The organism is Streptomyces sp. HmicA12 (assembly GCF_000373565.1).
In the GTDB taxonomy this organism is placed as follows: domain Bacteria; phylum Actinomycetota; class Actinomycetes; order Streptomycetales; family Streptomycetaceae; genus Streptomyces.
In genome coordinates, this window is sequence record NZ_KB891809.1 from 229420 (window position 1) to 283765 (window position 54346).

Genomic DNA, 54346 nt, shown 5'->3' on the forward strand with positions numbered 1-54346 from the left:
AGCGTCATCGCTGAGTAGTACACCCTCGATGTCGGCGGTCGGCCAAATGAAGCAACGTGATGCAACGCTGCGACTAGGAGGCGGCGCCATAATGTCTGCGTCAACGACCCCAATGATGGGAACATCGTATTCGGCTAGCGATTCGAGTGCCCTAATCACTTGTGCGCGACCGCCGCGCCCGCGAATGTTAGCGCTACCCAGCAATGGAACTAGTTGGGGAAGAATGCCTTCATCAAATTCTCCCTCGGTGGCGACGAGTAGACTCGCTTGAGTGAGCGCGCTCGCCTTAAAGCCTGCTTCTCGATAAAGGTCGATTCTTGCCCCTTCCGATTCCACGATCGCAGGTGGCTTACTGTGGTGCAGGCGGAAAATAGCTTGTGGGGGCATGCTGTCCAAAATTGACGGACTGTGAGTTGCCAGAAGGAGCCTGCCTCCCGTCTGCAGTCCGACCCCGAGCGCCGCGAGGAGCTTCGTACTCAAGGCGGGGTGCAGGTACGCGTCTGGCTCGTCAATCGCGATTACGCTATGCCCCTCACCAGCACGAAAGACTCGGCTAATAATCACCAATGCCTGCCGCTCGCCGCTCGACAGTTCATAAATCGAGTGGGATCCGCCGCCCGGAAGTCCAACTCTCAGGCGGTCGGGGTTTTGGCGAGTCAAGGGCATCAGGAATTTGGGATACAACAGCAGGTCGACTGCACCCCGGAAGGATTGCCACTTGGACACTTCGGCGTCCCCGTCAAAGTTCTCCTCGTTGGGGAGGCTGCCAGCTACGCACAGGGCCTTAGCGTAATTTTCGAACTCTCCGTCGTCCAAGACGCCACTGTGCGCGGTGTTGCGCGCTTCAGATGTCTTCTCTAGCGCGACTTCCTCAGCCAATTGCGCCAGATCGAAAGAAGTGCTGTAATTGGATACCATTCGCCTCTCAGCCGGAAGGAATACGAGGTTGAAGCTGGGGTAGCGTTGAAGGAAATTTTGATTCCTAAAGCAATTCCACAAGGAAGGTACGTCCGGCTGGGTTCTGACGTTAAGCGAACCAACCATCGGCTCAGCCCAGATGTCGTATGTCGCCTCGCGTAGCGAATCGCTAATCGCCCAACCCGGATGAGACTGATGAACGAACTCGATAAGGGCTGCCACTTCCCTCTCGTCGAACTGAATGGTGACGGAAACGGCCCTTCTAGCCGAAGGATCTCTTGGTGCAGGTATCGTGTTAGTCCAAGGAGAAAGCAGACAGGCCAGCATTTTGCTTTTCCCTGTCCCGTTAGCCCCCGCGAGGGCAATCATTTCGCGATCAGGAAGCGCTATTTCACAGTCGTGCAAACCACCGATATTTTCGACCTTAAGTCGCAATATTTTCATTATTAATCCCCTGGCGTTCGCCCTATTTCGCTGGCAGGGCTAGAGATGTAAATTGTATTTGATTTCCGCGGAGCTTGCAGAGTCTGACCGAGCGTGGGCGACGCATGGCAGGGATTGAACAGGGCGTGGCTCTACGCTGGTGGGGTGCCTTGGATGTTTGAGCCCTCTCGGTCGACAGGTAGAGGTTCGACGGGTGGAGGCGATCGCCGCATTAAGGTCGGGATGTTCAAGAATGTCAATCTAATTAGCTTCCCGAAGTTCTTCTCACCCAGCCTGTCATCGTGGCGAAGCTGAAACGCGCCAATCGTTCCAACCCCTAGAAGGGAGCCGACGATAACGATGGGTACAGACCACGGAGGTGCTAGGCGACTAACCACGACCGTGGTTGCTGATATCACCACCAGGGAGACAAGATAGAACGATCCGCTGAGCCACGGGCCGCTTCGTCGGGGTTGCTGCGACGTTTCACGGTGTGCCCGCAGTACATCTTCAACTCGCGAACCGCTGATCTTTCGAACTCTTCCTCGTCTGTCGATTTTGACGTTGCAGCTTCCGGCGCCACAGACACCGCGTCGGTTCCGCTCAAGGGCCCGGTCCTCGCGATGGTGAGTAGCTCCAAGCTCATGCACGTGACAGAAGCGGGGTGACTCGTCGTCATTCGAGCGTCGCCAAGGCATAGGTCCATGGTGCCTAGTCCTTCGACACGGCGGACTGACATCGCAGATATTGCGTTGAGGTCCCTCCCGTTCAAGCCGGAGAACTCTCTCGGCCTTGGTGAACGTCAGGTGCCCCTCGTCCGCTTCTTGCAGCCTGCCAACTCATGGTCGTCTCGGTGAGTACCACCGTGAACATCGCACTCCCGCACATGCCTGCCGCCACTGTTCTCCCCCGCTCCCATCCCGTTCGCCGTCGACCCACACGCCTGTGGAGCGGGCGTGGTTCATGGCGTCCAGGTGGAGCGCGCCACTGTACGAACGACCTGGACGCCATGGGCCGCGTCTGCTCGGCTCTGCCTGGGTCGACGGTGGACGGGATGGGAGCCCACCACGCTCACCACGATGAGCCCGCGGCCGGGAACGGCGCCCCCTCCCACCCGGTGCCGGCCGATCCCCCGCCGGAGGCATCATCTTGTGCCCACGAATAACGTCCCGTCCTTGCCCGCATGCACGCAGCGCGCCGCCGGGCGCGGCCAGCCGGGGCGCAGACAGGAGGCAGGCCGCGCCGCAAAGGCGGCGCGCGCCCGCGCCGTGCGCGGGCCTTGATGAAGTAGGGAAAGTTCTATCGCGCTGGGGTCAGGTGTTTGCCGTCATGGCTCCGCACATGAGGGCCAGCCCCATCCAGGGCGTCCAAGAGCCGGATCGAGTAGACCTCGGCCATGTACTGCGTGACCTCGTCGGGCGTCAGCCACTCAACTGCCGTCGACTCGCTCGACGTTCGCTCGATACCGCCCGCGGGCTTGCAGCGGAACACCAGGGCGACGACGCCGCGGGTCGTGTTCTTGTAGACGCCGGTCAGCTCGTCCACCTCGACGTGGATGCCTGTCTCTTCCCAGACCTCGCGGCGTACGCCAGCCTCTGGGGTCTCTTCGAGTTCGAGCACGCCGCCCGGGAGTTCCCAGTGGCCGTTGTCTGCGCGGCGGATCGCCAGCAGTCGGCCGTCATCGCGGACCACTACTCCGGCTACGGACACGGAGTGCAGGGGCGTTGACTGGCCTTCCTGGGCGCTGTTACTCATGTACAGGAGCATAGGAGGAAGAGAAGGACTATGGGAACTGCAGCAGGAGAGGGGAGGGCCGTACCTCGGTACGTGCAGATCGCTGACGACATCGTTCAGCAGATCAGGGGCGGAGTCCTCAAGCCCGGAGACATGGTGCCGAGCGAGTCGGAGTTGGTCGACCGCTACAACGTCTCGGGCGGCACGATCCGTAAGGCCATGGTCGAGGTACGGGCCAGTGGGCTCGTGGAGACCCGGCACGGCAAGGGCTCGATCGTGAAGGACCGGCCACCCGTGCGGCATCGCTCCTCCGATCGCTTCCACCGGTCGCACCGCCAAGGCGGTAAGGCCGCCTACCTCGCCGAGTCCGCACAGTCCGGCGCCACGGCAAAGGTCAGCGTTCTCTACATCGGGCCCATGGAGGCCCCGGAGGATGCGGCCGAGCGACTCGGGGTTGCATCCGGCACTCAGGTCCTCGCGCGTCGGCGCCTCTACTTCCGCAACGGCACCCCGGTCGAGACGGCTTCTTCGTACCTCCCGTGGGACGTCGTGAAGGACATCCCCGAGCTGTTCGCCGAGAACCCCGGCGGTGGCGGCATCTACGCCCGACTCGAAGACCACGGGCACGAGTTCGCCGAGTTCGTCGAGACGCTGCAAGCGCGGCCGGCCTCCAAGGCGGAGGCGTCCGAGCTAGCGCTGAGTCCCGGTGCGCCCGTGGTTCACCTGATCCGTGAGGCCCGTACGACCGAAGGCCGCGTGGTCGAGGTGTGCGACACCCTCATGGCCGCTGACCAGTTCGTTTTCGAGTACCGGATCCCCGCCACCGACTGACGCCCGCTCAACTCCTCGCAGCCCGCCGTGACTTATCTGTCGCGGCGGGTTGACTCATGTATAGGAGTGATGCACTCTTCTTCATGTCACTCATGTACATGAGTGACGGAGCTCAGCCCCTACATAGGAGTGGTTCGCTGTGCGTCAGATCCCCGTCGACACCTCCACCGCCACCGTGATGGTCGCCAAGACCCCGCAGATCAAGATCAAGGACCGCCGGACCGGCGAGATCGCCCTGGACACCGACGGCGGCAAGTTGATGACCGTGGACGTGATGTTCGCGGCCAACGACGAGGTGGAGATTCTGTCCGTCACCGTCCCCGAGACCGGCGTCTCCGACGAGCTGACCATGGGCACCCCGGTCGCGCTCACCGGCCTGATCGCCCGCCCGTGGGAGAACGAGTTCAACGGGCAGAAGCGGCACGGCATCGCCTTCCGCGCCGTCGCCGTCACCTCGCTGGTCGTCGGCGCAGCCCAGACCAAGGCAGCCTGATCATGGGCGAGTTCATCGTCATCGCGCTCGTGGTGGTGGCCGTCGCCGCAGGTCTTCTGCGGTGGCGGCGCCCCGCCTGGTACTGGCTCTGCTTCGGCGCCGTGCTCGCGTCACTGCGGCTCCTGGTCCGCTACACCTCCGTCATGGAGGCCTGCGGGCTCACGGTCCCGCCCTCGCGCTGGCGCCTCGCACTTGCCCGGATGGCCAACCGGCCCGTTCCAGAGTCGCGCTCGCCGCGCATCCTGCGCCTGCGCCCCACCCGGACCGGCCTTGTCTTACGGCTCAAGCTCCGCCCCGGCCAGGACGCCTTCGACTTCTCCGCCGCCACTGATCGGCTGCGCCACTCCTTCGGGATGCACGGCGTCAGTTCGCGCGAACTCCGCTCTGGTGTCGTCGAGTTGAGAATGACCGGCTACGACGTTCTCCAGCGGGTGCAGATGCCCGCCCCCAGCGCCTCCGCAAGTACGTCACCGCTCCGTGTGCCAGTCGCCCTGCGTGAGGACGGAGCGATCCACTACCGCGACTACCGCGCCGTTCCGCACGGCCTGACCCTCGGCGCCACCGAGTCCGGCAAGTCCGTCTACCAGCGCAATCTGGTCTGCGGCCTCGCACCGCTCGACGTCGCCCTGGTCGGCATCGACTGCAAGCAGGGCGTCGAACTCTTCCCGCTCGCCCGCCGGTTCTCGGCACTGGCCGACAACCCGGACACCGCACTCGACCTCCTCGAAGCGCTCGTTGCCCACATGGCCGACGTCTACCAACTCATCCGCGCCGAACAGCGCATCAGCGTTGCTGTCCCGGATGCGGAGATCGCCGCCGATATCTGGGACCTGCCCGCCGACCTGCGACCGACCCCGGTCGTCGTCCTGGTCGACGAGGTCGCCGAACTCGCCCTCTTCGCCACCAAGGACGAGGAGAAGCGCCGCGACCGCATCATCACCGCCCTGGTCCGCCTCGCCCAGCTCGGCCGCGCGGCCGGCATCTACCTGGAGATCTGCGGCCAGCGCTTCGGCTCCGAACTCGGCAAGGGCATCACCATGCTCCGCGCCCAGCTCACCGGCCGCACCGCCCACCGCGTTAACGACGAGACCAGCGCCAACATGGCCTTCGGCGACATCTCCCCGGACGCCGTCCTCGCCGCCATCCAGATCTCACCCGATACCCCCGGCATCGCCGTCGCCGGTGACTCAACCGGCGGCTGGGCCCGCATCCGTGCCCCGCACACCTCGCTGCGCGACGCCGTGAACCTCTGCAACGCCCACGCCGACCGCACCCCGGACCTGCCCGCGCTCGCCGCCTTCCGGCCCGCCGTCGCCGCGTTCTCCCCGGCCACTGTGTCGCTCTCCAAGGCCGCACCAGTCACGGCCTGACTCCCTCCGCTCCACGGTCGGCGCGACCGCCGCGCGCCAGCTCTATACCCCTCCCATGCCGAAATCAGGAGGCCAACCCATGGACGCCAACGAGGACTTCGATCGCACCATCGCACTCCTTGAGGCGCTGGATCTGTACGAGCGGCGCTACGCGGCCGACATGGCGTTCATCGCCATCGTGGCCCCCGCACTCGCCTTGTCCCTCCCGATCGGTGCCCTGCCGCCCATGATGTACGGCGACGGCGACGACCCCTCCGAGCGCTGAGCCGTGACAGCCCGCACCGCTCTCCGCCCGGACGCCGTTCTCGTCCAGGCCGTCATCGCCGGAGCCCTCTCCTTCGCTCATCTCCACGATCTGGCCGCTGCTGCCGGACAGGACGGCTGGAAGGCATGGGCCTACCCGGTCAGCGTCGACCTGCTCCTGGTCGCCGCTTGGCGCCGACTCCGTGCCGATCGCCGCTCCCGGCTCGCCTGGTGCTGGTTCGCCGTCGCGCTGTTCGCGTCGCTCGGCGCCAACGTCGCCACCGCCGGACTCCTCGATGTCGAGCACCCGCCTACTTGGCTCCGGATCGGCGTCGCCGGGTGGCCCGCGATCGCCTTCCTCGGCGGCACGCTCCTCGCTCACACCAGCGCACCGACACCCACGGCGCCGGTCGACTCGGCTCCCCCGGTTGCCCCCGAGCCCGAACCCGAGAGCCAGGAGCCGACACCTCAGAGCCCGGAGATTGTCGAGCCTCCAGCCCGCGAGGAATCCCCGGCCCTCCCGGCTGCCACCGAGCCCGCGGCTCCGACCACCCCCACTGTCCCGGCCGCCCTCGTCGCCCATGCCCGCAAGCTCGCCGCCGACCACCAGACCCGCACCGGCACCGCGATCGATACCGACACCCTGCGCGCCCGCCTCGGCGTTCCGCCCCAACTGGCCGACGCTATCGCCGCCCAACTCACCTGACCTGAAGGGAGACCCACCGTGCCCGCCCACGACCACTTCCACTCGGTGATGCAGATCGGTCCGGTCCAGATCGGCACCTACCGCGACCGTCGCGGCCACACCAAGCACGCCGCCGTGTGCACCGCCGACCGCTGCGGCTGGTCCTCGGACTACTCCAGCCAGTCCGCCGCCCAACTCGCTGCCCGCACCCACCGCTGCAAGGTCCGCTGAGGAGCACCCATGGACGTCCCGCTCTGGTTCTTCGTCGCCTGCGTCGGCCTGGTCGGCATCAAGCTCATCCGCCCGCCCTGGTGGCTCGTCGCCCTCCTGCTCCTCGGCGGCTACCTCCTCGCCGACAGCCTCCTGGCCCCGGTCATCAACACCGCCGTCAAGTAACCACCCATCGAAGGGAGAACGCCCCGATGCTGCTGCGCCCCAAGGTCCCGGCCATGCCCGCCCCGACCGGCCAGATCACCCCGCCCGCCGTCATCGAACCGACCACCATCACGCAGTCTGCCGCCCCGGTGCCCACGCCGACCGCCGCGCCAGCCTCGACCCGTCCCACGATTCAGCTCACGTCCGGCGGCCTGATCACCCTCATCGTCGGCGGCACGACCGTCGTCCTGGTCCTGGGCGCCGTGCTGGTCTCACTGCTCCTGGCGGTCGCCATCACCGCCGGATCGACGGCCATCACCGCGCTCGTCATCCGCTCGCTCATGAACAGCGACGCCAAGCGCCGCTGACCGGTCCCCGGGCGGCCTGATACCGCCAAGCATCCACCGCCCGGGAGCCGTGCCCCCACCGATCCAAGAACCGGAAGGAAGCACCAGCATGGCCCACCGGACCCGCTCTCCGCACACGAGGGCGCCCGAGCCTGACGCACTGCTCGACCCGACCACCCTCAGCGACCTGCTGAGGGTGGCTTCGGCCTCCGACTTCGACCGCTGGCAGGACCAGATCCACCGCACCGGCGGCTGCTCCGACCCCATCCACCTCACCGGCTGGGCCCTCACCAAGGACAAGACCACCGGCGAGACGCTGCACCACTACTCCACCGAGACCGAACCCGGCGGCCGACTCCGCCTCGCCTGCGGCAACCGCCGCGCCTCCCGCTGTCCCTCCTGCGCGTGGACCTACGCGGGCGACACCTACCACCTCATCCGCGCGGGTCTGGCCGGAGACGACCACCGGGACGTCCCCTCCACGGTCCGCGACCACCCTCGCGTCTTCGCCACCCTCACCGCCCCGTCCTTCGGCCCGGTCCACAACCGCCCCGACCGAGGTGCCTGCCGCTGCGGCACCCGGCACGCCTCGGACGACCCGGCGCTCGGCACGGCGCTCGACCCGACCACGTACGACTACGCCGCCGCCGTCCTTTTCAACAACCACGCGGGCGACCTGTGGATGCGCTTCACGACCCGCCTCCGCCGCGAGATCGCCGCCCGCGCCGGCCTCTCCCAACGAGAGCTCAAGGAATCGGCCCGCCTCTCGTACGGCAAGGTCGCCGAGTTCCAGAAGCGCGGTGCCCTGCACTTCCACGCCGTAATCCGCATAGACGGCCCGGACGGCCCCGAGACCCCTCCGCCGTCCTGGGCCACGGTCACGCTTCTCACCGACGCGATCCACGCAGCTGCTTCGCACGGCTACACCTCCGTGTCCGTCCCGGCCGCCGACGAGGAACCGGCCCGCACTTTCCGCTGGGGCACCCAACTCGACGTACGCCCCGTCAAGGCCTTCGGAGACGGCTCCGACGTCACTGAACAGGCCGTCGCCTCCTACGTCGCCAAATACGCCACCAAGGCTGCCGAGAACACCGGCACCCTCGACCGCCGCATCGGCGAACTCTCCGAACTCGACCGCCACCAGGTCCCCGACCACACCCGCCGCCTGATCGGAACCTGCAAGCACCTCGACGCGCTCTACCCGAACCGGCGCCTCTGGGCCTGGGCTCACATGCTCGGCTTCCGGGGCCACTTCTCCTCGAAGTCCCGCCGCTACTCGACCACCCTCGGCGAACTCCGCCAGGCCCGCGCCGACTTCCGCGCCGCCCAAGAACGCGAAGTCCTCGGCACGCCCGACTTCGAGCCGGACACCGTCCTCGTCCTGGCCGACTGGCAATACGCCGGTCACGGCCACACCCCCGGCGAATCAGCCCTCGCCGCCACCATCGCCCACGACCTCCAACTCAACCGAGAGACCGCCCGCGAAGCCCTGCTCAGCGAGAGGAGCTGACCATGTCCTCGGAACTGCCGAACCGCTTCCTGACCCCCGAGGACCTGGTGGAGATGTTCGACCTCCCCAGCGTCGAGACGGTCTACCAGTGGCGGCGCAAGCGGACTGGCCCGCGCGGCTTCCGGGTCGGCCGGCACCTGCGCTTCGACCCCAACGACGTACGGGCCTGGGTGAACACCCAACTGACTGAGGCTGCCTGATGGCTGGCCACATCCAGGACCGTTGGTACAAGGTCGAGGCGGGCCCGAACGGCAAGCAGGTCAAGATCAAGACCCACCGCTACGGCTCCGGCATGCGCTACCGCGCCCGCTACATCGGCCCGGACGGCACCGAGAAGTCGAAGAGCTTCCCGGACCGGCAAAAGCGCTTGGCAGAAGCCTGGTTGACCAGTATCGAAGCGGACATGGCACGCGGCCAGTACATCGATCCGCAGGCCGGACGGACGACCTTCCGGGAGTACGCGGAACGCTGGATCGCCGCGCTCACGATCGACCTCACGAGTCGGGCGGCTATCGAGGGGCGGCTGCGACTTCACGCACTCCCCCACCTCGGTTCGCGCCCGATCGGGTCGTTCCAGCCCGAGCACATCCGCTCATGGCTGAGCGACATCGAAGGACTGGTGGCTGCTGAGTCCTACCGACGCTTGATCTTCGACGCCGTTTCGGCCGTGTTCAATGCTGCAGTCGACGACCGTCTGTTGGCCTCGAACCCTTGCCGCGCTCGCTCGGTGAAGGCTCCTCGCCCCTCACAGGTGCGAGTCCACCCGTGGACTCCAGAACGAGTCTTCGCCGTGCGCTCGCAGCTCCCCGAGCGATACCAGGCGACCACCGACGTGGGCGGTGGCTGTGGCTTGCGACAGGGCGAGATCTTCGGCCTCGCCGAGGACAACATCAGTGCCACCGGCTGGATCTATGTCCGGCAGCAGATCAAGAAAGTGCGGGGCAAGCTCGTCTTCGCTCCCCCGAAGCGCGGCAAGCTTCGTGACGTCCCGCTCGACTCCGAGGTGCACGGCGCCCTCATCGCCCACATGGCGGCCTTCCCGCCGGTCGAGGTGACCTTGCCCTGGATGATTCCGTCCGGGCCGCTGGTGACGCACCGGCTCGTCTTCACGAACCCGACCGGCGGCGCGGTGTGGAGCAACGTCTTCAACGACCGCGTATGGAAGCCAGCGTTGGCTACCGCTGGCGTCATCCCGCACCCCGAGAAGGGACAGCGTTACGCCGCAGCCCGCGAGCACGGCATGCACGCGCTACGCCACTTCTACGCGTCGGTGCTCCTGGCGGCCGGCGAGAACATCAAGGCGCTGAGCCTCTACCTCGGCCACAGCGACCCGGGCTTCACGCTCCGCGTGTACACGCACCTGATGCCCAACAGCGAGACCCGGACCCGGAACGCCATCACCGCGATGTACCGGGCCGTCGGTCACGCCCACGACGGCCCAGAGACGGCCCAGGCCGCCTGACACGGCCCCTCATCGGCGATAAAACCGCTGGTGAGGGGCTGTTTCATGCCCTCGTTCGGCAAGTAACACCCCATCTTGCCGCATGGCCAGTGCTGGGCGAAAACGCGTATCGCTCTGTGGGCCTGAGCTGGGGGTTCGGGCCGGGTGCTCGCATCCGGCCGGTCACTGTCGGTCGCTGATGGGTGGGCCCCGGGCCGCGTCGCCCGACCCGGGAACGACCCCGTGGCCGAGCGCCCACGACCTGCCTGCCTAGCTCGCTGCGCCGATCACTCGCCGTCGGAAGGTGTCTCCACCGGAGGCTTCTTCCTGCGGACCAGGATGAGCGCTGCGCCGCCGATGACGACGAGGACGATGGCCGCGCCGGCGATCACCGGGGTGGTGTTCGACGCGCCCGTCTCCGCCAGGTCCGTCCCCGCCGTGCCCGTGCCGCCCACCGACGCGGGGCTCGGCCGGGGTGCGGTCTGGGTGGTCAGGCCCTCGTCGTCGGTGTCGGTGGCGGAGGCCGTGCGGCAGTCGAGGACGCCGCTCAGGCGCTTCTCGAAGCCGTTCGGGCCCGTGATCGTGAAGTCGTAGGCCTGGTCCTCCTGCAGCGGGATCGTGACCGTCTGCCGTGTCTCGGCCGGGACGGTGTGGCGCACGTCCATCAGGCGGAAGGTGAAGGGTTCGTCGCCCTTGTTGGCCACCGTGATGTCGACGCCGCCCTTGGCGCAGTTCTTCTGCGCGGACAGCGCGGGCACGGGGCCCTCGTCCGCCCAGTTCGCCGTCGCGCTCGCGGAGACCGTGGACTCGCTGGAGCCCGCGAGGATCTGTGTCTGGCTGCGGGCGTCCGAGGTGAAGGCGCGGCCGACCGGAACGGTCGTGGAGGCCTGCACGGTCAGTGCGGCCGAGCCCGGTTCGGCGTCCTCGGGTATGTCGAAGTAGAGGCGGCTGCCGTCGGCCGCGGACGTGACCGGCTCGCCGTTCTTGTCGACGACCCGCACGCCTTCCGCGGCGGCCTGGGCGGGCGGCATCACGCTGACGCCGTTGGCGTTCGTCCGCACCGTGACCGGGCCGACCCGCTCGCCCGGGTGACCGGACACGGCCTGCGGGGAGAGGGCCAGTGAGGCGCGCGGCTCGGTGAGATCGCGGGCGCCGCGCTGCAGGTAGTCGGCGAGCTTCTCGGCGGCGGGGCTGACGGCGTCCACGTCGGCGCCGTCCGAGTAGCGCCAGATGGCGACCTGGGTGCCGGCCGCGGCGTCCTGCTCGGTCAGGGTCTTGGTGTGGGCCTTGCGGGCCAGCGCCGCCAGGTCGTTGACCTGTGGGTACGAGTTCTGCAGGATCCAGCGGATCTTGCCCGCGTCCTTGTTGCCGCTCAGTGACGTGCCGCTCCAGGAGGTCTCCTGGTACTTGGCGTCCGTCTGCGTCGGGTTGTGGATGTCGATGCAGTACGTCTGGAGCGTGCCGCCCCCGTCGACGGTCATCCGGAACAGGCCGGCGGCGACCGTCTCGTCCTGCCCGTCCTCGTGGACGACGGCTGTCCCGTGCGTGTCCAGGCCGCTGATGACGGCGCTCGCGCCGCCCTGCTCCTTGGCTCCGTCGACACCGTCGACCGCCCGGGCCGGGCCCGCACCGGATATCGCCCCGGCCGCCACGAGCCCGGACACCAGGGCCGCCGCGGCGAACCGGGCGGTGGACCGCCCGTGCCGCGCGGCCCTCGAGAACACTGAAAGCACTTAATTCCCCTTCAGGCAGGACACGTTGACGCATGGGGGGGTGGTGTCCCGCCGGCAGAATCGCAGAATCAATGCCGACCAGAGCGGCTCGGTCGGCCCTTGAGCCCCTGGAGCTCACGAACGCCTCTTCGAGCCCATGAACTCCGCCCGCATCCTAAGGAAACGGGCCATCACGATCCCCGGAGGCGCCGTCCGGCGGGAGATCCGAATCGGAATCGTTATCGCCGAAATCGCCTGTGAAGTGGGCTTACCGACACATCACCGGCACCCCGTGACCGCGCTCCGTCACCCCACCGGCTGCGCCTCCGGCTCGATCTCGAACGACGGCTCGTCCAAGGCCTGTTGCGCCTGGTGCTCCGCCCCCATGGGCGTGCCCTTCCGCACGGCCCGCCGGAACGCCGACGTACCGCGCGAGAGGTCGTGCCCGATGGTGATCGCCTGGATGTCCGCCGACGTCCAGTGCTGGCCGCCGCGTTCCTCGTCGCGGACCTTCAACCGGCCCTGGACGATGACGGGTTCACCGATGGTGATCGAGCCCTGTACGTGGGCGCCGAGCGGGCCGTTGGCCCACACCGTGAAGAAGTTGGTGTGTCCGTCCACCCATTCGTTGCGCACCCGGTCGAAGCGGCGTGGGGTCACCGCGAGGCGGAACCGGGACACCGGCCCGGTCGGCAACTCCCGGAACACCGGTGTCGTCGCGACATTCCCCACCACCGTCAGCAGCGTCTCGTTCATGGTGTACGCCCCTCCCCTGTTCGGCTCTGCTCATCGCTTCATCGCTTCATCGCTGTTCAGCGCGGTCCGGGCTCTTCCCCGAACCGCGCTCCCAGACTGACCCCGCCCCCGAGATCCCGCAGGCGCCTGTGTCCTACCGGCCGGTTGTGGAAAACCCGGTCACCCGTGCGTACTGCTCCCGCACCTCTCGGTACCGCAGCAGCTCCGCCGCGACGGGGTCGAGCACCCGCGCCCTGCCGCACGCGGCCGCCGCGTCGCGCAGACGCCGCTCCGCCTCCTGCCCGTACCGCCGTGCGGGCCCCCTGGCCGCCAGTCGGCAGGCCCACTCCACGCACGGGCCGCCCACGATCCCGGTCAGCATCATCAGCACGGGCACCCCGAGGTTCGGCGACAGCACCCCGACGATCTGCCCCACCAGCCACAGCCCGCCGATGATCTGAAGGATCGTCATGGTCGCCTGCGCGAACACCGCGACCGGCCACCAGCCGGGACGCGGCGGCCGCGCGACGGGTCCGGACGCCGCCCCGGGCAGCCGGGGGGCCGTGGAGTGCGGCGCGCCCGCCTCCACCGCCAGCTCGTCGAGCGCCTGCGGCAGTCCCTCGGCGCCGCGCGTGGCCGCCTCGCGCACCGCCTGCCCCCACGCGGTGGGCAGGCCGGTCGCCGCGGCGTCCCCGACGGCCCGTACCGCGTGCTCGACGCGCTGGCGCGCCGTGGCCTCCTCGTCGACGGGCGGCACGGCGGCCGGGGCGCTCGTGGTGACGCTGCGCCGATCCTCGTACCACCGCCAGAGCCTGAGCCACGGTGTGCCGCAGGCCTTGTTGGCGCCGCGCGCCCAGGCTCGCTCGGCGGCCTGTCCGGCGGCCGCCGCGCCGACCGCCTCGGCGAGCCGGTCGGCGAACTCCTCGCGGGCCGCCTCGCTTAGTCCGGTCTGCCGGCCGGACGCGTACACAGACCGCAGATGAAGTGCCGCCGCGTCCACATCGGCGCCGATCCGGCGGGCGGCGGCCTGGCGCTCGCCGACGAACTGGTCGAGGGCGTCGCGCAGTTCGCCGACTCCCTCGCCGGTCAGCGCGGACAGCGGCAGTACGGTGGCGCCGGGTTCGCCGTGCTCGCCGAGTGCGATGCCGTCCTCGTCGAGCAGTCGCCGCAGGTCGTCCAGGACCTGTTCGGCGGCCTCGCCCGGAAGGCGGTCGATCTGGTTGAGGACGACGAACATGACTTCCGCGTGACCCGCCATGGGCCGCAGGTAGCGCTCGTGCAGCATCGCGTCGGCGTACTTCTCCGGGTCGACGACCCAGATGACGGCGTCGACGAGCCCGAGCACGCGGTCGACCTGGCGGCGGTGCTCGGGCGCTGCGGAGTCGTGGTCGGGCAGGTCGACGAGGACGAGCCCCTCGAGCTCCGCCTCCCCCTGCTGCCCCTGCAACGGCCGCCGCCGCGAACGCCCGGGAATCCCGAGCCGGTCCAGCAACCCCGCCGCGCCGTCGGTCCAGCTGCACGCGATCGGGGCGGAGGTCGTCGGCCGCCGCAGTCCGGTCTCCGAGAGCGGCACTCCCGCGAGGGCGTTGAACAGCGTCGACTTCCCGCTTCCCGTGGCGCCCGCCACGGCCACGACGGTGTGCCGCGCGGAGAGCCGGCGCCGGGCGGCGGCCTCGTCGAGGACCCGCCCCGCTTCGGCGAGGGTCGCCCCGTCGAGCCGCGTCCTGGACAGGCCGACGAGTTCGCGCAGCGCGTCGAGGCGCTGCTTCAACTGCCCGTCGTCGTACGTTCCCGAACCCGGCGGCGCGGCCTCCAGCAGGTCGCCCGCCTGCCCGGCGGCCCGCCGCGCGATGAGCCCGTCGTCCCAGGCCCCGCTCGCGGCGGTATCGACGTGACGGGAACCGCCAGATCGATCGGCACGATCAGCGCGATCGGACTCATGGGACTCACGGGACTCATGGAGGTCATGGGAGTCATGGAGGTCATCGATCCGGTCGGAGCGATCGATGGAGTGGTCGGAGTGGTCGATGGTGTGGTCGGAGTGGTCGGTGTTGTGATCCGTGACGGCGGTCACCGCCCTCACCTCTCCTTCTGCAGCAGCGAAAGGGCCGCGATCAGTTCGGCCTGGGGTTCCGGGGTGACGCCGAGCCCGTCGAGCGGGGCGAGCCGGCGTTCGCGCTCCGCGCCGAGCACGGTGTCCAAGTACTCGCTGAGCAGCCGCCCGCCCCGGTCGCGCAACCGCAGGGCGGCCTGCGCGCCGATGCGTTCGGCGAGGTTCTCGCCCGCGGCCCTGGCCCGCCGTCCGCCGAGCAGCCCGGTGGCGACGAGGGCGGCGACGACCTCGGGCTCCGGCGGCGCGGCGCCCTGCATGTCCCCGGCGGCGCGCACCTCCTCCTCGGCGTACTCCTCGAGGACCCGCCGCCAGCGTCGTACGGCCATCCCGATGCGGTGCTCGGCGCTGTCCAGCTCGGGATCGCGGTCGGCCAGTTCGGGCGCGCCGCCACCCGGCTCGCGCCGCCACGCGTCGTCGACCCGCGCGTCCGCGGCGCTCACCGCGCACACCAACAGGGCGCTCAGACTCTCCACGAGCGCGTCGAGGAGCTCGCCCGCGGAGCAGTCCAGCGGATAGCTCCGCCACCGCTTGAGGGCGTCCCCGGCGAGCACTCCGCCTCTTTGCAGCCTGTTGCGCACGCGCGCGTGCTCGCTCTCGTACGCCTCCTCGACCGCGGTGGTGAGTCGTACGGCCGCCGAGTGCTGGGCGGCGACCGCGGCGGCCAGCTCCGGCATCCGGGCCTTGAGCGAATCGAGCACGCCACGTGCCGTACGGGTCACGGCGAGGGCCCGCGCGTTCGGGTCCTGGGCGCGGTGGGTGAGCCAGGCCCGCAGCGGCGCGACGGCGGTGGCGGGGAGCAGTCCGCCGTTCCCGGTGGACTCGGGCAGCTCGGGCACGGTGAACCTCGGCACCTCGCCGAGCCCCGCCTTGGTGAGCAGGGCCCCGTACTGGCGCGAGACCTCGGTGACGACCTGGTGCGGCACGCGGTCGAGCACGGTCACGAGGCTCGCGTCGTACTCCTTGGCGGTCCGCAGCAGGTGCCACGGCACGGCGTCGGCGTACCGGGAGGCGGTGGTCACCATGATCCACACGTCGGCGGCGCTCACGAGCCGTGCCGCGAGCAGCCGGTTCTCGTCGACGAGGGAGTCGATGTCGGGCGCGTCGAGCAGCGCGAGCCCCTGCGGCAGCGATCCCGCGGTCTCGACCCTGAGGACCTGTTCCCCGTCGTCGAGCACGGGAGCCAGCGGATCGTCCTCGTCCTCCGCCACCTCCCCGTCGACCTGACGGGGCACCCATACGCGCGTGAGGTCGGGCAGGACCCGCATCCCGGAGAACCAGTGGTGGTCATCCGGATGGCAGACGAGGACCGGGGTCCGGGTCGTCGGCCGCAGCACTCCCGCCTCGCTCACCACGCGCCCCACGAGCGAATTCACCAGCGTGGACTTGCCGGCTCCCGTGGACCCGCCGATGACGGCGAGCAGGGGGGCTTCGGGGGCCCGCAAGCGGGGCACCAGGTAATCGTCGAGCTGTGCGAGCAACTCACTTCTGCTGGCACGCGCGCGTGGCGCCCCCGCGAGGGGGAGCGGGAAGCGCGCGGCGGCGACACGGTCGCGCAGCGCGGTAAGTGCGTCGAGCAGCTGAGGCCGTACGTCCAAGGTCACCACATGCGAAGAATGCCCAATTTTGACGTCTTTCTGAAGCATATGACCGCACCTGCGCGCCGATAAGACGCCAGAACGCACCAGTAAGACCCGTGCGGCGGCCTCTCAAGCCGCGCGATACGCCACAGGAAGCACACAGCGGGACGGAAGGGGAGACAGGGGGCGCAGGCATAACGAGTGCACAACACCCGTGGCAGGAGAAGCCAAAAGCGATGCAGGATTCGTACCTGCCTGCGATTATCAGAGCCGCTTCACTGAACCTCCACATCGAGCCACGGAGGCGAAGCAGCAGGGACAGGGACTCGGGAGCCCTATCCTTGTCCCCGGCAAGGTCACGGATCACCCCCACACCCGCCCGACCAAGCCACCCGGCCACACACCGGCCCCCGTAGCTCAGTGGATAGAGCAGGCGCCTTCTAAGCGCTTGGCCGCAGGTTCGAGTCCTGCCGGGGGCGCCTCTCATCGGCCCCACTTCGGTGGGGCCTTTCTGCTGGTCGGAGGGCCTGTACGTACATACGGGGAAGCAGCGGGCACTCCCTCGCGGATCATGGGGCGGGTCCGGCAACCGGCCGTTCGACGCACCGGTCGCGATCGCGAGCAATACGAGTAGCCGCCTCTACGTGTCCCGGCCCGTCGACTCGCGCAGGTTCGCCTGGATGTGTGCCAGGGCTTCCGCCGCCGGCAGATGTGTCAGGCCCTTCGTGAGGGGGAGGTGCGAGGGGCAGAACCATTCGCAGTGTTCCGGGTGGCCGGCCCAGTCGTCCGGATACGTCTGCGTGGGCCGGAAGTGCACGAGGGTGAAGTCCTCGTACGCGAAGTCCGAAAGCTGGTACGGGACACGGCATAGGGGGCAGAACGGCGGCATCATCGGGCGCTCTCACTCTCTGACGGGCCGGCACCTGAACGCCGCTCACCGTAACCGACCGCCCAAGCTGAGCGTCACGAGCCGCAGCAGCCGGCCTCCGGTTCGCCTGTGGGAGTGGCCAGTTGGAGGAGCTGGGGCTTTGGTGTGGTGCAGCAACCCTGTGTGCCTTCCTCCTGCTCGGGGGCGTCGAACAGGCCCGCGCCGCCGCATACGCCCGTCTCGGGGAGGGTCAGTTCGACGCGGTCCGCGGAATCCGTGTCGCCGGCCAGGGCCGCGGCGACCGAGCGGGCCTGTTCGTAGCCGGTCAGGGCCAGGAAGGTGGGGGCTCGGCCGTAGGACTTCATGCCGATCAGGTAGATGTCCTGCTCGGGGTGGGCCAGTTCGCGGTGTCCGTGGGGGTAGACCGTGCCGCAGGAGTGCTGGTTGGGGTCGATCAGGGGGGCCAGGTCGACGGGGGCCTGAAGGCGTTCGTCCAGGCCCAGGCGGATTTCCGAGAGGAAGGACAGGTCGGGGCGGAAGCCGGTCACGACGATGACCTCGTCGACCGCGTCGAGGTGGCGGCCGTCCTCTGCGACCAGGACCAGGCGGTCGTCCGGGGTTCGCTCGACGGCTTCCGTGCGGAAGCCCGTCACCGCGTCCGCGTGGCCTTCGTCGACCGCGGCCTTCGCCGCCAGGCCCAGCGCGCCACGTGCGGGGAGTTGGTCGGCCTCGCCGCCGCCGAACGTTGCGCCACTCATGCCTCGGCGGAGGATCCAGAGCCCCTTGGTTCCCCCGCCGTCGGCGGCCTTGGCCAGGTCGGCCAGGCCGGCCAGGGCCGTGAAGGCCGAGGCGCCCGAGCCGATGATCGCGGTGCGCTTGCCCGCGTAACGGGTGCGCACAGCCGCGTCGGTGAAGTCGGGGACGCGGTAGGTGATGTGGTCGGCCGTCGACTTCTCGCCGAGGGCGGGCAGGCCGTCGGCGCCTGCCGGGGACGGGGTCGACCAAGTGCCGGAGGCGTCGATCACGGCGCGGGCGGACAGGCGTTCCTCCCGGCCGTCGGCGTGGGTGACGTGGACGACGAAGGGCTGGGCCGCGCGGTCCGCGTCGACGATCCTGTCGCGGCCGGAGCGGGAGACGCCGGTGACGGTGGCGCCGGTGCGGACCCTGGCGCCGAGGGCGTCGGCGAGCGGCTGGAGGTAGTCGTCCGCCCAGTCGCCGCCGGAGGGGTACGCGGCCGGGTCCGGGCGGGTCCAGCCCGTCGGGGCCAGGAGCTTCTCGGCGGCCGGGTCGATGACCTCGCCCCAGGGGGAGAAGAGACGGACGTGCGACCACTCGCGTACCGCGGCGGCAGCCGTCGGTCCCGCTTCCAGGACCAGCGGCTCGATGCCCTCCTCGACGAGGTGGGCCGCGGCGGCCAGACCGATGGGGCCCGCCCCGATGACGACGGCGGGGAGGTCCTCGGTACGGACGGTGTCAGGTGCGGTCATGGCGGTGGCCCTCCGGCGATTGATTCGATATTCGTCGATACAGCAGAGCTTGCCTCTTGCATCGACGGGCGTCAACATAGGCGCATGTCGAATTATCAGGCGGTGGAGCTGACGATCGTGGAGCCCGAAGGCTCCGATCCGGTCGTGCCGTGCTGCCCGCCCCTCACCTCGGGCGAGCTGTCGGTGGCGGACGCCGAGAAGATGGCCGCGATGTTCAAGGCGCTGTCGGATCCGGTGCGGCTGCGGCTGTTCTCCAAGGTGGCCTCGCACGCGGGTGGCGAGGCGTGCGTGTGCGACATCTCCGACGTCGGCGTCTCGCAGCCGACCGTCTCCCACCATCTGAAGAAGCTGAAGGACGCGGGGCTGCTCACCTCCGAGCGGCGCGGCACCTGGGTGTACTACAGCGTCGCGCCGTCGGTGGTGGCGGCGATGTCGGCCATGCTGGATCTACGTCACAGCAGCCGGTCCCCCAACTAGCCTCTGGGCAGCGGAAGTTCCGGTGCGGCGAATCTCCTGCGCCAGGCCAGTGCCACGTACACCAGGGCGATCAGGACCGGCACCTCGATCAGCGGGCCGACCACGCCCGACAGCGCCTGCCCCGAAGTGACGCCGAACGTGCCGATGGCGACCGCGATGGCCAGCTCGAAGTTGTTGCCGGCCGCGGTGAAGGCGAGGGTGGCCGTGCGGGCGTAGGGCAGGCCGAGTGCCTTGCCCAGGACGAAGGTTCCGAAGAACATCGCCGCGAAGTACGCGAGCAGCGGGAGTGCGATACGGAGGACGTCGACCGGCCGCGACGTGATCGTCCCGCCCTGCAGCGCGAACAGGACGACGATCGTGAACAGCAGGCCGTACAGCGCCCAGGGCCCGATCTTGGGGAGGAAGTTCGACTCGTAGCGCTCGCGGCCCAACTTCCGCTCGCCGACCCGGCGGGTGAGGAAGCCGGCCAGCAGCGGGATACCGAGGAACGCGATCACGTTGAGCGCGATGTGCCACACCGGGACGTCGAGGCCCTGGCCGTCGCCGAGGCCCAGCCACCGCGGCAGCAGGTCGAGGTAGAACCAGCCGAGCAGGCCGAACGCGACGACCTGGAAGACCGAGTTGAGGGCGACGAGGACGGCGGCGGCCTCGCGGTCGCCGCACGCGAGGTCGTTCCAGATGATCACCATCGCGATGCAGCGGGCCAGGCCCACGATGATGAGGCCCGTGCGGTACTCGGGCAGGTCGGGCAGGAAGATCCAGGCGAGCGCGAACATCACCGCCGGGCCCACGATCCAGTTGACGACCAGCGACGACACCATGAGCTTCCGGTCGCCGGTGACCGCGTCCAGCCGGTCGTAGCGGACCTTGGCCAGCACCGGGTACATCATCACCAGCAGGCCGATCGCGATCGGCAGCGAGATGCCGCCGATCTCGACCTTCGCCAGCGCGTCGCCCATGCCGGGGACCAGGCGGCCGAGACCGAGACCCATGACCATGGCGAGCAGGATCCACACCGCGAGATAGCGGTCGAGGGTGGAGAGCCTGGCCACGATCGACGCGTCACCGGCCGACCCCTCACCGGTCCCCGCTTCTCCGGCCGACGTGGCGGCGGCCGGCGTCGCGGTCGTCTCGGTCGTGCCCGGTTCCGTGGTCGGCATCAGCAGGGTCGCTTTCGGCCGGTCTCGACGGTCGTACGGGCGGTCTCGGCGAGGTCGGTGAACCGGCCGGCCAGCGCGGCGATGACGTCGGGCCTGAGCCGGTAGTAGGTGAAGCGGCCGCACGGCTCCGTCTCCACGATCCCGGCCTCACGCAGCACCTTGAGGTGATTGGAGAGGTTGGTCTGGCGCGCCCCGGTCTCCTCCACCAGGTGCGTCGTGCACAGGGTCTCGTCGGCGAGCAGGGTCACGATCCGCAGCCTGAGCGGGTCCGCGAGCACCCGGATCAGGTCAGCGTCTACTGACGTCATCATGAGCTGATACTTTCACATCGGCTCAAACTGACACCAGTCCAGGCTGATGCCTGCCCAGCGGCCACCCGGCCTGGCCGATCCCACCGCGCAGACCCCGCATCCCGAAGGAAGACCCCATGCCCGCGTCCTCGCCGCTCGCCTCCGTGCTCTTCGTCTGCGTCCACAACGCGGGCCGCTCGCAGATGGCCGCCGGATTCCTCGGCCATCTCGCGGGCGACCGCGTCGAGGTCCGCTCCGCCGGCTCCGTTCCCGGTGACCGGGTCAATCCCGCCGCCGTGGAGGCCATGAAGGAGGCCGGTGTCGACATCTCCGCCGCCACGCCCAAGGTCCTCACGGTCGAGGTGGTCGAGCTGTCCGACTACGTCATCACCATGGGCTGCGGCGATGCCTGCCCGGTCTTCCCCGGCAAGCAGTACCTCGACTGGGACCTGGAGGACCCCGCGGGCAAGGGCGTCGAGGCCGTCCGCCCGATCCGCGACGAGATCAGGGCCCGCGTCGAAGCCCTCGTCGCCGCGATCGACGCACGACAGGGAGCATGATCGCGATCATCACCGTCACGTCCCGGCACCGGTCTCGGTCCCGGTCTCGGTCTCGGTCTCGGTCTCGGTCAACCGTCCCGGTCTCGGTCCCGGTCAACCGCCCCGGTCCCGGTCAACCGTCCCGGTACGCCCGTTCCCGTCCAGGCACGCCCTTCCCCAAAGCACTGCTGTCGTGTCCGCCCGCGAGTAGGCTGAATGTGCGGCCGCCCCGGACCCGGCCCTCTCCGTGCACTCCGCACCGCGCAACAGAGGCTCTGCGCATCTGACGCATCACCTTGCCAGAGGAGATGGGGCGGATGAATTCCTGTTCCCACCTGCCGGGGCCGGCCGAATCGTCGGCGCGTCCCGTTCTGTTCGCCGACTGCCGACTCGTCCTCGCGCGGGGCGAGCTCGATCTCACCACCATGACGCCCTTGGCGGAGAACCTGCGCCGGGCGCGGGCCGGGACCGGGCGGCCCTGCCTCATCGTCGATCTGAGCGCCGTGACCTTCGCGGACGGCAGCATCCTGGAACCGCTGTGCGAGGCGTGGGACGAGTGCCGGGCGCGGCGCGGCTGGGCCAGGGTCGTCTACACCCGGCCGTCGACCGCTCTCGTCTTCCGGGCCGGTGGTCTGGCCGGCCGATTTCCGGGCTACGCGAGCGCCCAGGACGCCTGGCAAGGGGTGATCGCCGGGCCCGCGCCCCGCCTCGAACGGGGCGGATCCGCGTAATGCACGCCGGGTACCGGTCGGCGGCCTGCCCGGGCAGGCCGCGGACCGGGCGGGACGGAGACCGGTGACGACCAGCAACGGCATGGCCGAGGTCCTGCGGTCCCTGCGCCCCGGCAGCGGCAGCGATCCCGCCCGGAGCAGCGCCCGCATGCTGGACGTGCCCGGCGTGGCCGTCTCCGTGTTCCCCACACCCCCGCCGGGCACGTCCAGCACGCGGGTGCCCGAACCGCTGTGGTGTTTCCCCGAGGTGAGCCGGCGCTTCGACGAGCTGCAGTTCACCCTCGGCGAGGGGCCGGGCCCGGATTCCGTGCGGGCCGGGGTGCCCGTCCTGGAACCGGATCTTGGGCAGGTACGACCCGAGCGCTGGCCCCTGCTGACCCCCGCGGCGCAGGAGCTCGGGGTGCTCGGGGTGTGCTGCTTCCCGCTCGCCCTGGGCGGGGTCCAGCTGGGCCTTCTGACCCTGCTGTGCGACGGACGGGGCGGCCTCAACACCAGGCAGCTCAACGACGTGGGCACGCTCACGGCGGCCCTGATCGCGACGCTGCTCGGCGACCGGGGTTCGAACGGGCACGGCGCCGGGGGCCCCCTGGTCGACGGCGACGGGCTGTGGCCGGTCGCGGGACTGCAGCGGGCCGTGGTGCACCAGGCCACCGGCATGATCAGCGTCCAGCTCGGCACCACGCTGGCGAACGCGCTCGTGCGGCTGCGCGCCTTCGCGTACAGCAGCGAGCGGCCGCTGGGTGACGTGGCGGAGGACGTCGTGGCCCGACGGCTGCGATTCGACGACGATGGGAACGGGCCTCATTTGCCCGACGGTGGAGAGGGATGATCAGCATGGCCCGGGAACAGCGGCTCGCCGAAGTGTTCGTCGAGATCGCGGATTCACTCATCGACGACTTCGACGTCCTCGACCTGTTGCAGCGGCTCTCCACCCGGTGTGTGGAGCTCCTGGACGTGTCGGCCGCCGGCATTCTGCTCGCCGACGGTCAGGGTGAACTCCAGGTCATCGCCGCGTCCGACGAACACACCCGACTGTTGGAGTTGTTCGCCAGGCAGCACGACCAGGGGCCCTGCGTGGAGTGTTTCCACAGCGGCACGCCCCGTACGAACATCGATCTGCGGCGGCCGGACGTGACCGACCTCTGGCCCCGCTTCACACCGCGGGCGCTCGAGACCGGGTTCGTCGTCACCCACGCCATCCCGCTGCGCCTGCGCGACCGGGTGGTCGGTGCCCTGAACCTCTTCCAGGCGAGCGAGCACCGGCTGAACGACGACGACATCTCCCTGGCCCAGGCGCTCGCCGACGTGGCCACGATCACGATCCTGCAGCAGCGCACGCTGGAGCAGTCCCACGTGGAGAACGCCCAGCTCAACTCCGCGCTCACCAGCCGCGTCCTGGTGGAACAGGTCAAGGGGGTGCTCGCCGAGCGCTGGGACACCTCGGTCGACGAGGCGTTCCTCGCGTTCCGGTCGTACGCCCGCTCGCACCATCTACGGCTGACGGAGCTCTCCCGGCGCATCCTCGACGGCACCTTCGACACGGCCGCGATCCCCGCCCCCGGCGCGGCGGTGTGACGGCAGGGCGTGCCGCAGTACGCGCCCCCACATCGACGCGTACTGCCGCCACAGCGGCCCGGTGACGTACGGGAGTCCGTACCGTTCGCAGATCTCCCGTACCCGCGGGGCGAGTTGGGCGTAGCGGTTGCTGGGCAGGTCGGGGAAGAGGTGGTGCTCGATCTGGTGGCTGAGGTTTCCGGTGAGGACGTGGAGGACCGGCCCGCCCTCGATGTTCGCCGAGCCCTGGATCTGCCGCATGTACCAGGCGCCGCGGCTCTCGCCGTCGAGCCGGTCCTCGGTGAAGGTCTGTACGTCGCCGGGGAAGTGGCCGCAGAAGATGACCGTGTGCGCCCAGACGTTGCGGGCCACGCTCGCGGTGACGTTGCCCAGCAGGCAGGGCAGCGCGCTGGGTCCGGCGAGGAGCGGGAAGAGGACGTAGTCCTTGGCCGTCTGCCGAACCGCCTTGCTCAGAAAGGTGGTTGTGTCACCGAGGAGGGCGCGCACGCTCTTGCGGCCGGCCAGCGTCTCGTCCGCCTCCAGGTCGTACAGGGCGATGCCCCACTCGAAGACGGGCGCGAGCAGGGCGTTGTACAGCGGCTGCAGGAGGTGGAACGGGCGCCAGGGCTGGTCCGGGTCCATGCGCAGGACGGTGTAGCCGAGGTCGCGGTCGCGGCCGACGACGTTGGTGTACGTGTGGTGCAGGTGGTTGTGGGTGCGCTTCCACGCCTCGGCCGGGGTGGCGAAGTCCCATTCCCAGGTGGTCGAGTGGATCGCCGGGTCGCCGAGCCAGTCCCACTGGCCGTGCAGGATGTTGTGGCCCAGCTCCATGTTCTCCAGCGTCTTCGCGAGCGCGAGCAGGGTGGTGCCGGCGGCCCAGGCGGGCGGGAAGAGGGAGACGGCGAGCGCGAGCCGCCCGCCCGCCTCGCAGCCCCGCTGGACCGCGATCACCGTACGGATGTAGTGGGCGTCGTCGGCGCCGCGGGACGCGACGATCTCGGCGCGCAGCCGGTCGAGTTCGCGGCCCAGCTGTTCGACGCGGTCGACGTCCGACGCGCCGGAGGACGCGCCGGAAAGGGGCAGGGTGGCGGATGTGGACATGGAGTCTCCTCGGGGAGCTCTGCTGACTCACAGGTCGAGGACGAGCGGACCTGCCGCACCGTTGACGCAGGTCTGAATCAACTCGCCAGGATTTCCGTGCAGTTCACCGGTACGCAGGTCGCGGATCCGGCCGTCGAGGAGCGGTACGAGGCAGCCGAAGCAGAGTCCGCGCCGGCAGCCGTGCGGCATGGGCACGCCCGCCGCCTCGCCGACCGCGAGGAGGGGCTCCGCGCCGGTCGCCTCCGTCGAGACTCCGCTGCGCTCGAACCGCACCCGGCCGCCGGCCGTATCCTCGCCCACCGCTCTCGCGGGGGTCAGGTGGAAGCGCTCCACCCGCAGGCGTTCCCGGGCTCCCGCCGCGGCCCACTGCCGCTCCGCCGCGTCGAGAAGCCCGGCCGGGCCGCACACCCAGGTGTCCCGGTCGCGCCAGTCCGGGCAGTGCGCGGCGATCCGGTCCGCGGTGAGCCGGCCGGCCGTGCGCGTGTGGGTCAGGTGGACCGCCAGCCGGGGCAACCGGCTCTCCAGGAAACGGAGTTCGGTCCGGAAGAGGCAGTCGGCGGGGGTGGGCGCGCTGTGCAGGAGAAGGATGTCGGGGGCCGTGCCGGGCCGGCGGGCGAGGGCGCGCAGCATGGCCATGACCGGCGTGATGCCACTGCCGGCCGTGACGAACAGCAGCCGCTCGGGCAGCGGTTCGGGGAGGACGAACTCGCCCTGGGCGGGCCCGAGTCGCAGCACGGTGCCGGGCCGCGCCCGGTGCACCAGGTGCGGGGAGACCCGGCCGTCGGGGTGGGCCTTCACGGTGACGGTGACCTCGGTGGACCCGCCGTCGGGGGGTGAGGTGAGCGAGTAGGTGCGCCAGTGCCGCACGCCGTCGATCTCGACCCCGAGCGGCAGGTACTGCCCGGCACGGTGCCCGCGCCAGCCCCGGCCCGGCCGGATCGCCAGCGTGACCGCGGCGGGCCCCTCCGGCCGCACGGCCGTGATCCGGCCCGCGGGGTGCCGGGCCGACCACAGCGGGTCGAGCAGGCCGAGATAGTCGTCCGGGGAGAGCGGGCTGGTCAGCCAGGAGGCGGTCGCCAGCGCCGCCCGGCCGCCGGGCCAGCGCCACCCGCGAGGGTGGGCCGCCGCCCACTCCCGCGACGACCACGGATGTACGGACATGTGCACGCCCCCAACCGGAGTCGTCGCCGGACCGCTCATGCGAAGCACACCGAGCGAATCACACCGGGCGGTGGACCACACCGGCGCACCGGACGCTTTGCGCCATCCGGCGCGGGGAACCTGTCAGGCGCGACGCGCCGACGCCCAGCGTGCCGGGCCGCGCGGGTCGACGAGGATGACGCGATGGTGACGGGGCCGGCCCCTCACGGACGACATCCCGGCCGACATCGCGGCCGACATCGCGGCCGCCATCCCGGCCGTCGTCGCGCGCCCGCCGGCGCTGCTGCCGGCCGCCGGCGTCGAAGGACGGTCCCCGGCGGAAATCCGAAGAACATCGCCAGGGACCGTCCCGGTGAGTAGACGTACTCCCCCTACGGCGTCTGCTCACCTGCCTCGACCCCCTGCGACTCCAGGGCGCGGGAGTGCCCGGGTGATGACCGTCCGGGGGCGAGGAGCCGAAACCGCGCGTGTCGGCGTCGCGGGTTCGGCTGTCTTGAGAGCCGCACCCGGGGTCGTGGGGCACGTAAGCCGGTTACCTACCCCGCCTGACCCAGCACACACATCAACTCCCCTACGACATGTAACCGTTGATGCGTGTCCGACGCAGTCCGCGGATCGCTCGCCCTGTCCGCCGACCGCGAGGACGATGGGGACGAGACGTACGCGTCCGTGAGCTGAGAGAGTTGATCGGCATGACCCGCGAGCAGCACCTGGCCGAGATCTGCGTGGAGATGGCGGGACCCGTGACCGAGGACGCCGATGTCGCCGGGCTTCTGCACCGGCTCACCGAGCACTGTGTGGAACTGCTCGACGTGACGGCCGCCGGGACCCTGCTCATGGACGAGACCGGGACGCCGCGGACCGTCGCCGCGTCGGACGAGCACGCCCGTCTGCTGGGGCTCTTCGCGCTCCACCAGAAGCAGGGACCGTGCGCCGAGTGCTGCCGCACCGGCGCCGGCCGCAGCAACGTGGACCTGGCGTACGTGGAGGGGACCGTCGCCTGGCCGCGGTTCGCCGCGCGGGCCCGCGCGACGGGATACGTGCGCACGCACGCCGTGCCGCTGCGCCTGCGCGACCGCACCATCGGCGCCCTCACCCTCTTCCAGACCACGGCGCACCGGCTCGGTGACGACGACTCGGCCGTCGCCCGCGGCCTCGCCGACCTCGTGACCATCTCGATCCTCCGGCAACGCGCGCTGAAGCGGTCGCGGGCCCTGACCGGCCAGCTGGCCGGGGCCCTGACCAGCCGGATCGTGATCGAGCAGGTCAAGGGCGTGCTGTCGGAGCGCTGGAACACGACGAGCGAGGAGGCCTTCGCCGCGCTGCGGGCCTATGTGCGCACCCGTCACCTGAGGCTGTCCGACGTGGCCGGGGGCATCGTCACGGGCGCCGTCGACACCTCGGTCATCCCGGCCCCTGTCACCCGGCACGGCGGTCACGGTCCGCCTCTGCCGCCCCCGCCATGATCGCCGCTGCCGCCTCCTCCATCGTGTCCGGAGGAACCACGAGCAGGTCCCATCGGCCGTGGCCGGGGGCGACGAGGACGACGGTGCCCGCGGCGGTGGCCAGGCGCCTGCGCAGACGAACGACCTGGCCAGCGACGAGCATGCGGCCGGGCGTCGGCGCCCAGACCGTGCCGTCGAGCACGACGCTGCTGATGTGACCCCAGGCCGGCGGCAACCCGGCCAGGAGGGACGGGAGTTCGGCGAGCAGGTCGTAGGAGCGCGGCCACCATGCCCCGTCGATCGCGCGGGGCGAGCCGAGGTGGGGTGCCAGGCGCAGGCGCAGCAGGGGTGGGGTGGGACGTGAGGACGGCGATACGAGGGACATGAGGGTGGCTCCTGCCGGCTGCGGTGCGTGGGGTGGGCGGGGCGGGTGCGTACGCGGGTGACGGGGTTCGTCGGGTGCTCGTCGGGCGTTCGTCGGGTCAGAGCTGGCGGGCGGCGACGCGGGCCGGTGTCGGCCAGCGCACGTCGTGGGCCAGGCCGAGGCGTTCGAGGAGACGGATGAACGCGGCCGAGGGGTCGAGCTGGCCGCGGCCGACGCCGTGCCGGGCGCTGGTCGGATCGGCGTGGTGGAGGTTGTGCCAGCTCTCGCCGAAGGAGAGCAGGGCGAGCGGCCACAGGTTGGTGGCCCGGTCGTGGCGCCGGGTGCGGAACGGGCGCTCGCCGATCATGTGGCACAGCGAGTTCACGCTCCAGGTGACGTGGTGCAGCAGCGCGATGCGGACGAGTCCCGCCCACAGCAGCGCGGTCACCCCGTGCCGCCAGCTGCCGCCGACGGCCCAGCCCAGGCCGAACGGCAGGGCGAGGGTGAGGACGCACAGGGCCGGGAACGCGCGGGAGACGGCACGGATGTCGCGGTCGGCCAGCAGGTCGGGTGCGTAACGCCCGTGCGGTGTCGGCGAGTTGGCGAACAGCCAGCCGATGTGCGCGTGCAGCAGGCCGCGCAGGATTCCGCGCAGGTGCGTGCCGTGGCGGTACGGGGAGTGCGGGTCGCCGGGGCGGTCGGTGAAGGCGTGGTGGCGGCGATGGGTGGCGACCCAGCCGACGACGTCGCCCTGGAAGCTCATCGATCCGGCCACCGCGAGCGCGATGCGTACGGGGCGGACGGCGCGGTAACTGCCGTGGGTGAGGCCGCGGTGGAAGCCGACCGTGACGCCGAGGCCCGTGAGCACGTACAGGGCGAACCCGAGAGCGATGTCCGCGGGGTGGATCAGTCGCCCCCACAGCAGCCATCCGGCGATGCCGAGCCCCACGAACGGCAGCACGACGATCACCGCCGTCACCGTCACGTACAGACGCTCCCGGCCGGTGCGGGCGGGTGGCGAACTCCCTTGCGGGAAGGGCGAGTTCCCGTCGTACGACTGCGGCGGCGGGTCGTCGCCCGGTGCGGTGGTGCGCGTGGTGGACGTCAGGGACATGTACGGGCTCCTCGGCCTGGTGGCGGTTCGGCGCGGCCGGGGTCGGGGGCTGCCCCTGAGGGGACGGTGGGAGAGGTGTGCTCCTGGGTGCTCCGCGTGGTCGGGCACCGGCACACAGGTGCCGTCGTCTCCTTCACCGTACTCCTGAACGGCGGAAATCGGCCCGGACGTAGGCTGGGAGCACCGGTCGCTCCTCGTACGCCGATTCCGCTCGGCGTCGTCGCCGGCGCACCACGACAGCGGGCCGCCGCCCCGGTGGCCCGAAGAAGGACGTGCGTCATGAACGCACCGCCCACACACCGCAGTTCAGCCCGCCCCGAGGCCGACATCTATCCGCCCGCCCGGCTCGCCCTTCGTCCGCCGACCTTCCCGCCGGGCCCGGTGTGCGGAGCGTGGTGGCCGCGCACCGACGACCTGGCCGCCGAACTCGCCGCGCTCACCGATGTGTTCGACTCCTCGCGCGGTCTCGTGACCCGCATCGCGTCCCATCAGGGCAGCTGGTCGGACGAGCCGCGCACACTGCCGGTGACCGGACACACGGTGACGGCGTCGTGGTACGCGTCCGGCCTCGACCCGTACACGATCCGGCTCTTCTCCTACGGCGCCGGCCGCTGGGACCTGCTCGTCGTCCCGCCGGACAGTACGACCGACGCGGCCCTGCGGCTGATGAACGCGGCGGCCGACCCGGCGCTCAGCCTCACCGGGACCGCGCTCATGGCGACCGAGGCCCCGGCCGGATGACGCGCCGCGGACCTGCCGGGGCGATCGGCGGTGACGCAACCGCCGCCGGTCCCCCCGGCGGGAGTACGGTGGAATCACCAAGGGCACTTCGCACTCCGGCATCCACGCAGGTCTCGTCCTCGGTGATCCCCATGGCATCGGGGCGACGCCCATCGCCTCGCCCCGGAGACGGGTCCGCATCATGACCGCGACCGCCACGACTGCCCGCACCACTACTCCGCCCATCGCCCGTGTGGCGCTGAAGCCCCGGACGGGCCAGGGCCTGCTCGACGGCGCCTGGTGGCCCCGTTCGCGCGACCTGGCCGCCGAGCTCCCCGCCCTGGCGGACGTACTCGATCCGCTGTGGGGCCGCATCACGCGCGTCGCCGTCAACCCGATGCTCTGGCCCGTCGTCCCGCGCAAGGTGACCGTCCACCACCGCGTGATGAAGATCGGCTGGTTCACCCCCGAACTCGACCCGCACAAACTGTTGTTGCTGTCCTACGGGACCGCCCGCTTCGACCTCCTGGTGATCCCGCCGGAGACGGAGGCCGCGTCGGCCGACCGGCTCATGAGCGCCGCCTGCGCGCAGGACGGTCCCCCGGCGACCGCCACGGACCTCATCGCCGCAGAGGCGGCACGCCGGGACGACGCCCCGGCGGGCGAACGGGCGCAGAACGTGAGCGAGTTGCGGCCTCACCACGACGCGACGTCCACCCACGCCGTCCGCACGACGACAGGACGGTGAGCACCATGGACGCCGCGCTCACCGCGGCCGCCCTCCTCGTGCTGATCACGGTCGCCACCTATGTGATCCACCGCCTCAACACCCAGCACGCCGAGAGGATTGCCGTGCACACCTACAGCCGCTTCCTGCCCGGCCGCCGGGCCACCGGAGAGCCCGGGCCCGGCGCCGCGCCGCTGCCCCCGCTTCCTCAGGTTCCTCCGCTTCCTTCGGCGGCTGCTCCCTCGGACCGGCACGACCACCGTGACGGGGGCCGCGGGCGCCACCCCGCGCGCCGTCGCCGCACCCGTACGACACACAAACGGGCCGACTGAACCGCCCGCCGCACCGGATCACACGGCGAGGTCCGCGTCCTGATCGTCGCGGCGGGGGGCCGCCGGGCGCGGCGGGGCGGTGGAGGTCGCCGCGTGGCGGGAGGCGTCCAGGAGGGCCTGGAGAGTGGCTTCCGTGGTGTGGGGGGCCACGCCCACCGTGGTGGTCTTCGTGCCGTCGGCGTCCTCGAAGTCGAGGTGTGCGCAGACGCCCGACGGGCTGTCGGCCTCCCCCGGCAGTTCCCTGACCCGGTACGCGCGCAGGGCGCGGCGGGCCACGTCGGGAAAGCGCGGGTCGAGTGCGGCGTGCAGGGCCGCGTCCAGGGCGTGGGTGGGCTCGGGCCCGTGGCCGGTTCCGGTCAGCAGGGAGCCGTCGGCGCGCAGCCGCACCGTGGCCCGCGCCGCGCCGTCGCCGCGGCCGTCGAGGGTGACCTCCCATGATTCGAGGACGAAGGGCGGGCGGTAGGGGTGTGCGGCGAGCTCCGCGCGCAGCAGGAGTTCGAAGGAGGCGTCGGCGGACTCGAAGGAGTAGCCGCGGCTCTCCAGTTCCTTGACGCGGGCCACCACCGTGCCGACCGCGGCGCCGGACGCGTCGACGTCGTAGCCCAGTTCGCGGGCCTTGAGCACGACCGAGGAGCGGCCGCCCATCTCGGAGACCAGGACCCGCATGCCGTTGCCGACGCGGGCCGGGTCGATGTGCTGGTACAGGTCGGGGTCGACGCGCAGCGCGGACGCGTGCAGGCCCGCCTTGTGCGTGAAGGCTCCGGCGCCGATGTACGGGGCCGACACGGCGCCGGGCAGGCCGGTGATCTCGGCGACGGCGCGGCCGGCCCGGGCCAGGCCCGCGAGGCCGTCCGGCGGCAGGACCGGCCGGCCCCGTTTGAAGGCGAGGTCGGCGGCGACGGTGAACAGGTTGGCGTTGCCGCAGCGTTCGCCGTAGCCGTGCGCGGTGCCCTGGGCGTGCCGGGCCCCGGCGTCGACCGCGGCCAGCGTGTTGGCGACCGCGCAGCCCGTGTCGTCGTGGCAGTGGATGCCGACGGGGGCGCCCGTCTCGGCGATCGTGTCGGCGACCGCCGCCCGCACCTCGTCGGGCAGCGTCCCGCCGTTGGTGTCGCAGAGCACCACCGTCTCGGCGCCGGCCTCGCGGGCGGTGCGCACCACTTCGAGGGCGTAGTCGCGGTGGGTCCGGTGGGCGTCGAAGTAGTGCTCGGCGTCGAGGAAGACGCGGCGTCCGGCGAGGACCAGGTGTCGCACGGTGGAGCGGATCATGGCGAGGTTCTCGGCGAGCGTGGTGCGCAGCGCCGCCTCGACGTGGCCGGGGTGGCTCTTGGCGACGATGGTCACCACGGGGGTCCCGGCCTCCAGGAGGGCGCGCACCTGCGGGTCGGACGCGGCCGTGCCGCCCGGCCTCCGGGTGGCCCCGAAGGCCGCCAACTCGGCATTCTGGAGGTCGAGTTCGGTCGCGGCCCGCCGGAAGAACTCGGTGTCCTTCGGAACCGCGCCCGGCCAGCCCCCTTCGATGAAGCCCACGCCGAGGGCGTCGAGAACGCGCGCGACGGCGAGCTTGTCCTCGACGGTGAGGGCGAGCCCCTCCATCTGGGTCCCGTCGCGCAACGTCGTGTCGTACAACTGGAAGCCACTGGCCGTCATCGCCGTCGCCCCTCCCGGTTCTTGTCTGCGTGGGTTCTCAGGTTCTGGTGGTGGCGGGCTCCGGCGTCGCCGCCAGCAGCTCCAGGTCGGCCACCAGGTCCGCCGGGGACGGGGCCGCCAGGTTCTGTCGTGCGAGCTCGCGCGCGGCGTCCCGGTACGTCGCCGAGTCGAGCAACTCGGCCGCCGATCGGGCCACTTGGGCGTACAGGTCCGGGGCGTGCGCCGGGACCGTGAGGCCCGCGCCGGCGTCCACGACCCGGCGGGCGTTGAGGGCGAGGTCGGGCGAGAAGGGCACGACCAGTTGCGGGATCCCGGCCCGCATCGCCGTCATGGTGCAGCCCGCGCCGCCGTAGTGCACGACCGCGTCGCAGTCCGGTACGGCCAGGTGCAGCGGGCAGTCGTCGAGGACGGTCACCCCAGCCGGCAGGTCGCCGGGCAGGTCCTCCGGCGGGGCCAGGAGCAGCAGGTCGCGGTCCGGGGCGCGCAGCGCCTCGACGAGGCCGGGCAGGACGCGGGCGCCGGGACCATAGGCACGGCTCAGCGAGTTGCCCCAGGCCAGGCAGATCCGGGGCCGCCCGGGAGTGGGGGCGAGCGGCGCGGTGGGCGCGGAGCGGGCTCCGTTGTACGGGACGTGGCGCACCCGGTAGCGGGTGACGCCGGCACCGAGCGGTGGCCGCATCGCGGGCGGGCACGGGTCGATGACGTGCGTGATCAGGTCCGGGCCCAGCTCGCCCACGCCGTGGCGCGGGAACGAACCGCTCGGGTCGCCGGGCAGCACCCGCAGCTCCGGCTCGGGCTCCGCCGTGCCGTGCGGGCCCCACAGGTGCAGCACGGACGGCACCCGGAGCACGCGCGCCGCGAGCAGGCCCTCCGGGCTGAGGCGGTCGTGGACCACCAGATCGGGCCGGTAGCCGCGCGCGTACTCCACCACGGCGTCACAATTGGCGGCCGCGCCACGGAGGTTGCGGTCCTTGTACGCCGCCCGGAACGCGGCGAAGTCGAAGTCGGCCAGGTCGGCGAGGGGTTCGCCGGTCACCGGGTGCGGGGGCAGCGCGGCGTGCGGCCAGGTGCCCGCCTGGGCCGCCCAGTAGTTCCACAGCCGGTTCTGCAGCAGCATGTCCATCGGCGGGTCCACCAGCGGCACCGGCAGCAGGCCCGCCTGCCGCACCGGGTCGCGCTGCGAGGGTGCGCAGACCACCCGGACCTCGTGCCCCGCCGCCTGCAGGGCCCAGCCGAGCGGCACCATCGGGAAGTAGTGGCTCGGCCAGTCCGACACCGTGAACAGGACGCGCATCAGCCCGCTGCCCGCAGCTCGCCGAGGACCGCCCACAGGGCGCCCGGGGTGGCGAACGTCTCGCCGGTGAGGCGGTCGTCGGGGAAGGTCACCTCGTAGATGTCCTCCAGCTGCATCAGGGTGTCGATGGTGGACATGGAGTCCATGCCGGCGGCGGACAGGCAGGTGTCGGGGGCGAGCACGTCACCCGGGCTGAGCAGCCGCAGCGCGCCGCGCAGCACCTGCTCGAACCGCGGGTCCCACGGGGCGCTGCTCGCCACGGGGGCGGGGGTGGTGGCGGACATACCGTTCTCCTTCGCGTCGTACGTACGGTGATGGCGTCGGCGGCCTTGTGGCGCGCGGGTCCCGGCCCGCTCAGGCCGCGACCGTCAACTCGCCCGCCCGCGCCGGGCTTTCGAGGAGCGCGGCCAGGGCCTTCTTGTCGGTCTTGCCGTTGGCCGTGAGCGGCAGGCTGTCCACGGTCAGGCAGCGCGGCGGCACCTTCGCCGCCTCCAGGCGCTCGCCGAGGCGGGCGGTGATCTCCTTCGGCTCCAGGGCGCCGACGGCGAACAGGGTCAGCTCCCGGCCGTCGTCCGGGGGCAGCACCGCGGCGCCGCGCACCCCGGGGATGTCGAGGGCGGCGGCCTCGATCTCCAGGGCGCTCATCCGGACCCCGCGCCGCTTGAACATGTCGTCGCGGCGGCCGTGGAAGTACAGGTGGCCGTCCTCGTCGAGGTGGCCGTAGTCGCCGGTGTGCAGCACCTTCCGCCCGGTGACCGGGTCGGTGCGGAAGCGTTCGGCGGTCAGTTCGGGCGCCCGCCAGTAGCCGGCCATGACGTGCTCGCCGCGCACCACGATCTCGCCCGCGGTACCCGGCGGCAGGGGGGTGCCGTGCTCGTCGAGGATGAGGACCTCGGTGCCGGGCAGCGGGCGGCCGACGGAGAAGGGGCGTTCCAGGTCGCCGTCCGGTTCGAGGATGGTGACCCGCTTGCACTCGGTGATGCCGAACATCGGGACGACCTTGACCGCGGGGAACGCCGTGCGCAGGGTCGCGATCAGCGGCGGGGTGAGGGCGGCGCCGGTGTTCGTGACCAGGCGCAGCGCGGTCGGTCCGCGCCGGTCGCGGGCGGCGAGGCGGACCAGCATCTCGGCGAGCGAGGGGACCAGCGGGACGACGGTGACGCCGTGCTCGTGGAGCGTGGCCATCAGCCCGGTGTGCGCGTCGGCGTCGGTCAGGACGAGCTCGGCTCCGGCGAGGGCGGCCAGGAAGATCTGGTAGAGCCCGTAGTCGAAGGAGAGCGGGATGGCGGTGAGCACCACGTCGTCGGCCCGGTAGCCGAGCCGGGAGGCGATGGCGCGGGCGGCGAAGACGGTGGTGCCGTGCGGGCTCATCACGGCCTTGGGGCGCGAGGTGGAGCCGGAGGTGTAGATGAGCAGCGCCAGGTCGTCGGAGCCGACGGCCACGGGCTCCTCGGGAGCGAACTCGGGGGCGAGGGGGCCCTCTTCGTCCAGGGCGAGGTCGGTGACGGGCCGCACCGGGCAGTCGGTGTACCGGGCGAGGACGTCCTCCTCGCCCGGCGCGGTCAGCGCGAGGCGCGGCTCGCAGTCGGCGAGGACGGAGCTGAGGTGGAAGTCCTTCATCGCCGGGTTGACGGGGACGAGGACCGCGCCGGCCCGCAGCGTGCCGAAGAGCAGGGCCACGAACTCCCGTACGTTGCCGAGCCGTACGGCCACCCGGTCGCCGGGCCCCACTCCCTGGGCCCGCAGCCAGGACGCGGCGCGGTGCGCGGCGCGGTCGAGGGCGGTGTAGTCCCAGGCGCCGTGCCGGTCGCGGACGGCGGGGGAATCGGGGTGGGCCAGGGCGGCCTCGTCCAGCAGGTCCTGCACTCGGTGGGGCTTGGCCACGGGTCTCGTCCTCTCGGTCAGTTCGGGGTGGATCAGTAGGGCAGCGCGGTGATCTCCACGACGGCGGCCGTCAGGCTGTAGCCCGCGCCGCCGCCGAACAGCAGCACCTTGTCGCCGGTCTCCAGCGCGTGCGTGCGCAGCAGCCAGTCGAGGCCCGCCGCCCAGTCGCCGGCGCCGATGTGCCCGGTGGTGCGCCCGTACTCCCAGGTGGTGAGGTGCTCGTCCACGCCGAGCAGGTGGTGCCAGTGCCAGCCGTTCTCGAACAGGCCGGTGGAGCCGGTGACGATGCGGGCGAGGTCGCCGGCCGCGACGCCCGCGTCGGCGAGCGCCTGGTGGCGGGCGCGGGCGATGAGGCGTCCGGTGCGCAGGTCGGCCTGCTTGCCGTCGGCCGTCGTGTCGTACGCGGCCGAGCGCGCCGTCAGGTCGATCGCGGCGCCCGGCGCCGGGCGGAAGGGTTCGGCGCCGCGGGTGATGCCTTCGAGGGCGTTGTCGGCGACGGTGACGGTGGACAGGATCCGGGCGAAGCCGCCGCCGGTGGCGAGCACCATGGCGGTGCCGCCGTCGGCGTACACGTTGTACTCGGCGAGGTTCCAGCGGTCGACGCCGGGTGCGGCGAACCGGTCGCCGGTGGTGATCAGCGCCGCCGTGCCGGGGCGGATCCCGGTGGCGAGCTGGGCGCCGGCCAGTTCGATGGCGCCGAGCGCGCCGTTGCAGCGCTGCTGGACGTCGTAGGCGGGGACCTGTCGGCCGAGGGCGCCCTGGGCGACGTAGGACGCGGTCGGGTAGATGTCGAGGCCCTGGAACCAGATGCTGGCGTGCAGGGCGAGGGCGAAGTCCCGCTCCCCCAGGCCGGATTGGGCGACGGCCACGCGGGCGGCGCGGGCGGCTGTCTCAGGCGGCGCGGTCTGCGGGCTGTCGTCGGCGTCGTCGAAGGCACAGACGGAGACGTAGCCGCGCGCCTTGCACCGTTCGGCGTCGTAGCGGCCCGCGTCGACGGCTTCCTCGACGGGCACCGGGTCGGGCAGGCAGGTGCCCAGGCCCGCGATGTGCAGGTTCTCCCACTTCATCACGCCGCCTTCGCGCCGGTGCGGGACCGGGTGGTCGCGAACTCGCGGATCGAGTCCGCCATGTACGTCGTCATCTCCTGCGTGAGGTTCGGGTGGACCCCGATCCAGAAGGTGCGTTCGGTGACGATGTCGCTGTTGGTGAGCGGGCCCACGACGCGGTAGTTCACGTCCTGGTAGGCGGGGTGCCGGGTGAGGTTGCCCGCGAAGAGGCGGCGGGTGCCGATACGGCGGGCCTCCAGGTGCGCGGTGAGTTCCCCGCGGGTGTAGGCGGCGTCGGCGTCGACGGTGAGGGCGAACCCGAACCAGCTCGGGTCGCTGCCCTTCGTCGGCTCCGGAAGCAGCAGCCCGGGGGTGCCCTCCAGGCCGTCGCGCAGCGCCTGCCAGTTGCGGCGGCGGGCGGCGATGAACGTCTCCAGCTTCGCGAGCTGGGTGAGGCCGAGGGCGGCCTGGAGATCGGTCGGCTTCAGGTTGTAACCGACGTGCGAGAAAATGTACTTGTGGTCGTAGCCGTGCGGCAGCGTGCCCATCTGGTGGTCGAAGCGCTTGAGGCACTTGTTGTCCTCGGCGGGCTCGCACCAGCAGTCGCGGCCCCAGTCGCGCAGCGACTCGACGACCCGGGCGAGCGCCAGGTTGCGGGTGAGGACACAGCCGCCCTCGCCCATCGCCATGTGGTGCGCCGGGTAGAAGCTGACGGTGGCCAGGTCGCCGTAGGTGCCGGTGAGGCGGCCCTGGTAGGTGGAGCCGACGGCGTCGCAGTTGTCCTCGACGAGGAACAGGTCGTGCTCCTCGGCGAGCGCGGCGATCTCGGCGACCTCGAAGGGGTTGCCGAGGGCGTGCGCGATGACGATGGCCCGGGTCTTGGGGCCGATGGCCGCCGCGACGCGGTCCGCGGTGGTGTTGTACGTGGTCAGGTCGATGTCGACGAAGACCGGTACGAGGCCGTTCTGCACGATGGGGTTGACGGTGGTCGGGAAGCCGGCCGCGACGGTGATCACCTCGTCGCCGGGGCGCAGCCGGTGCTCGCCGAGCCGCGGTGAGGTGAGTGCGGTGACGGCCAGCAGGTTCGCGGAGGAACCGGAGTTGGTGAGGTGGGCCTTGCGCAGCTTGAACAGCCGCGCGAAGGCGCTCTCGAACTTGCGGGTGCGCACCCCCGCGGTGATGCGCAGTTCGAGGGCCGCCTCCACCAGGGCGACCCGGTCCTCCTCGTCGAGGACCGCGCCGGCCGGGAGCAGCGGGGTGACCCCGGGCTCGAACGGCTGGTCGGTGTCGGCCTCGTGGTGGTACTTGCGGACGCTTTCGAGCAGGAGCGCCTTACCGCTGCTCGTCATCATCTCCCCCTCGTTTCACGGAAGTTCGGGCCGGGTGCGAAGTGGTTCTCGGTGCGGTCGTGCTCGGTGCGGTCGTGCTCGGTGCGGGTACGGTCGGTCAGCGGGCTAGAGAACACCTGGACTCCTCCCACAGCGCGTACAGCGCGCCCTCCAGGAGCCGTCCGGGATACCAGTCGAGGGCCTCGGTGGCGGCGGTGATGTCGACCCGCTGCCACTCCGGGCCGGCGCCGCGCGCGGACGGGCCGCCCGGCGCGGTCTCGGCGAGGCGGACCTGCAGCCCGCTCACCGCGATCAGCTGCTGCACCAACTCCCGTACGGGGACGGCTGATCCGCGGCCGATGTTGAGCACAGGCGGCGGGAGCCGCGGGGCGGCGGCCGCGGCGACGACGGCGTCGGCGATGTCGCGTACGTCGATGAAGTCGCGGCGGGCCGTCAGAGGGGCGAGCCGCAGGACGACGGGCCGGTTGCCGTCCGCGCCGCGCGCGAGCTGTTCGGCGACCGTGCCGAGCAGGCTGCTGCGCGGGGCCCCGGGGCCGACCCCGTTGGACAGGCGGAGGACGACGCCGTCGAGGCGGCGGGCCGTGCGGGCGGCGAGGACGGCGTTCGTGCCGTCCAACTTGCTCTGCCCGTACGGGGATCGCGGGCGGGCCGGGGTGTGTTCGTCGAGGGGGCGGCCCGGTGGGACCGGGCCGTACTCGTGGACCGAGCCGAGGTGGACCAGGCGGGGCCGGTCCGGGGCGGCGGCCACGGCGTCCACCACGGTGGCCGCGGCGGTGGCGTTGGCCTGCCGCATCTCGGCGGCGCCGGTGTTCCACACGGCACCGGCCGCGTTGACGACCACGCGCGGGCGCAGTCGGTCCAACAGGCGTGCCAGGTCGGCTGGTTGGCGTACGAGATCGGCGCGGGCGTGGTGGATGCCGACCGGCAGCCGGGCCTCGCCGCGGCTCACCGCCGTCACCTCGTGGCCGGCCTCGTCGAGGGCCGTACAGATAGGACGGCCGACGAAGCCGGAGCCGCCGAGCACGAGGGCCGCGGGGCGGTCAGCCACGGCCGTTCACCGCCAGCCGCTCCAGTTCCGGCACCAGGCCCGACGGGGCCGGGCGGGCCGCGTTGGCGTGGGACAGGCGGGTTGCCGCCGCGCGGTGGGCGGGGTCCTCCAGGAGGCGGGCCAGGGCGTCGCGGACGGTTTCGGCGCTCGCCCGGTGACCGGGCAGGGTCAGGCCCGCGCCGGTCGCGGCGATGCGGGCGCCGTCCGTCTCCTGCTCCGCGCCGAAGGCCACCGACAGCTGCGGGACCCCGGCGGCCAGCGCCGTCATGAGGGTGCCCGCGCCGCCGTGGTGGACGAGCGCGGCGCAGTGCGGCAGGACCAGGCGCAGCGGGTACTGCTCCAGCAGCGTCACGGAGTCGGGTAGGTCGCCGAGCGCGGCCCGGTCGTCGCGGTGGGCGAGCAGCACCACCTCGGCGTCCAGGTCCTGCGCCGCCTTGACGATCTCGGGGACGGCGTAGGAGGCCTCGCCGTAGATCTGTGTGACGGAGTTGCTCCAGATCACGCAGACCCGGGGGCGGCCCCCGGAGTCCGACGGTGTCCAACTCCCGTGTCCACCGGGGCCGTTGTAGGGGACGTAGCGGACCGGGATGCGGTGCGCCCGGGTCGGCGGGGCCAGTTCGGGCGGGCAGGGGTCGATGACGTGCTCGATGAGGTCCGGGGTCATCGGCGGCAGGCCGAAGCGCGCGAACTCGCCGGTGCGGTCGACCGGCACCGGGTGCAGGGCCGGGCTGTCCTCGTGGGTGCCGACCGAGCCCCACAGGTGGGCGACGTGCGGGACGCCGACGGCTCGGGCCGCGAGGACGCCGTCCATGCTGAGCCGGTCGTGCACCACGAGGTCGGGCCGCCAGCGCCGGGCGAAGTCCACCGCCGCGTCGGCGCCGAGCGCGGTCTGGCGTCCCACCTCGGCGCCGAAGTCCTTTGCAAGCGGCCCGAAGTCGAAGTCCTCCGGCGACACGAGCGGCTCGCGGGTGAGCGGGTGGAGGAGCGGGACGCCGGGGTAGGGCCAGTGGCCGGCGCGGGCCGCGCGCAGATTGACGAAGCGGGACAGCTGGCTCATGTCCAGATCGCCGAGGACCGGCACGGGGGTGAGCCCCGCGGCCGACAGCGGCCCGGCCTGGCGCGGCGGACAGAGCACCCGCACCTCGTGGCCCGCCGACTGCAGGGCCCAGCCCAGCGGCACCATCGGGAAGTAGTGGCTGGTCCAGTCCGACACCGTGAACAACACGCGCATCTCGCGCCGCTCCTCCCCGGCGGGTCTCTCCCGCCCGCGGCCCAGCGTCGGGGTCCGGCTTCGAGCACCACTGGAGCGGCCCTCAACGCGGCTCGCCCACGCTGCGGGGACGACAGCAGGATCCCCGACGCCCGAGGAGGCAGCCGGACATGACCCGGGACAGCGAGGACGCCGCCGCGGACGCGGCGATCCACACCGAGGCGCTGCGCAAGACGTACGTCACCCCGCGCGGCGAGGTACCGGCCGTGCACGGTCTCGATCTGACCGTGCGCCGGGGCGAGTTCTTCGGCCTGCTCGGCCCCAACGGCGCGGGCAAGTCCACCACGATGGGCATGCTCACCACGCGCGTCCTGCCCACCGGCGGCACCGCCCGCGTCGCCGGGTTCGACGTGCGGCGCCGGCAGATCGACGTGAAGCGGCGGATCGGCGTGGTCACCCAGGCCAACACCATGGACCGGGCCGTCACCATCCGGCAGGGCCTGGAGTACCGGGGCCGCTACTTCGGCCTCACCACCCGCCAGGCCCGGCAGCGAGCGGCCGAACTCCTCGACCGGTTCCAGCTCGGCGAGGTCGCCGACGCGATGGACGACCACGTCTCCGGCGGCCAGTCCAAGCGGGCGATGGTCGCCCGCGCCCTGATCCACCGGCCCGAGGTGCTGTTCCTCGACGAGCCGACGGCCGCCATCGACCCGCAGGCCCGCAACGGCCTGTGGGAGCTGCTTCGTGAGCTGAACGCGGGCGGCCAGACGATCCTGCTCACCACCCATTACCTGCAAGAGGCCCAGGAGTTGTGCGGCCGCATCGCGATCGTCGACCGCGGCACCCTGCTCACCTGCGACACCGTCGCCGGCATCACCGAGGCCAGCGGAGCGGACACCGTCCTGACGCTGACCTTCGACGGCCCCGCCGAGCCCACCGTGGAGCGCACCCTCAAGCTCGACGGCGTACGCCGCGCCGAGGCCGAGGGCACCGAGCTGCGGGTGTACGCGGCGAAGGGCGAGGGCCTGCTCGGCGAGCTGATCGTCGTCGGCGCCGACCACGGTCTCGCCGTACGCAACGCGGCGACCCTGCCGCCCAGCCTGGAAACCGCCTTCCTCAACCTCACCGGACGGGAGTACCGCGAACAATGAGCGCCCTCACCACCCTGCCCCACACCGAACAGGCGAAGCAGCGCAGCAACTTCGCCATCGGACTCGGCACGCTGCGCGCCCTGCTCGCCCGCGACGTGGCGGTGACGCGACGCAGCCTGGGCTCACTGATCCTGCGCGCCGTGATGCAGCCGCTCGCCTTCACCTTCGGCTTCGCCTACGTCATCCCGGCGATCGGGGGCGGCGGGCTCGGCGGCGGCGCGGGACAGCCGGGGTTCTCCACGGTCCTGGTGCCCGGCCTGGTCGCCATCACGATCGCCGTGCAGGGCATCACCTCGGTCCTGATGCCGATGCTGATGGAGATGACGTACACCAAGCAGATCGAGGACCGGGCGCTCGCGCCGGTGCCGCTGTGGGTGATCGGCCTGCAGAAGGTGATCTCGTCCTCGGTGCAGACGCTGCTCGCGGCGGCCGTGGTGTTCCCGGTGGTGCTGCTCGTGCACCGCTCCGGCGCCAAGCCCGAGGTGCACGTCCACAACTGGCCGCTGTTCCTCGTGGTGTTGGTGTTCTCCTGCCTGCTGGCGGCCTCGTTCGGCCTGCTGCTCGGCACGCTCTTCGAGATCACCAAGGTGCAGAACCTGATCGCCGTGGTGATCACCCCGATGACCGTGCTCGGCTGTGTCTACTTCCCGTGGGCGTCTCTGGACGCGCTGCCCTGGCTCCAGTACGCGATCCTGCTCAACCCGGTGATGTACATCTCCGAGGCGCTGCGCGCCTGCCTGACCCCCGGCGTTCCGCACCTGCCGGTGTGGGCGTGCCTGCTGGCCCTGATCGGCGGCACGGCGCTGGCCGGCGGGTTCGGGCTGCGCCAGTTCGGGCGGCGCGTGACCGGCTGACCCCGCCCCGCACAGCGAAGTGCCGCCCTCCCCGTGATCGGGGAGGGCGGCACTTTCGTGTGTGCGACGGTCAGCAGGACGTCAGGTCGTCCCGGGTCACCTTGCGCTCGCGGATCTTCAGGGCGCCGTCCTCGCGGACCAGGACGTCCTCGCAGACGCAGCTCATGCGCAGCTGCGAGGTGCCGCCGCGCGGGGTGGCGAAGATCAGGGCGTAGCAGCGGACGTCGTAGGTGTCGGCGTCGCGCGGGGTGACCGCGACCATGCCGTGCCAGTGGCGGCGCTGCACGCCCTCGGCGACGAGCTCGGCGTGGGTGCGGCGCACTCCCTCGGCGAGCGCGGCGTGGCCCTGGACGGGCACGTCGAGCACCTCCGGGTGGAAGTAGCCGTCCGCGGTGAAGGTCTGCGCCCACTCCTCGGCGCGGCCGCCGTCCAGGAGGTGGAAGTGGCGGGCGTAGAAGTCCTGGACGTCGGCGTAGGCGAGGGCGAAGTCGGTGTTCTCCAGCAGGGCTTGCGCGGTCATTACTGCTCCCAGGTGGTCGGTGGCGAGGTGTGCTGACGAGAGGTGCGGCGGGGTCTAGTCCTCGAAGATCGCGGCGGCCCGGGTCCAGCCCGCTCCCGCGCCGGCGATCTTCACGGGCAGGCAGGAGAGCGTGAAGCCGTACGGTTCGGGCAGGTCGCCGAGCCGCTCCAGGCGCTCGATCTGGCAGAACTCCCGGTCCCTGCCGATGAAGTGGGCGGGCCACAGCACGCCCTGGTCCTTGGTGGCGGCGTAGCCGCGCAGGATGTGGCCGAAGGGCGCGTCGAGGCTGAAGGCGTCGGTGCCGATCACCTTGATGCCGAGGTCGAGCAGGAAGTGGGTGGCGGAGGCGTCGAGGCCGATGAAGTCGGTGAAGAAGGCCTGGCTGCCCTTGAAGCGGTCGGCGCCGGTGTGCAGCAGGGCGATGTCCATGGGCTGCGGCTGGTAGCCGATGCGGGCCAGTTCCTTGGCGATGTCGTCGGCGGTGAGCGTGGCCGGGCCCTCGACGCCGGTGAAGTCGAGGACGAAGGCGGGGCGGTGGAACCAGTCGAGGGGCAGCTCGTCGATGTTGCGCGGCCGTCCGTCGCCGTAGCCGGCCCGGCTGCCGTAGTGCGAGGGCGCGTCGATGTGCGTACCGGTGTGGGTGTTGAGGCTCATGTTGTCGATGGAGAGCAGCTCGCCGTCCGGCAGTTCGGCCGTGTCGAAGTCGAGCCCGAAGTGCTCGCGCATCTCCTTGGCCATGTGGGCGGCGCCCTCGGCCGGGGTCACGATCTCGTGGCTGACCGGCTCGGGCTCCCACTGGGAGGCGTCGATGGACGAGGAAAGGTCGATCAGGCGCATGGTCATGAACTCCTGTCAGGGACGGACGCCGGTGAGGGCACGCGAGGTGAAGAGGTCCGTGCGGACGCGGATCGCCGGGTTGCCGACGGCGATCCGGCGGGTGATCTTGTTGCCGATCGGGGTGCGGCTGATGAGCCGGGCGGCGCGCGGGCGGATCGCCGAGGCCACCTTGCCGCTGCTGAACATGCCTTTGGACTGCATGAGTTGGAGCTTCATCACGCCGTCGATATCGGCCGAGCGCTCCCGCTCGTACGCGCCGAGGGACCCGGCGCCGCAGTCCTCGTCGCGCAGCGCGCGGACCAGGACCGGGTGCAGCACGGCGGCGTCCTGGATGGCGAGGTTGATGCCCTGCGCGCCGAGCGGGCTGTGCGTGTGCGCGCTGTCGCCGATCAGGACGAGGCCGTCGCGGACCCAGGACGTGGCGCGGGCGGCGAACACGTCGAGGAGGGTGAGGTCGCCGAGCGTGTGGATGTGCTCGGCGATGGCGTCCGCGTACTCGGGCAGGGCGCGCGCCGCCTCGGCCTTGACGTGGTCGATGCCGAGCGCGGCGATCTCCTTGTACCCCTTGTGCGGCAGCGTCCAGCCGATCTGGACGCGGCCCGGGTACGAGTCGTAGGCGAGGGCCGGGGTGGCGGCCGAGCGGTGGATGCGGACGACGCCCGTGGGGCCCTCGGGGGCGGGCAGCTTGAACCAGAGGACGTCGAGGTCGAACACGTCGTGGCGGTCGTTCTCGATGCCGGCCAGCGCGCGGGTCTTGGAGTAGCGGCCGTCGGCGCCGACGACGACGCGGGAGCGCACGGTGTGTTCGCCGACGACGGCGCCGCGCACCGCGCCGTCCTCCTCCAACAGCCGGGAGATCCGGGCCCCTTCGAGGTACGTGAAGCCGTCGTGGGCGCGGCAGGCGTCGAGCAGTTCCTCCAGCAGGTGCTGCTGCGGCACGCTCAGCAGGTGGTCGTGGGGCGGCGGGAGTTTGCCGTAGTCGATGTCCATCAGGACGCGGCGGCTGTCGCTGAGCCGGAAGTGGCGCAGCTCGTAGGCGCCGCGCTCGCGGACGCCGGGCAGCACGCCGAGCTGGTCGAGCAGGGCGAGGCCGCCGGGCTGGAGGATCTCGCCGCGGTACTCGCGCTCGAAGGACCTGGCCTTCTCGGCGACCGTCACGGTGGCGCCGGAGCGCAGGAGGAGCAGCGCCAGGGTGAGGCCCGCGGGGCCGCCGCCGACCACGCACACATCGGTCTTGATCTCGGCCGTCTTGTTCACAGTCGCTCCTGTCACGGACGGGTACGGGGAAGGGCCCGGCCCCGGCTCGATGCCGGGACCGGGCCCCCGGGGGGATGGGCAGTGGTTCGGGGTCAGGCGGCGAGCCCCGTGCCGCCGTCCACGGTGAGGACCTGGCCGTGGATCCAGGCGGCCTCGTCGGTGCAGAGCAGGGCCACCGCGTCGGCCACGTCCTCGGGGCGGGTGAGGCGCCCCGCGGGGATGCGGGCGACGAGGTGCTCGACGACCTTCGGGTCGACGGGCGGGCCGCCGGCCTTGGCGAGCTTGGAGGCGGCGACCGCGTTCACGGCGATGCCGCGTCCGGCGAGCTCGGCGGCCAGGTAGCGCACCGCGCTCTCCAGGGCCGCCTTGGCGATACCGAGGCTGACGTAGCGCGGGACGACGGACTGCGCCCCGGTGCTGGAGACGGCCACGATCCGGCCGGGGCCGCCCGCCATCGCCTCGGCGATCAGCGGGGCGCCGCCGAGCAGCGGGTCGAGGGCGGCGGACAGGTCGGCGCGCACGCCGGTGAGGTCGGCGGCGAGGGCCTGCATGGGGTGGAAGGTCGCCGCGTTGTGCACGAACACGTCGAGCCTGCCGTGCCGTTCGATGACCGTGCGCAGCAGCTCGGGCAGCGAGTCGGGGTCGGTGATGTCGCCGCGGACGGCGTGCGCGGTGCCCTTGAGGCCGCGCAGCGACTCCAGGGCGGTGTCCGCGGCGGCGCCGTCGTGGGCGTAGGTGAGCACGACGTCGCAGCCCGCCGCGACGAGCCTGCGGGCGGTGGCGAGGCCGAGGCCCCGGGTGCCGCCGGTCACGATGACCGAACGGCCCTCCAGGCCCAGCGTCGAGACAGCCTCGTACGTCGGCTTCGGGATCATGACCGGGGCGCCCATGTCAGCTCGCCAGGGCGGGCTCGACGAGCTCGGGCACGTCGACCAGGGCCTCGTTGATGAGGTCCAGGAGCAGGCGGGGCGTCTCGGCCTCGCTCACCGCGTCGTCGACGAGGGTGACGCCGTAGGTGCGCTCGATGCGGCCCGCGGTCTCCAGGAGCGCCAGCGAGTCGTACCCGAGGTCGATGAAGGGCACGTCGAGGACGTCGCCGGACAGGTCGACGCTCTCGTCCTCGCCCGCGCCCTCGCGCAGGATCTGCTTCAGCTCGTCCAGTGTCAGCTCGGCCATCTCTAACTCCCTTGTGTGTGTTACGCGTTGACTACTGGTGGACTACTGGGCGCGGCGCACCACGAGCGCCGAGTTGAAACCGCCGTGACCGCGGGCCAGGACCAGCGCGGTGTCCGCCGTGGTGGTGCGGGCCTCGCCGGTGACCAGGTCCAGCTGGTCGCCGAAGGCGGGCTTGGTGACGTGGGCGGTGGGCGGCAGCACGCCCTCGCGCAGGGCGAGCAGCGCGGTGGCGACGTCGAGCGGGGCGCCGCCCGAGCAGAGCCGCCCGAGGAGCGTCTTGGGCGCGGTGACCGGGACGCCCCTGGCGCCGAAGACGGCGGTGAGGGCGGCCGCCTCCGCGCGGTCCAGGTCCGGGGTGCCGGCGGCGTCGGCGAAGACGACACCGATGTCGTCCGGGGTGAGGCCCGCGTCGGTGAGGGCGCCGCGCACGGCCCGCTCCAGGCCGCTGGACGGGGTGGGCGCGCCGCGTTCGGGGCGCGGGTCGAAGGTGGCCGCGTACCCGGCGATCTCGCCGTAGACGTCGGCGCCGCGGGCCGCGGCCTCCTCGGCGTCCTCCAGGACCAGGATCGCGCCGCCCTCGCCCGGCACGTACCCGTCGGCGTCCTCGTCGAAGGGCAGGTAGCTCCGCTCGGGGTCGTCGCGAGTCGTCATGCGGCCGCCGGCCAGGTGCCCGGCCCAGGCGTACGGCGACAGGGAGCTGTCGACGGCGCCGGTGAGCATCAGGCGGGCGCCCTTGCGCAGGCTGCGGCGGCCCTGGGCGATCGCGTCGAGGCCACCCGCGTGGTCGGTGACGACGGCGGCGCACTGGCCGCGCATGTTGTGCCGGATGCCGATCTGGCCGGTGTTGACCGCGTAGAACCAGGCGAACGACTGGTACGCGCCGACGTGCTTGGGCCCCTTGGACCACAGGTTCTGCAGCTCGCGCTGGCCGAAGTCGTAGCCGCCCGCGGTGGCACCGGTGACCACGCCCCGCCGGTCGGACGGCACGGTGTCGAGGTCGACGCCGCTGTCGTCCAGGGCCCATTGGGCGGCCGCGAGCGAGAGGCGGGTCATCACGTCGGTCTGCGGGAGCAGCCGGCTGGGGATGTGGTCCTTCGGCTCGAAGCCCTTGACCTCGCCCGCGAGGGTCGCCGGGTAGCCGCTGGTGTCGTACCGGGCGAGCGGCGCGATGCCGTTGTCGCCGCGCAGCAGCGCCTCCCAGTACGCCTCGGTACCGAGGCCGTTGGGTGCGGCGATGCCGATCCCGGTCACCACTGCCGCCGTCATGCTGTCCGCCTTTCGGGCCGTGCGAGCACCATGGCGCTCTGGAATCCGCCGAAGCCGCTGCCGACGCTCAGGGCGACGTCGGTGGTCTGCTCGCGGGCGGTGATCGGGACGTAGTCGAGGTCGCACTGCGGGTCCGGCTCGTGCAGGTTGGCCGTGGGCGGGATGATCCCGGTGTCCATGGCGAGGGCGCAGGCGGCGATCTCCAGGGAGCCGATGGCGCCGAGCGAGTGCCCGATCATCGACTTGATGGAGCTGACCGGGGTGGCGTAGGCGTGCGCGCCGAGGGCGAGCTTGAAGGCCGCCGTCTCGTGCCGGTCGTTCTGCTTGGTGCTGGAGCCGTGCGCGTTGACGTAGTCGACCGCCTCGGGGGCGAGGCGTGCCTCGTCGAGGGCGGCGGTGATCGCCTGGCCCATCTCCACGCCGTCGGAGCGCAGTCCGGTCATGCTGTACGCGTTGGAGCGCGCGGCGTAGCCGGCGATCTCCGCGTAGATGTGGGCGCCGCGGGCCCTGGCGTGCTCCAGCTCCTCCAGGATCAGCACGGCCGAACCCTCGCCGAGGACCAGGCCGTTGCGGGTCCGGTCGAAGGGGCGGGACGCGGTCTCCGGCTCGTCGTTGCGGGCCGACGTCGCCTTGATCGCGTCGAAGCAGGCGAGGCTGATCGGGGTGATCGGTGCCTCGGTGCCGCCGGAGACGACGACGTCGGCGGCGCCCTCGCGGATCAGGTCCGCGGCGTGGCCGAGCGAGTCGAGGCCGGAGGTGCAGCCGGTGGAGACGAGGCTCACCGGGCCCTGGGCGCCGGTGTCCCAGGCGACCTCCTTGGCGATGGAGCTGGGCACGAAGTAGTCGTAGACGTACGGGGTGGCGTACGTGTGGTCGACGGTCCAGTGCCGGCCGCCGTCGCTGGCGACGACGTACTCCTCCTCCAGGCTGACGCTGCAGCCGACCGCGCTGCCGATCGCCACCCCGGTGCGGGCCGGGTCGAGTTCGCCGAAGGCCAGGCCGCTGTCGGCGACCGCCTCCCGGGACGCCACGAGGGCGAACTGGGTGACGCGGTCGAGCCGCCTGATCTCCTGCGGGGTCAGTCCGTTCGCCGCCGGGTCGAAGTCGACCTGGGCCGCGATCCGGGAGCGGAACGGTGTGGCGTCGAATCCGGTGACGGCGCGGGTCGCGGTGCGCCCCGCCGTCATCAGCTCCCAGAAGTTCTTGGTCCCGAGACCGCCGGGAGCCACAGCCCCGATCCCGGTTATCACTACTCGCCGCGTCATGACGCCTTTCCCCTCTCCTTCATGGCCCGTTCAGGCTCCGGCCAGCGGCTCGACGACCTCTGGAGCCGTCCTGGACGCGGTGCGGGGGGCGGCCGGGGCAAGGGCCGCCGCCAGTGTGTGCTCGGTCAACTCGGCGCCGCGGGCGGCGAGATAGCCGTCCGGGCGGATCAGCAGCCAGCTGCCGGCCCGCGCGCCGAGCGAGGCGCGCAGGACGTCGCCGGGGTCGGCGAGGGCGCCGGGTCCCGCGTCGCCCGCGGCCGACGCGGTGCGGACCGTCAGCCAGGCGCCGTGGCGTTCCTGGGCCCGGCGGGCGGTGTGGAGGGCCTCGTCGGCGGCGGCCCCGGCGTCGTCGGCGGGGAACACCAGCAGGGTCCAGGTCAGGTCGCGCAGTTCGTCGACGAGCTGCCGCCAGCCGGGGGCGGCCGCCGTCTCGGGCAGGACCTGGGTGACCCGCTCCCCCGGCGCGGGACCGGAGGTCCGGCCCGGTTCGTCGGCGCCGGTCAGCGGGGAGTCCGGGTAGCGCACGCCGAGTCCGGCGACCCGGCCGAGCGCGGTGCGCTGCATCTTGACGCGCAGCGGCGGCACCCGCCGGGCCAGGCCGAAGACGAGCGGCAGCGCCACGCCCGCGAGGGCGTTCTTCAGCGCGACCAGCTTCGTCGCCTTGCCGGTGCTGGCGAGCAGCTCCTGTCCGATCGGGACGCGTTCGACGCCGTAGGAGTCGAGGAGCCGGTCACCCGCGTGGCCGTGGATCACCGAGGCCAGCTTCCAGCCCAGGTTGTAGGCCTCCTGGATGCCGGTGTTCATGCCCTGCCCGGAGGCGGGGCTGTGCACGTGCGCGGCGTCGCCTGCGACGAAGCAGCGGCCGGCGCGCATGGCCGGGACCATGCGCTGCTGGGCGGTGAACACGGAGACCCAGTTGGGATCCGCGACGCTCACCTCGTGGCCGAGGCCGGCGGTGAGCTTGCGGGCGAAGCGGTCGGCGACGATGCGGGCGTCGCCGTCGTGGTCGACGTCCACGGTGTCGAGCATGCGCCAGCGGCTGCCGCCGGGCATCGGCGCCATCATGAGCATGGTGCCCTCGGCGCGGATCAAGTAGATGCTGTTGCGCGGCAGTTCGCAGGTGACGTCGGCGTCGGCGAGCAGCCAGGTCTCGTTGGCCTCGCCGATCAGCGGCAGGCCGAGCTGTTTGCGTACGGTGCTGTGGCCGCCGTCGGCGCCGATCAGCCAGGGCACGTCGATGTCCCGCGCGTCGCCGTCCGGGGTGTGCAGGGTGGCGTGCACCCCGTGGTCGTCGTGGGTGAAGGTGCCCAGGCGCACGCCCCACTCGATGGTCACGCCGGCCGCGGCCAGCGCGTCCCGCAGCACCTCCTCGGTGAGCACCTGGTCGATGGTGGTGCTGAACGGGAAGCGGGTGGGGCTCGCCGTGTAGTCGGCGTCCAGGCGGATCACCCGGCGGCCGCCCGCGAACACGGTGAACGCGGTGATCCGCTGCATCCGGCGCAGCATCTCGTCGAGCACGCCGATCTGGTCGTACGTCTCCAGCGTGCGCGGGTGCACGGCGATGGCCCGGCTGGTGACGGCGGGGCCGGCCGCCGCGTCCACCACCCGTACCCGCACGCCGCGGCGCGCCAGTTCCAGGGCCGCGGTCAGCCCGACCGGGCCCGCGCCCGCGACGAGTACGTCAACTGCTTCCTGCACGGCCTACGCCCCTCCCTTTTCGCCCCGTTGTCGGATGGTCAGGCCGCGACGGCCTCGTGGATGACCTCGTACAGGTCGGGGGTGGGCTTCTCGATCACGCCGGCGAGACCGGTGACGCGGCTGCGGAAGCCGTCGCTCTGGATGGCGGCCAGGTGGTTCTCGGCCTTCTCCCAGTAGGCGAGCTCGACGAAGACGTTCGGGTTGCGCAGCGAGCGCAGCATCTGGTGGCTGATGTAGCCGGGCTGCTGACGCATGTACTCGGTGATGTCGGCGGTGACGCGCTCGAAGTCCTCGACGCTGCCGACGACCTTGAGGGTGTTGACGAGAGTGACGGCCATGACGGTGGTCTCCTATGCAGAGGTGGTGGTGGCGGGGGCGAACTGCTCGCGCAGGGCGCGGCGTTGGACCTTTCCGTTGCGCGAGCGCGGTACGGCGTCGACGACGGTGAGGTGCGCGATGCGCTGGTACTCGGCGAGCCGCGCGTCGGTGAAGTCCCGCACGTCCGCGATGACTTGCTCTTCGTCCGCGGGTCCGCGCAGTGCGATCAGGGCGTGCGGGACGTGTCCGCTGAACGGGTCGGGGTGGCCGAAGACGGCGCACTCACGGACGGCCGGGTGGGCCTGGAGGACCTCCTCGACCTCGGCGGGCGCGACGAGTTCGTTGTCCCGCTTGAAGACGTCGGAGCGCCGGTCGGTGACGTAGAGCCGGCCGTCCGGGTCGAGGCGGCCGACGTCGCCGGTGGCGAGCCAGCCCGCGGCGTCCAGATGGGAGCCGTCGGGCTCGCCGAGGTAGCCCTTCATCACCTGGGGCCCGCGGACGAAGATCTCGCCCTTGGCGCCGGCCGGCGCGTCGGCGCCGGTGTCCAGGTCGACGATCCGTACCTCGGTGTCCGCGACGGGGAAGCCGCAGGAGCCGGTGCCGCTGCTGCCGGGGGCGTCGATGGTGACGATCGGCGAGGCCTCGGCCAGGCCGTAGCCCTGCACCGCGGGGATCTTGAAGTGCTCCTCCAGGGCGCGCGCCGCGCGGGGCGGCAGCGCGGAGCCGCCGGAGAAGATGCCCCGCGCGGTGGTCAGCCGCAGGTCCTTCAGGCCCGGGTCGGCGGCCAGGCGGGCGAGCCGCACCGGAAGGCTGAAGTAGTGCGTCGCACCTGCCTCGTTCGCGGCGGTGAGGGCCGCGGCCGTGTCGTCGCCCGGGAAGAGGACCTGGGTGGCGCCCGCCCAGACGGCGGAGTTGAGGTGCATGAGGTGGAACAGCGGCAACTGGTTCAGGGTGACCGAGCCGTCGTCCATGCCCTGCGCGTACGCGGTCTGCGCGGCGTTCACGGTGAGGTTGCGGTGGGTCAATTGGACGGCCCTGGGAGCTCCGCTGGTGCCGGAGGTGAAGTGCAGACAGGCCGTCGCGTCGGGGTCGGTGGTGGTGTCGCCGCTCGCGGCGCCGAGGTCGTCCGGCGCCGCGAGCAGCGAGCTCACAGTGGTGTCGGTACCGGCGAGGGTGAGGCTCTCCGGATCGAACACCACGACACTGCGCAGGTCCGGGAGGTCGTCCCGGATCCACGCCACGCGGTCGTACATCTCCGCGGTGACCACGGCCACCGTGGAGCGGGAGACCGCAAGCACATGGCGCAGCCCTGCCTCGCGCATCATCGGGTTGAGGGACACGATGACGTTGCCGCTGCGGGCGGTCGCGTAGTAGAGGGCGGCGAAATCGGGGTCGAGGACGGTGGCCACGGCGATCGAGGCGCCGTCGGAGCCGGCCAGGCGGCGCAGTCCCGCGGCCACCGCGTCGACGCGGGCGTCGAGCTCGGCGTAGCTCACGGCTCGGTCACCGAGGCGCAGCGCGGTGCGCGCGGGCCACCGCTGCGCGGCTCTGCGGACGAGGCCGTCGACCGTCAGCCCCGGCTCGGGGAGCGCCTGTTCAGGCATCGACGGACTCCTTGAGCTTTCCGTCGGCGATGTCCTCGGCGTACTCCTTGGCGTAGCGCAGGTTGGCCACGCTGTTGGCGCTCAGGGCCCGGCGCAGGTAGGCGCGGGCGTCCTTGACCGTCGCGTCCGGCTTGAGCAGGTGCAGGTTGGCCGGGTTGACGGTGGCGGTGTGCCGGGCCTCGGCGACCGTGCCCTCGGGGGTCTCGGTGAACACCCAGTGGCCGGTGTGGGCGCTGAGCAGCGGCGCCAGCGTGATCTGCTTGTAGATGATCTTCCCGTGCGGGAAGCAGATCCGCACCGAGCGCGTGGTGTGCGGGCGGCCGTCCGGGGTGAGGGTGTCCATGTCGAAGAACTGGATGTTCGGCACGTCCTCGCTCAGGTCGATCCGGGTGACGTGCGGGAACCGGTCGGGCCACTGCTCGGCCCGGTAGAGCAGCTCGTACGCGTCCTCGACGGCGCCCGCGATGAACAGCGGGTCGGCGAACTCGATGGTCAGCTCGGTGAGTTCGGCGTGCCGCTCGGCGGCCTCCTTGAACTCGGCGAGCTGCGCGTCGATGTGCGGCAGGGCGCCCTGCGCGGCGCCGGGCATCGCGAAGTCGTGGCTCACCGTCAGCGTGACGGTGTCGTCGTCGTTGGGGACGACGCGCCACTCGCCCTCGGCGAGCGGGTTGGCGAAGCCGATGCGCAGGGCCTCGCGGTCCAGGGTGCGGAGGTTGGTCCAGGTGCGGACCTGGTTCTCGCCGCGCAGCGCCCAGATGTCCACCTCGTCGGTGCCGGCCTCGCCGGGCCGGTGCTCGATGTGCACGACGGAGGCGAGCAGCTGCGGCCAGCGGGCGACGTCGGCGACGGTGTCGTACACGACGTCCGCGGGGGCCGCGACCGTGATGCTCCGCACCACAGGGGCGTCCAAGGCGGCTTCGGGGGCCTGGGTGTTCGGCACGAGTGCGGTCCTCTCGGTTGCGGTGACGTTGGGGCAACCTTCCGGCCGGCACCTCGAAGCGTCCTGGACCGGTGCTGGACCGCCCGTGTTCGACCCGCTGTCGAGAGGGCGGGCCCAGCGTCCCCGTATGGACACCCGTATGGACACGCACAGGGATGTGGACACGCGCGCGCTGGGCGGCACCCCGGTCGGCGCCCTCGGCCTCGGCACGCTCGCCTTCACCGGCGGGTACGGGGCCGTGGGCGAGGCCGACGCGATCGCCACCGTGCACGCGGCCCTCGACCACGGCGTCAGCGTGCTCGACACCGCCGACTTCTACGGCGGCGGCGCCGTCGAGGAACTGCTCGGCCGGGCCCTCGCCGGGCGTCGTGCCGAGGCGTTCGTCGCCACCCGCGGCGGCGCCGTGTTCTCCGGCCCGGCCCGGCCCACCTCCTTCGACGGCTCCCCCGGCTATCTGCGCAAGGCGTGCGACGCCTCGCTCGCGCGGCTCGGCACGGACCACATCGACCTGTACTACCTGGCGCGCGTGGACCCGGCCGTGCCCGTCGAGGAGAGCGTCGGCGGCCTGGCCGAGCTGGTCGCCGAGGGCAAGATCCGGCACATCGGGCTCAGCGAGGCCGGCCCGGACCAGCTGCGCCGGGCGGCCGCCGTGCACCCGGTCGCCGCGCTCGCCACCGAGTACTCGCTCTGGTCGCGCGACGTGGAGGACACCGTGCTGCCCGCCGCGCGGGAGCTGGGCACCACGCTGGTGGCGTGCAGCCCGCTGGGGCGCGGCTTCCTCACCGGGGCGACGGCCGGGCGGGCGCTGCCCGAGGGCGACTACCGGCGCAACCATCCCCGCTTCAGCGACGCCAACCTGCCCACGAATCAGGCGCTGCTGGAGCGGGCCGGGCGGATCGGCGACGCCCTGGACGTGCCGCTGCGGCAGTTGGCGCTCGCCTGGGTGCTGTCGCGGGGCACGGACGTCCTGCCGATCCCCGGGACCCGTACGACCGCCCATCTGCTCGACAACGTCACGGCCGCGCGGCGCCGGCTGCCCGGGTGGGCGGCCGACGAGCTGGCCGAACTGTTCTCACCGGAGGCGGTGGCGGGATCCCGGATCCCCGCGCCGCGTCCGGCCGTTGCATCCGCAGGCACCGTCAAGGAGGCGTCATGATCGTTCCCTTCAACCTGACCGGTCTCTACCTCGTGCTCGTCAGCCCGGCGGGAAGCTACGAGATCTGGCCCGCCTTCAGTGACGTACCGCCGGACTGGAAGGTGTCGCTCGGGGCCTCCCCGCGCGCGGCGTGCGTGGAGCACGTCACGCGGCTGTACTCCGGGGAGCCGCTGCCGACGGCCGCGTGAACCGTCCCGCACGGCGAAGAGGGTCGCCCACCGACACGGTGGGCGACCCTCTTGCCTGCGG

Annotated in this window: 57 protein-coding genes and 1 tRNA gene (1 of these 58 cut by a window edge); 25 read left to right on the forward strand and 33 right to left on the reverse strand. The window is 71.7% G+C overall.

Annotated features, from left to right (window positions below):
- Both B072_RS46580 and B072_RS0118930 read right to left on the reverse strand, forming a co-directional pair.
- Nucleotides 1-1362 carry the 5' portion of an AAA family ATPase gene (locus B072_RS46580; RefSeq protein WP_078506486.1) on the reverse strand. 462 nt of this gene lie to the left of the window's left edge, so the window shows 1362 of its 1824 coding nt (coding positions 1-1362); its start codon is at nucleotides 1360-1362; its stop codon lies beyond the left edge, outside the window.
- A gap of 1278 nt (nucleotides 1363-2640) precedes the next feature.
- Nucleotides 2641-3108, reverse strand: coding sequence for an NUDIX hydrolase (locus tag B072_RS0118930; RefSeq protein WP_018531538.1), 468 nt, complete (start codon nucleotides 3106-3108; stop codon nucleotides 2641-2643).
- Between the two features lie 18 nt (nucleotides 3109-3126).
- Here B072_RS0118930 and B072_RS0118935 point away from each other — a divergent pair, with 18 nt between their 5' ends.
- The 11 genes from B072_RS0118935 to B072_RS0118985 all read left to right on the forward strand — a co-directional run bounded on the left by B072_RS0118935 (nucleotide 3127) and on the right by B072_RS0118985 (nucleotide 10391).
- Complete coding sequence (locus tag B072_RS0118935; RefSeq protein ID WP_026246017.1) at nucleotides 3127-3906, forward strand: GntR family transcriptional regulator; 780 nt, start codon at nucleotides 3127-3129, stop codon at nucleotides 3904-3906.
- A gap of 139 nt (nucleotides 3907-4045) precedes the next feature.
- Nucleotides 4046-4399, forward strand: a complete 354-nt coding sequence (locus B072_RS0118940; protein ID WP_018531540.1) for a hypothetical protein — start codon at nucleotides 4046-4048, stop codon at nucleotides 4397-4399.
- A gap of 2 nt (nucleotides 4400-4401) precedes the next feature.
- Nucleotides 4402-5769 carry an FtsK/SpoIIIE domain-containing protein gene (locus B072_RS0118945; RefSeq protein WP_018531541.1) on the forward strand — a complete coding sequence of 456 codons (1368 nt, stop codon included), beginning with the start codon at nucleotides 4402-4404 and terminating at the stop codon, nucleotides 5767-5769.
- A gap of 79 nt (nucleotides 5770-5848) precedes the next feature.
- Complete coding sequence (locus B072_RS0118950; RefSeq protein WP_018531542.1) at nucleotides 5849-6034, forward strand: hypothetical protein; 186 nt, start codon at nucleotides 5849-5851, stop codon at nucleotides 6032-6034.
- A gap of 3 nt (nucleotides 6035-6037) precedes the next feature.
- The gene (locus B072_RS0118955; RefSeq protein ID WP_018531543.1) at nucleotides 6038-6718 is read left to right on the forward strand and encodes a DUF2637 domain-containing protein; all 681 of its coding nucleotides are present in this window, start codon (nucleotides 6038-6040) and stop codon (nucleotides 6716-6718) included.
- 18 nt (nucleotides 6719-6736) lie between these two features.
- Nucleotides 6737-6928, forward strand: coding sequence for a mobile element transfer protein (locus tag B072_RS0118960; RefSeq protein ID WP_018531544.1), 192 nt, complete (start codon nucleotides 6737-6739; stop codon nucleotides 6926-6928).
- Nucleotides 6929-6937: 9 nt separating this feature from the next.
- Nucleotides 6938-7093 (forward strand): hypothetical protein, encoded by a 156-nt coding sequence (locus B072_RS47375; RefSeq protein ID WP_018531545.1) that lies wholly within the window; start codon nucleotides 6938-6940, stop codon nucleotides 7091-7093.
- 29 nt (nucleotides 7094-7122) lie between these two features.
- Complete coding sequence (locus B072_RS0118970; protein ID WP_026246018.1) at nucleotides 7123-7440, forward strand: hypothetical protein; 318 nt, start codon at nucleotides 7123-7125, stop codon at nucleotides 7438-7440.
- A gap of 88 nt (nucleotides 7441-7528) precedes the next feature.
- Nucleotides 7529-8929 (forward strand): replication initiator protein RepSA, encoded by a 1401-nt coding sequence (repSA, locus tag B072_RS0118975; protein WP_018531547.1) that lies wholly within the window; start codon nucleotides 7529-7531, stop codon nucleotides 8927-8929.
- A gap of 2 nt (nucleotides 8930-8931) precedes the next feature.
- Nucleotides 8932-9129 (forward strand): helix-turn-helix transcriptional regulator, encoded by a 198-nt coding sequence (locus B072_RS0118980; protein WP_018531548.1) that lies wholly within the window; start codon nucleotides 8932-8934, stop codon nucleotides 9127-9129.
- A complete protein-coding gene (locus B072_RS0118985; protein WP_018531549.1) occupies nucleotides 9129-10391 on the forward strand; it encodes a tyrosine-type recombinase/integrase in 1263 nt (420 codons plus the stop codon). Before B072_RS0118980 ends, B072_RS0118985 begins: the two co-directional genes overlap by 1 nt.
- Nucleotides 10392-10657: 266 nt before the next feature.
- On the opposite strand, the gene B072_RS0118990 is transcribed toward B072_RS0118985, so the two are convergent.
- The 4 genes from B072_RS0118990 to B072_RS49790 form a co-directional block, all read right to left on the reverse strand.
- Nucleotides 10658-12103, reverse strand: coding sequence for a Cys-Gln thioester bond-forming surface protein (locus B072_RS0118990; protein ID WP_161234300.1), 1446 nt, complete (start codon nucleotides 12101-12103; stop codon nucleotides 10658-10660).
- A 285-nt stretch (nucleotides 12104-12388) separates the two neighbouring features.
- Nucleotides 12389-12838 carry a single-stranded DNA-binding protein gene (locus B072_RS0118995; RefSeq protein WP_018531551.1) on the reverse strand — a complete coding sequence of 150 codons (450 nt, stop codon included), beginning with the start codon at nucleotides 12836-12838 and terminating at the stop codon, nucleotides 12389-12391.
- 133 nt (nucleotides 12839-12971) lie between these two features.
- Nucleotides 12972-14891: a GTP-binding protein gene (locus B072_RS0119000; protein WP_018531552.1), complete on the reverse strand. Its 1920-nt coding sequence runs from the start codon at nucleotides 14889-14891 to the stop codon at nucleotides 12972-12974.
- Between the two features lie 5 nt (nucleotides 14892-14896).
- Nucleotides 14897-16534 (reverse strand): dynamin family protein, encoded by a 1638-nt coding sequence (locus tag B072_RS49790; RefSeq protein ID WP_026246020.1) that lies wholly within the window; start codon nucleotides 16532-16534, stop codon nucleotides 14897-14899.
- Nucleotides 16535-16913: 379 nt separating this feature from the next.
- Between B072_RS49790 and B072_RS0119010 the strand changes: the two genes are divergently transcribed.
- Nucleotides 16914-16986: transfer RNA gene (locus tag B072_RS0119010), tRNA-Arg, on the forward strand.
- A gap of 161 nt (nucleotides 16987-17147) precedes the next feature.
- Here the strand turns inward: B072_RS0119010 and B072_RS43465 are convergent.
- Both B072_RS43465 and B072_RS0119020 read right to left on the reverse strand, forming a co-directional pair.
- Nucleotides 17148-17399 carry a hypothetical protein gene (locus B072_RS43465; protein ID WP_018531554.1) on the reverse strand — a complete coding sequence of 84 codons (252 nt, stop codon included), beginning with the start codon at nucleotides 17397-17399 and terminating at the stop codon, nucleotides 17148-17150.
- Between the two features lie 71 nt (nucleotides 17400-17470).
- The gene (locus tag B072_RS0119020) at nucleotides 17471-18862 is read right to left on the reverse strand and encodes an NAD(P)-binding domain-containing protein (protein ID WP_018531555.1); all 1392 of its coding nucleotides are present in this window, start codon (nucleotides 18860-18862) and stop codon (nucleotides 17471-17473) included.
- A gap of 84 nt (nucleotides 18863-18946) precedes the next feature.
- Here B072_RS0119020 and B072_RS0119025 point away from each other — a divergent pair, with 84 nt between their 5' ends.
- On the forward strand, nucleotides 18947-19339 hold the full coding sequence (locus B072_RS0119025) for an ArsR/SmtB family transcription factor (protein WP_026246021.1): 393 nt from the start codon (nucleotides 18947-18949) through the stop codon (nucleotides 19337-19339).
- On the opposite strand, the gene arsB is transcribed toward B072_RS0119025, so the two are convergent.
- Both arsB and B072_RS0119035 read right to left on the reverse strand, forming a co-directional pair.
- Nucleotides 19336-20499 (reverse strand): ACR3 family arsenite efflux transporter, encoded by a 1164-nt coding sequence (gene arsB / locus B072_RS0119030; protein ID WP_018531557.1) that lies wholly within the window; start codon nucleotides 20497-20499, stop codon nucleotides 19336-19338. The two genes, B072_RS0119025 and arsB, sit on opposite strands and share 4 nt — an antisense overlap.
- Complete coding sequence (locus B072_RS0119035) at nucleotides 20499-20810, reverse strand: ArsR/SmtB family transcription factor (protein WP_026246022.1); 312 nt, start codon at nucleotides 20808-20810, stop codon at nucleotides 20499-20501. Before B072_RS0119035 ends, arsB begins: the two co-directional genes overlap by 1 nt.
- A 116-nt stretch (nucleotides 20811-20926) precedes the next feature.
- Here B072_RS0119035 and B072_RS0119040 point away from each other — a divergent pair, with 116 nt between their 5' ends.
- From B072_RS0119040 to B072_RS0119055, 4 genes are all read left to right on the forward strand, one after another.
- On the forward strand, nucleotides 20927-21349 hold the full coding sequence (locus B072_RS0119040; protein WP_018531559.1) for an arsenate reductase ArsC: 423 nt from the start codon (nucleotides 20927-20929) through the stop codon (nucleotides 21347-21349).
- A 296-nt stretch (nucleotides 21350-21645) separates the two neighbouring features.
- A complete protein-coding gene (locus B072_RS0119045) occupies nucleotides 21646-22059 on the forward strand; it encodes an STAS domain-containing protein (RefSeq protein ID WP_018531560.1) in 414 nt (137 codons plus the stop codon).
- A 64-nt stretch (nucleotides 22060-22123) separates the two neighbouring features.
- The gene (locus B072_RS0119050) at nucleotides 22124-22888 is read left to right on the forward strand and encodes an ANTAR domain-containing protein (RefSeq protein ID WP_018531561.1); all 765 of its coding nucleotides are present in this window, start codon (nucleotides 22124-22126) and stop codon (nucleotides 22886-22888) included.
- Entirely contained in the window at nucleotides 22885-23634 is a 750-nt protein-coding gene (locus B072_RS0119055) for a GAF and ANTAR domain-containing protein (RefSeq protein ID WP_018531562.1), read from the forward strand. Before B072_RS0119050 ends, B072_RS0119055 begins: the two co-directional genes overlap by 4 nt.
- Here B072_RS0119055 and B072_RS0119060 read toward each other — a convergent pair.
- Nucleotides 23551-24714, reverse strand: a complete 1164-nt coding sequence (locus B072_RS0119060) for a fatty acid desaturase family protein (RefSeq protein ID WP_018531563.1) — start codon at nucleotides 24712-24714, stop codon at nucleotides 23551-23553. The genes B072_RS0119055 and B072_RS0119060 overlap by 84 nt on opposite strands.
- Nucleotides 24715-24741: 27 nt before the next feature.
- On the reverse strand, nucleotides 24742-25875 hold the full coding sequence (locus B072_RS0119065; protein ID WP_018531564.1) for a ferredoxin reductase: 1134 nt from the start codon (nucleotides 25873-25875) through the stop codon (nucleotides 24742-24744).
- A gap of 692 nt (nucleotides 25876-26567) precedes the next feature.
- Here B072_RS0119065 and B072_RS0119070 point away from each other — a divergent pair.
- Nucleotides 26568-27341, forward strand: coding sequence for a GAF and ANTAR domain-containing protein (locus B072_RS0119070; RefSeq protein WP_063746454.1), 774 nt, complete (start codon nucleotides 26568-26570; stop codon nucleotides 27339-27341).
- Here the strand turns inward: B072_RS0119070 and B072_RS0119075 are convergent.
- Together B072_RS0119075 and B072_RS0119080 are read right to left on the reverse strand one after the other, a co-directional pair.
- Nucleotides 27295-27705, reverse strand: coding sequence for a DUF5994 family protein (locus tag B072_RS0119075; protein ID WP_018531566.1), 411 nt, complete (start codon nucleotides 27703-27705; stop codon nucleotides 27295-27297). The genes B072_RS0119070 and B072_RS0119075 overlap by 47 nt on opposite strands.
- Before the next feature lie 97 nt (nucleotides 27706-27802).
- The gene (locus B072_RS0119080; protein WP_018531567.1) at nucleotides 27803-28798 is read right to left on the reverse strand and encodes an acyl-CoA desaturase; all 996 of its coding nucleotides are present in this window, start codon (nucleotides 28796-28798) and stop codon (nucleotides 27803-27805) included.
- A gap of 279 nt (nucleotides 28799-29077) precedes the next feature.
- Here B072_RS0119080 and B072_RS43470 point away from each other — a divergent pair, with 279 nt between their 5' ends.
- From B072_RS43470 to B072_RS43480, 3 genes are all read left to right on the forward strand, one after another.
- Nucleotides 29078-29539, forward strand: coding sequence for a DUF5994 family protein (locus tag B072_RS43470; protein WP_018531568.1), 462 nt, complete (start codon nucleotides 29078-29080; stop codon nucleotides 29537-29539).
- Nucleotides 29540-29720: 181 nt separating this feature from the next.
- Entirely contained in the window at nucleotides 29721-30266 is a 546-nt protein-coding gene (locus tag B072_RS43475; RefSeq protein ID WP_199791061.1) for a DUF5994 family protein, read from the forward strand.
- Nucleotides 30267-30271: 5 nt separating this feature from the next.
- Entirely contained in the window at nucleotides 30272-30577 is a 306-nt protein-coding gene (locus B072_RS43480; protein WP_018531570.1) for a hypothetical protein, read from the forward strand.
- 18 nt (nucleotides 30578-30595) lie between these two features.
- Here the strand turns inward: B072_RS43480 and cimA are convergent, their stop codons facing one another.
- From cimA to B072_RS43485, 8 genes are all read right to left on the reverse strand, one after another.
- A complete protein-coding gene (gene cimA, locus B072_RS0119100; protein WP_018531571.1) occupies nucleotides 30596-32224 on the reverse strand; it encodes a citramalate synthase in 1629 nt (542 codons plus the stop codon).
- A 37-nt stretch (nucleotides 32225-32261) separates the two neighbouring features.
- Complete coding sequence (locus tag B072_RS0119105; protein ID WP_018531572.1) at nucleotides 32262-33518, reverse strand: nucleotide disphospho-sugar-binding domain-containing protein; 1257 nt, start codon at nucleotides 33516-33518, stop codon at nucleotides 32262-32264.
- Nucleotides 33518-33802, reverse strand: a complete 285-nt coding sequence (locus tag B072_RS0119110; RefSeq protein WP_018531573.1) for a phosphopantetheine-binding protein — start codon at nucleotides 33800-33802, stop codon at nucleotides 33518-33520. The genes B072_RS0119105 and B072_RS0119110 overlap by 1 nt, the downstream gene beginning before the upstream one ends.
- A gap of 70 nt (nucleotides 33803-33872) precedes the next feature.
- A complete protein-coding gene (locus B072_RS0119115; protein WP_234018880.1) occupies nucleotides 33873-35402 on the reverse strand; it encodes a class I adenylate-forming enzyme family protein in 1530 nt (509 codons plus the stop codon).
- A gap of 32 nt (nucleotides 35403-35434) precedes the next feature.
- Entirely contained in the window at nucleotides 35435-36469 is a 1035-nt protein-coding gene (locus tag B072_RS0119120) for a ketoacyl-ACP synthase III family protein (protein WP_018531575.1), read from the reverse strand.
- Complete coding sequence (gene rfbH, locus B072_RS0119125; protein WP_018531576.1) at nucleotides 36469-37800, reverse strand: lipopolysaccharide biosynthesis protein RfbH; 1332 nt, start codon at nucleotides 37798-37800, stop codon at nucleotides 36469-36471. The genes B072_RS0119120 and rfbH overlap by 1 nt, the downstream gene beginning before the upstream one ends.
- Before the next feature lie 94 nt (nucleotides 37801-37894).
- Nucleotides 37895-38845, reverse strand: coding sequence for an NAD-dependent epimerase/dehydratase family protein (locus B072_RS0119130; protein WP_018531577.1), 951 nt, complete (start codon nucleotides 38843-38845; stop codon nucleotides 37895-37897).
- A complete protein-coding gene (locus B072_RS43485; protein ID WP_018531578.1) occupies nucleotides 38838-40076 on the reverse strand; it encodes a nucleotide disphospho-sugar-binding domain-containing protein in 1239 nt (412 codons plus the stop codon). Before B072_RS43485 ends, B072_RS0119130 begins: the two co-directional genes overlap by 8 nt.
- A 149-nt stretch (nucleotides 40077-40225) precedes the next feature.
- Between B072_RS43485 and B072_RS0119140 the strand changes: the two genes are divergently transcribed.
- Nucleotides 40226-41206: an ABC transporter ATP-binding protein gene (locus tag B072_RS0119140; protein ID WP_018531579.1), complete on the forward strand. Its 981-nt coding sequence runs from the start codon at nucleotides 40226-40228 to the stop codon at nucleotides 41204-41206.
- A complete protein-coding gene (locus B072_RS0119145; RefSeq protein ID WP_018531580.1) occupies nucleotides 41203-42060 on the forward strand; it encodes an ABC transporter permease in 858 nt (285 codons plus the stop codon). The genes B072_RS0119140 and B072_RS0119145 overlap by 4 nt, the downstream gene beginning before the upstream one ends.
- A 70-nt stretch (nucleotides 42061-42130) precedes the next feature.
- On the opposite strand, the gene B072_RS0119150 is transcribed toward B072_RS0119145, so the two are convergent.
- The 11 genes from B072_RS0119150 to B072_RS0119200 form a co-directional block, all read right to left on the reverse strand.
- Nucleotides 42131-42580: a nuclear transport factor 2 family protein gene (locus B072_RS0119150; RefSeq protein ID WP_018531581.1), complete on the reverse strand. Its 450-nt coding sequence runs from the start codon at nucleotides 42578-42580 to the stop codon at nucleotides 42131-42133.
- 54 nt (nucleotides 42581-42634) lie between these two features.
- Nucleotides 42635-43417 carry a cyclase family protein gene (locus B072_RS0119155; RefSeq protein WP_026246026.1) on the reverse strand — a complete coding sequence of 261 codons (783 nt, stop codon included), beginning with the start codon at nucleotides 43415-43417 and terminating at the stop codon, nucleotides 42635-42637.
- Nucleotides 43418-43432: 15 nt separating this feature from the next.
- Nucleotides 43433-44674 carry an FAD-dependent monooxygenase gene (locus B072_RS0119160; protein WP_018531583.1) on the reverse strand — a complete coding sequence of 414 codons (1242 nt, stop codon included), beginning with the start codon at nucleotides 44672-44674 and terminating at the stop codon, nucleotides 43433-43435.
- 92 nt (nucleotides 44675-44766) lie between these two features.
- Entirely contained in the window at nucleotides 44767-45564 is a 798-nt protein-coding gene (locus tag B072_RS0119165; RefSeq protein ID WP_018531584.1) for an SDR family NAD(P)-dependent oxidoreductase, read from the reverse strand.
- Nucleotide 45565: 1 nt separating this feature from the next.
- The gene (locus B072_RS0119170) at nucleotides 45566-45850 is read right to left on the reverse strand and encodes an acyl carrier protein (RefSeq protein WP_018531585.1); all 285 of its coding nucleotides are present in this window, start codon (nucleotides 45848-45850) and stop codon (nucleotides 45566-45568) included.
- A 42-nt stretch (nucleotides 45851-45892) separates the two neighbouring features.
- The gene (locus tag B072_RS0119175) at nucleotides 45893-47116 is read right to left on the reverse strand and encodes a ketosynthase chain-length factor (protein WP_026246028.1); all 1224 of its coding nucleotides are present in this window, start codon (nucleotides 47114-47116) and stop codon (nucleotides 45893-45895) included.
- Nucleotides 47113-48381 carry a beta-ketoacyl-[acyl-carrier-protein] synthase family protein gene (locus B072_RS0119180; protein WP_026246029.1) on the reverse strand — a complete coding sequence of 423 codons (1269 nt, stop codon included), beginning with the start codon at nucleotides 48379-48381 and terminating at the stop codon, nucleotides 47113-47115. Before B072_RS0119180 ends, B072_RS0119175 begins: the two co-directional genes overlap by 4 nt.
- A 30-nt stretch (nucleotides 48382-48411) precedes the next feature.
- Nucleotides 48412-50079 (reverse strand): FAD-dependent oxidoreductase, encoded by a 1668-nt coding sequence (locus B072_RS0119185; protein ID WP_018531588.1) that lies wholly within the window; start codon nucleotides 50077-50079, stop codon nucleotides 48412-48414.
- Between the two features lie 38 nt (nucleotides 50080-50117).
- On the reverse strand, nucleotides 50118-50417 hold the full coding sequence (locus B072_RS43490; RefSeq protein WP_018531589.1) for an antibiotic biosynthesis monooxygenase family protein: 300 nt from the start codon (nucleotides 50415-50417) through the stop codon (nucleotides 50118-50120).
- Between the two features lie 12 nt (nucleotides 50418-50429).
- Nucleotides 50430-52001 (reverse strand): class I adenylate-forming enzyme family protein, encoded by a 1572-nt coding sequence (locus B072_RS43495; RefSeq protein ID WP_018531590.1) that lies wholly within the window; start codon nucleotides 51999-52001, stop codon nucleotides 50430-50432.
- On the reverse strand, nucleotides 51994-52941 hold the full coding sequence (locus B072_RS0119200; protein WP_018531591.1) for an aromatase/cyclase: 948 nt from the start codon (nucleotides 52939-52941) through the stop codon (nucleotides 51994-51996). Before B072_RS0119200 ends, B072_RS43495 begins: the two co-directional genes overlap by 8 nt.
- A gap of 139 nt (nucleotides 52942-53080) precedes the next feature.
- Between B072_RS0119200 and B072_RS0119205 the strand changes: the two genes are divergently transcribed.
- Together B072_RS0119205 and B072_RS0119210 are read left to right on the forward strand one after the other, a co-directional pair.
- The gene (locus B072_RS0119205; protein ID WP_018531592.1) at nucleotides 53081-54097 is read left to right on the forward strand and encodes an aldo/keto reductase; all 1017 of its coding nucleotides are present in this window, start codon (nucleotides 53081-53083) and stop codon (nucleotides 54095-54097) included.
- Nucleotides 54094-54285, forward strand: coding sequence for an MbtH family NRPS accessory protein (locus B072_RS0119210; RefSeq protein WP_018531593.1), 192 nt, complete (start codon nucleotides 54094-54096; stop codon nucleotides 54283-54285). Before B072_RS0119205 ends, B072_RS0119210 begins: the two co-directional genes overlap by 4 nt.
- Nucleotides 54286-54346 lie beyond the last annotated feature (61 nt).

What these genes read in the sequence shown, in the direction of transcription:
- B072_RS0119055 (WP_018531562.1), top strand. Translation starts at nt 22,885, where the DNA reads ATGATCAGCATGGCCCGGGAACAGCGGCTCGCCGAAGTGTTCGTCGAG.
- B072_RS0119150 (WP_018531581.1), bottom strand. Translation starts at nt 42,580, where the DNA reads ATGACCGCGCAAGCCCTGCTGGAGAACACCGACTTCGCCCTCGCCTAC.
- B072_RS43490 (WP_018531589.1), bottom strand. Translation starts at nt 50,417, where the DNA reads ATGGCCGTCACTCTCGTCAACACCCTCAAGGTCGTCGGCAGCGTCGAG.
- B072_RS0119110 (WP_018531573.1), bottom strand. Translation starts at nt 33,802, where the DNA reads ATGTCCGCCACCACCCCCGCCCCCGTGGCGAGCAGCGCCCCGTGGGAC.
- B072_RS0119145 (WP_018531580.1), top strand. Translation starts at nt 41,203, where the DNA reads ATGAGCGCCCTCACCACCCTGCCCCACACCGAACAGGCGAAGCAGCGC.
- B072_RS0119175 (WP_026246028.1), bottom strand. Translation starts at nt 47,116, where the DNA reads ATGACGGCGGCAGTGGTGACCGGGATCGGCATCGCCGCACCCAACGGC.
- B072_RS0119120 (WP_018531575.1), bottom strand. Translation starts at nt 36,469, where the DNA reads ATGAAGTGGGAGAACCTGCACATCGCGGGCCTGGGCACCTGCCTGCCC.
- B072_RS0118950 (WP_018531542.1), top strand. Translation starts at nt 5,849, where the DNA reads ATGGACGCCAACGAGGACTTCGATCGCACCATCGCACTCCTTGAGGCG.
- B072_RS0118930 (WP_018531538.1), bottom strand. Translation starts at nt 3,108, where the DNA reads ATGCTCCTGTACATGAGTAACAGCGCCCAGGAAGGCCAGTCAACGCCC.
- cimA (WP_018531571.1), bottom strand. Translation starts at nt 32,224, where the DNA reads ATGACGGCCAGTGGCTTCCAGTTGTACGACACGACGTTGCGCGACGGG.
- B072_RS0119080 (WP_018531567.1), bottom strand. Translation starts at nt 28,798, where the DNA reads ATGTCCCTGACGTCCACCACGCGCACCACCGCACCGGGCGACGACCCG.
- B072_RS0119210 (WP_018531593.1), top strand. Translation starts at nt 54,094, where the DNA reads ATGATCGTTCCCTTCAACCTGACCGGTCTCTACCTCGTGCTCGTCAGC.
- B072_RS0119065 (WP_018531564.1), bottom strand. Translation starts at nt 25,875, where the DNA reads ATGTCCGTACATCCGTGGTCGTCGCGGGAGTGGGCGGCGGCCCACCCT.
- B072_RS0118945 (WP_018531541.1), top strand. Translation starts at nt 4,402, where the DNA reads ATGGGCGAGTTCATCGTCATCGCGCTCGTGGTGGTGGCCGTCGCCGCA.
- B072_RS0119060 (WP_018531563.1), bottom strand. Translation starts at nt 24,714, where the DNA reads ATGTCCACATCCGCCACCCTGCCCCTTTCCGGCGCGTCCTCCGGCGCG.
- B072_RS0119025 (WP_026246021.1), top strand. Translation starts at nt 18,947, where the DNA reads ATGTCGAATTATCAGGCGGTGGAGCTGACGATCGTGGAGCCCGAAGGC.
- B072_RS0118985 (WP_018531549.1), top strand. Translation starts at nt 9,129, where the DNA reads ATGGCTGGCCACATCCAGGACCGTTGGTACAAGGTCGAGGCGGGCCCG.
- B072_RS0119140 (WP_018531579.1), top strand. Translation starts at nt 40,226, where the DNA reads ATGACCCGGGACAGCGAGGACGCCGCCGCGGACGCGGCGATCCACACC.
- B072_RS0119155 (WP_026246026.1), bottom strand. Translation starts at nt 43,417, where the DNA reads ATGCGCCTGATCGACCTTTCCTCGTCCATCGACGCCTCCCAGTGGGAG.
- B072_RS0119105 (WP_018531572.1), bottom strand. Translation starts at nt 33,518, where the DNA reads ATGCGCGTCCTGTTCACGGTGTCGGACTGGCCGAGCCACTACTTCCCG.
- B072_RS0119165 (WP_018531584.1), bottom strand. Translation starts at nt 45,564, where the DNA reads ATGGGCGCCCCGGTCATGATCCCGAAGCCGACGTACGAGGCTGTCTCG.
- B072_RS43475 (WP_199791061.1), top strand. Translation starts at nt 29,721, where the DNA reads ATGACCGCGACCGCCACGACTGCCCGCACCACTACTCCGCCCATCGCC.
- arsB (WP_018531557.1), bottom strand. Translation starts at nt 20,499, where the DNA reads ATGCCGACCACGGAACCGGGCACGACCGAGACGACCGCGACGCCGGCC.
- B072_RS43480 (WP_018531570.1), top strand. Translation starts at nt 30,272, where the DNA reads ATGGACGCCGCGCTCACCGCGGCCGCCCTCCTCGTGCTGATCACGGTC.
- repSA (WP_018531547.1), top strand. Translation starts at nt 7,529, where the DNA reads ATGGCCCACCGGACCCGCTCTCCGCACACGAGGGCGCCCGAGCCTGAC.
- B072_RS0119180 (WP_026246029.1), bottom strand. Translation starts at nt 48,381, where the DNA reads ATGACGCGGCGAGTAGTGATAACCGGGATCGGGGCTGTGGCTCCCGGC.
- B072_RS43465 (WP_018531554.1), bottom strand. Translation starts at nt 17,399, where the DNA reads ATGATGCCGCCGTTCTGCCCCCTATGCCGTGTCCCGTACCAGCTTTCG.
- B072_RS43470 (WP_018531568.1), top strand. Translation starts at nt 29,078, where the DNA reads ATGAACGCACCGCCCACACACCGCAGTTCAGCCCGCCCCGAGGCCGAC.
- B072_RS0119045 (WP_018531560.1), top strand. Translation starts at nt 21,646, where the DNA reads ATGAATTCCTGTTCCCACCTGCCGGGGCCGGCCGAATCGTCGGCGCGT.
- B072_RS0118935 (WP_026246017.1), top strand. Translation starts at nt 3,127, where the DNA reads ATGGGAACTGCAGCAGGAGAGGGGAGGGCCGTACCTCGGTACGTGCAG.
- B072_RS43495 (WP_018531590.1), bottom strand. Translation starts at nt 52,001, where the DNA reads ATGCCTGAACAGGCGCTCCCCGAGCCGGGGCTGACGGTCGACGGCCTC.
- B072_RS0119020 (WP_018531555.1), bottom strand. Translation starts at nt 18,862, where the DNA reads ATGACCGCACCTGACACCGTCCGTACCGAGGACCTCCCCGCCGTCGTC.
- B072_RS0119170 (WP_018531585.1), bottom strand. Translation starts at nt 45,850, where the DNA reads ATGGCCGAGCTGACACTGGACGAGCTGAAGCAGATCCTGCGCGAGGGC.
- rfbH (WP_018531576.1), bottom strand. Translation starts at nt 37,800, where the DNA reads ATGATGACGAGCAGCGGTAAGGCGCTCCTGCTCGAAAGCGTCCGCAAG.
- B072_RS0118995 (WP_018531551.1), bottom strand. Translation starts at nt 12,838, where the DNA reads ATGAACGAGACGCTGCTGACGGTGGTGGGGAATGTCGCGACGACACCG.
- B072_RS0119070 (WP_063746454.1), top strand. Translation starts at nt 26,568, where the DNA reads ATGACCCGCGAGCAGCACCTGGCCGAGATCTGCGTGGAGATGGCGGGA.
- B072_RS0118980 (WP_018531548.1), top strand. Translation starts at nt 8,932, where the DNA reads ATGTCCTCGGAACTGCCGAACCGCTTCCTGACCCCCGAGGACCTGGTG.
- B072_RS0119040 (WP_018531559.1), top strand. Translation starts at nt 20,927, where the DNA reads ATGCCCGCGTCCTCGCCGCTCGCCTCCGTGCTCTTCGTCTGCGTCCAC.
- B072_RS0119205 (WP_018531592.1), top strand. Translation starts at nt 53,081, where the DNA reads ATGGACACGCACAGGGATGTGGACACGCGCGCGCTGGGCGGCACCCCG.
- B072_RS0119035 (WP_026246022.1), bottom strand. Translation starts at nt 20,810, where the DNA reads ATGATGACGTCAGTAGACGCTGACCTGATCCGGGTGCTCGCGGACCCG.
- B072_RS47375 (WP_018531545.1), top strand. Translation starts at nt 6,938, where the DNA reads ATGGACGTCCCGCTCTGGTTCTTCGTCGCCTGCGTCGGCCTGGTCGGC.
- B072_RS0119075 (WP_018531566.1), bottom strand. Translation starts at nt 27,705, where the DNA reads ATGTCCCTCGTATCGCCGTCCTCACGTCCCACCCCACCCCTGCTGCGC.
- B072_RS43485 (WP_018531578.1), bottom strand. Translation starts at nt 40,076, where the DNA reads ATGCGCGTGTTGTTCACGGTGTCGGACTGGACCAGCCACTACTTCCCG.